General features: G+C 64.5%; 48 protein-coding genes and 4 riboswitches (2 of these 52 only partly in view). Of the genes, 21 read left to right on the plus strand and 27 right to left on the minus strand.

Annotated features, from left to right (window positions below; genetic code table 11):
• The 5 genes from G559_RS0116080 to G559_RS0116100 all read right to left on the minus strand — a co-directional run.
• A protein-coding gene (locus tag G559_RS0116080) for a sugar nucleotide-binding protein (protein ID WP_028629220.1) crosses the window boundary here: on the minus strand, window positions 1–839 show its 5' portion. It extends 46 nt beyond the left edge of the window; 839 of the gene's 885 nt are visible here — the first part of the coding sequence; the start codon lies at window positions 837–839; its stop codon lies beyond the left edge, outside the window.
• Window positions 840–951: 112 nt separating this feature from the next.
• Window positions 952–1,707 carry a precorrin-4 C(11)-methyltransferase gene (cobM, locus tag G559_RS0116085; RefSeq protein WP_028629221.1) on the minus strand — a complete coding sequence of 252 codons (756 nt, stop codon included), beginning with the start codon at window positions 1,705–1,707 and terminating at the stop codon, window positions 952–954.
• A 5-nt stretch (window positions 1,708–1,712) separates the two neighbouring features.
• Window positions 1,713–2,114 carry a cobalamin biosynthesis protein gene (locus G559_RS0116090; RefSeq protein ID WP_028629222.1) on the minus strand — a complete coding sequence of 134 codons (402 nt, stop codon included), beginning with the start codon at window positions 2,112–2,114 and terminating at the stop codon, window positions 1,713–1,715.
• Window positions 2,111–2,821: a CbtA family protein gene (locus G559_RS0116095; RefSeq protein ID WP_028629223.1), complete on the minus strand. Its 711-nt coding sequence runs from the start codon at window positions 2,819–2,821 to the stop codon at window positions 2,111–2,113. Before G559_RS0116095 ends, G559_RS0116090 begins: the two co-directional genes overlap by 4 nt.
• Window positions 2,822–2,832: 11 nt before the next feature.
• Window positions 2,833–3,024, minus strand: coding sequence for a CbtB domain-containing protein (locus G559_RS0116100; RefSeq protein ID WP_028629224.1), 192 nt, complete (start codon window positions 3,022–3,024; stop codon window positions 2,833–2,835).
• Window positions 3,025–3,122: 98 nt separating this feature from the next.
• Window positions 3,123–3,339: riboswitch (cobalamin riboswitch) on the minus strand.
• A gap of 58 nt (window positions 3,340–3,397) precedes the next feature.
• A riboswitch (cobalamin riboswitch) is annotated at window positions 3,398–3,590 on the plus strand.
• Window positions 3,591–3,682: 92 nt separating this feature from the next.
• Between G559_RS0116100 and cobW the strand changes: the two genes are divergently transcribed.
• Both cobW and cobN read left to right on the plus strand, forming a co-directional pair.
• On the plus strand, window positions 3,683–4,735 hold the full coding sequence (gene cobW / locus G559_RS0116105) for a cobalamin biosynthesis protein CobW (protein WP_028629225.1): 1,053 nt from the start codon (window positions 3,683–3,685) through the stop codon (window positions 4,733–4,735).
• 41 nt (window positions 4,736–4,776) lie between these two features.
• Entirely contained in the window at window positions 4,777–8,511 is a 3,735-nt protein-coding gene (cobN, locus tag G559_RS0116110) for a cobaltochelatase subunit CobN (RefSeq protein WP_028629226.1), read from the plus strand.
• Between the two features lie 174 nt (window positions 8,512–8,685).
• Here cobN and G559_RS0116115 read toward each other — a convergent pair whose 3' ends face one another.
• A complete protein-coding gene (locus G559_RS0116115; protein WP_028629227.1) occupies window positions 8,686–9,777 on the minus strand; it encodes a 3-deoxy-7-phosphoheptulonate synthase in 1,092 nt (363 codons plus the stop codon).
• A gap of 516 nt (window positions 9,778–10,293) precedes the next feature.
• On the opposite strand from G559_RS0116115, the gene G559_RS0116125 reads away from it, so the two are divergent.
• Both G559_RS0116125 and G559_RS0116130 read left to right on the plus strand, forming a co-directional pair.
• Window positions 10,294–11,295, plus strand: a complete 1,002-nt coding sequence (locus tag G559_RS0116125; protein WP_028629228.1) for an ATP-binding protein — start codon at window positions 10,294–10,296, stop codon at window positions 11,293–11,295.
• A complete protein-coding gene (locus G559_RS0116130; protein WP_155945731.1) occupies window positions 11,277–11,951 on the plus strand; it encodes a vWA domain-containing protein in 675 nt (224 codons plus the stop codon). Before G559_RS0116125 ends, G559_RS0116130 begins: the two co-directional genes overlap by 19 nt.
• Before the next feature lie 49 nt (window positions 11,952–12,000).
• Here the strand turns inward: G559_RS0116130 and G559_RS0116135 are convergent, their stop codons facing one another.
• The 8 genes from G559_RS0116135 to G559_RS0116170 all read right to left on the minus strand — a co-directional run bounded on the left by G559_RS0116135 (window position 12,001) and on the right by G559_RS0116170 (window position 21,184).
• On the minus strand, window positions 12,001–13,032 hold the full coding sequence (locus G559_RS0116135; protein WP_028629230.1) for a FecCD family ABC transporter permease: 1,032 nt from the start codon (window positions 13,030–13,032) through the stop codon (window positions 12,001–12,003).
• Window positions 13,029–13,988, minus strand: a complete 960-nt coding sequence (locus G559_RS0116140; RefSeq protein ID WP_028629231.1) for an ABC transporter substrate-binding protein — start codon at window positions 13,986–13,988, stop codon at window positions 13,029–13,031. The genes G559_RS0116135 and G559_RS0116140 overlap by 4 nt, the downstream gene beginning before the upstream one ends.
• Window positions 13,985–14,755: an ABC transporter ATP-binding protein gene (locus tag G559_RS0116145; protein ID WP_028629232.1), complete on the minus strand. Its 771-nt coding sequence runs from the start codon at window positions 14,753–14,755 to the stop codon at window positions 13,985–13,987. Before G559_RS0116145 ends, G559_RS0116140 begins: the two co-directional genes overlap by 4 nt.
• Entirely contained in the window at window positions 14,755–16,872 is a 2,118-nt protein-coding gene (locus G559_RS0116150) for a TonB-dependent receptor (protein WP_028629233.1), read from the minus strand. Before G559_RS0116150 ends, G559_RS0116145 begins: the two co-directional genes overlap by 1 nt.
• 110 nt (window positions 16,873–16,982) lie before the next feature.
• Window positions 16,983–17,189, minus strand: a riboswitch (cobalamin riboswitch).
• Between the two features lie 227 nt (window positions 17,190–17,416).
• Window positions 17,417–18,124 (minus strand): (2Fe-2S) ferredoxin domain-containing protein, encoded by a 708-nt coding sequence (locus tag G559_RS0116155; RefSeq protein ID WP_028629234.1) that lies wholly within the window; start codon window positions 18,122–18,124, stop codon window positions 17,417–17,419.
• Window positions 18,121–18,852, minus strand: coding sequence for a cobalt-precorrin-6A reductase (locus G559_RS0116160; protein ID WP_028629235.1), 732 nt, complete (start codon window positions 18,850–18,852; stop codon window positions 18,121–18,123). The genes G559_RS0116155 and G559_RS0116160 overlap by 4 nt, the downstream gene beginning before the upstream one ends.
• Window positions 18,849–19,946: a cobalt-precorrin-5B (C(1))-methyltransferase gene (locus tag G559_RS0116165; RefSeq protein ID WP_028629236.1), complete on the minus strand. Its 1,098-nt coding sequence runs from the start codon at window positions 19,944–19,946 to the stop codon at window positions 18,849–18,851. Before G559_RS0116165 ends, G559_RS0116160 begins: the two co-directional genes overlap by 4 nt.
• 38 nt (window positions 19,947–19,984) lie before the next feature.
• Entirely contained in the window at window positions 19,985–21,184 is a 1,200-nt protein-coding gene (locus G559_RS0116170) for a bifunctional cobalt-precorrin-7 (C(5))-methyltransferase/cobalt-precorrin-6B (C(15))-methyltransferase (protein ID WP_028629237.1), read from the minus strand.
• 80 nt (window positions 21,185–21,264) lie between these two features.
• A riboswitch (cobalamin riboswitch) is annotated at window positions 21,265–21,459 on the plus strand.
• A gap of 87 nt (window positions 21,460–21,546) precedes the next feature.
• Here G559_RS0116170 and cobG point away from each other — a divergent pair.
• From cobG to G559_RS0116210, 8 genes are all read left to right on the plus strand, one after another.
• On the plus strand, window positions 21,547–22,863 hold the full coding sequence (gene cobG, locus G559_RS0116175; RefSeq protein WP_028629238.1) for a precorrin-3B synthase: 1,317 nt from the start codon (window positions 21,547–21,549) through the stop codon (window positions 22,861–22,863).
• Window positions 22,860–23,486 carry a precorrin-8X methylmutase gene (locus tag G559_RS0116180; protein WP_028629239.1) on the plus strand — a complete coding sequence of 209 codons (627 nt, stop codon included), beginning with the start codon at window positions 22,860–22,862 and terminating at the stop codon, window positions 23,484–23,486. Before cobG ends, G559_RS0116180 begins: the two co-directional genes overlap by 4 nt.
• On the plus strand, window positions 23,483–24,232 hold the full coding sequence (locus tag G559_RS0116185; protein ID WP_028629240.1) for a precorrin-2 C(20)-methyltransferase: 750 nt from the start codon (window positions 23,483–23,485) through the stop codon (window positions 24,230–24,232). Before G559_RS0116180 ends, G559_RS0116185 begins: the two co-directional genes overlap by 4 nt.
• Complete coding sequence (gene cobJ, locus G559_RS0116190; RefSeq protein ID WP_028629241.1) at window positions 24,232–25,887, plus strand: precorrin-3B C(17)-methyltransferase; 1,656 nt, start codon at window positions 24,232–24,234, stop codon at window positions 25,885–25,887. Before G559_RS0116185 ends, cobJ begins: the two co-directional genes overlap by 1 nt.
• A gap of 266 nt (window positions 25,888–26,153) precedes the next feature.
• Window positions 26,154–26,654, plus strand: a complete 501-nt coding sequence (locus G559_RS0116195) for a sigma-70 family RNA polymerase sigma factor (RefSeq protein ID WP_028629242.1) — start codon at window positions 26,154–26,156, stop codon at window positions 26,652–26,654.
• Entirely contained in the window at window positions 26,651–27,607 is a 957-nt protein-coding gene (locus tag G559_RS0116200; RefSeq protein WP_028629243.1) for a FecR domain-containing protein, read from the plus strand. Before G559_RS0116195 ends, G559_RS0116200 begins: the two co-directional genes overlap by 4 nt.
• Window positions 27,608–27,851: 244 nt before the next feature.
• Window positions 27,852–30,266, plus strand: a complete 2,415-nt coding sequence (locus tag G559_RS0116205; RefSeq protein WP_028629244.1) for a TonB-dependent siderophore receptor — start codon at window positions 27,852–27,854, stop codon at window positions 30,264–30,266.
• A 466-nt stretch (window positions 30,267–30,732) separates the two neighbouring features.
• Window positions 30,733–31,995 (plus strand): OprD family porin, encoded by a 1,263-nt coding sequence (locus G559_RS0116210; RefSeq protein WP_028629245.1) that lies wholly within the window; start codon window positions 30,733–30,735, stop codon window positions 31,993–31,995.
• Window positions 31,996–32,526: 531 nt separating this feature from the next.
• On the opposite strand, the gene G559_RS0116215 is transcribed toward G559_RS0116210, so the two are convergent.
• The 7 genes from G559_RS0116215 to kdgD all read right to left on the minus strand — a co-directional run bounded on the left by G559_RS0116215 (window position 32,527) and on the right by kdgD (window position 41,766).
• Entirely contained in the window at window positions 32,527–33,465 is a 939-nt protein-coding gene (locus G559_RS0116215) for a 2-hydroxyacid dehydrogenase (RefSeq protein WP_028629246.1), read from the minus strand.
• 28 nt (window positions 33,466–33,493) lie between these two features.
• Window positions 33,494–35,050 carry a galactarate dehydratase gene (gene garD / locus G559_RS0116220; RefSeq protein ID WP_028629247.1) on the minus strand — a complete coding sequence of 519 codons (1,557 nt, stop codon included), beginning with the start codon at window positions 35,048–35,050 and terminating at the stop codon, window positions 33,494–33,496.
• A gap of 145 nt (window positions 35,051–35,195) precedes the next feature.
• Window positions 35,196–36,542, minus strand: coding sequence for a glucarate dehydratase (gene gudD, locus G559_RS0116225; protein ID WP_036997486.1), 1,347 nt, complete (start codon window positions 36,540–36,542; stop codon window positions 35,196–35,198).
• An 18-nt stretch (window positions 36,543–36,560) separates the two neighbouring features.
• Window positions 36,561–38,006: an MFS transporter gene (locus tag G559_RS0116230; protein ID WP_256658117.1), complete on the minus strand. Its 1,446-nt coding sequence runs from the start codon at window positions 38,004–38,006 to the stop codon at window positions 36,561–36,563.
• Window positions 38,007–38,026: 20 nt separating this feature from the next.
• The gene (locus G559_RS0116235; protein ID WP_028629250.1) at window positions 38,027–39,298 is read right to left on the minus strand and encodes a glucarate dehydratase family protein; all 1,272 of its coding nucleotides are present in this window, start codon (window positions 39,296–39,298) and stop codon (window positions 38,027–38,029) included.
• 92 nt (window positions 39,299–39,390) lie between these two features.
• Window positions 39,391–40,833: an aldehyde dehydrogenase family protein gene (locus G559_RS0116240; protein ID WP_028629251.1), complete on the minus strand. Its 1,443-nt coding sequence runs from the start codon at window positions 40,831–40,833 to the stop codon at window positions 39,391–39,393.
• A gap of 21 nt (window positions 40,834–40,854) precedes the next feature.
• A complete protein-coding gene (gene kdgD / locus G559_RS0116245) occupies window positions 40,855–41,766 on the minus strand; it encodes a 5-dehydro-4-deoxyglucarate dehydratase (RefSeq protein WP_028629252.1) in 912 nt (303 codons plus the stop codon).
• Window positions 41,767–42,143: 377 nt separating this feature from the next.
• Between kdgD and G559_RS0116250 the strand changes: the two genes are divergently transcribed.
• From G559_RS0116250 to G559_RS0116275, 6 genes are all read left to right on the plus strand, one after another.
• Complete coding sequence (locus tag G559_RS0116250) at window positions 42,144–42,965, plus strand: NAD-dependent epimerase/dehydratase family protein (RefSeq protein WP_028629253.1); 822 nt, start codon at window positions 42,144–42,146, stop codon at window positions 42,963–42,965.
• 51 nt (window positions 42,966–43,016) lie between these two features.
• A complete protein-coding gene (locus tag G559_RS0116255) occupies window positions 43,017–43,913 on the plus strand; it encodes an SMP-30/gluconolactonase/LRE family protein (protein ID WP_028629254.1) in 897 nt (298 codons plus the stop codon).
• A gap of 65 nt (window positions 43,914–43,978) precedes the next feature.
• Window positions 43,979–44,950, plus strand: a complete 972-nt coding sequence (locus G559_RS0116260) for a TRAP transporter substrate-binding protein (protein ID WP_028629255.1) — start codon at window positions 43,979–43,981, stop codon at window positions 44,948–44,950.
• Between the two features lie 69 nt (window positions 44,951–45,019).
• A complete protein-coding gene (locus G559_RS0116265) occupies window positions 45,020–45,547 on the plus strand; it encodes a TRAP transporter small permease (RefSeq protein WP_028629256.1) in 528 nt (175 codons plus the stop codon).
• Window positions 45,548–46,828 carry a TRAP transporter large permease gene (locus G559_RS0116270; protein WP_028629257.1) on the plus strand — a complete coding sequence of 427 codons (1,281 nt, stop codon included), beginning with the start codon at window positions 45,548–45,550 and terminating at the stop codon, window positions 46,826–46,828.
• A gap of 93 nt (window positions 46,829–46,921) precedes the next feature.
• A complete protein-coding gene (locus tag G559_RS0116275) occupies window positions 46,922–47,839 on the plus strand; it encodes an EamA family transporter (RefSeq protein ID WP_028629258.1) in 918 nt (305 codons plus the stop codon).
• Window positions 47,840–47,865: 26 nt separating this feature from the next.
• Here the strand turns inward: G559_RS0116275 and G559_RS0116280 are convergent, their stop codons facing one another.
• The gene (locus G559_RS0116280; RefSeq protein ID WP_028629259.1) at window positions 47,866–48,618 is read right to left on the minus strand and encodes a FadR/GntR family transcriptional regulator; all 753 of its coding nucleotides are present in this window, start codon (window positions 48,616–48,618) and stop codon (window positions 47,866–47,868) included.
• Between the two features lie 121 nt (window positions 48,619–48,739).
• Here G559_RS0116280 and G559_RS0116285 point away from each other — a divergent pair, with 121 nt between their 5' ends.
• The 3 genes from G559_RS0116285 (at window position 48,740) to gapS4b (ending at window position 52,100) form a co-directional block, all read left to right on the plus strand.
• Entirely contained in the window at window positions 48,740–49,618 is an 879-nt protein-coding gene (locus tag G559_RS0116285; protein ID WP_028629260.1) for an aldose 1-epimerase, read from the plus strand.
• Window positions 49,619–50,052: 434 nt separating this feature from the next.
• Entirely contained in the window at window positions 50,053–50,985 is a 933-nt protein-coding gene (gapS4a, locus tag G559_RS0116290) for a GapS4a family protein (RefSeq protein ID WP_155945729.1), read from the plus strand.
• Window positions 50,982–52,100, plus strand: coding sequence for a GapS4b family protein (gene gapS4b, locus G559_RS0116295; protein ID WP_028629262.1), 1,119 nt, complete (start codon window positions 50,982–50,984; stop codon window positions 52,098–52,100). The genes gapS4a and gapS4b overlap by 4 nt, the downstream gene beginning before the upstream one ends.
• A gap of 129 nt (window positions 52,101–52,229) precedes the next feature.
• On the opposite strand, the gene G559_RS0116300 is transcribed toward gapS4b, so the two are convergent.
• The 5 genes from G559_RS0116300 to G559_RS0116320 all read right to left on the minus strand — a co-directional run.
• Window positions 52,230–53,546 (minus strand): DUF6602 domain-containing protein, encoded by a 1,317-nt coding sequence (locus G559_RS0116300; protein ID WP_028629263.1) that lies wholly within the window; start codon window positions 53,544–53,546, stop codon window positions 52,230–52,232.
• Between the two features lie 185 nt (window positions 53,547–53,731).
• Window positions 53,732–55,996: an ATP-dependent DNA helicase gene (locus tag G559_RS0116305; RefSeq protein ID WP_028629264.1), complete on the minus strand. Its 2,265-nt coding sequence runs from the start codon at window positions 55,994–55,996 to the stop codon at window positions 53,732–53,734.
• Window positions 55,993–56,430, minus strand: a complete 438-nt coding sequence (locus tag G559_RS0116310) for a VPA1267 family protein (RefSeq protein ID WP_028629265.1) — start codon at window positions 56,428–56,430, stop codon at window positions 55,993–55,995. The genes G559_RS0116305 and G559_RS0116310 overlap by 4 nt, the downstream gene beginning before the upstream one ends.
• Complete coding sequence (locus G559_RS0116315) at window positions 56,431–56,844, minus strand: hypothetical protein (protein WP_028629266.1); 414 nt, start codon at window positions 56,842–56,844, stop codon at window positions 56,431–56,433.
• A 2-nt stretch (window positions 56,845–56,846) separates the two neighbouring features.
• A protein-coding gene (locus G559_RS0116320) for an integrase (RefSeq protein ID WP_028629267.1) crosses the window boundary here: on the minus strand, window positions 56,847–57,671 show its 3' end. It continues 1,167 nt past the right edge of the window; only the last 825 of its 1,992 coding nucleotides appear in the window; its start codon lies off the right edge, out of view; the stop codon is at window positions 56,847–56,849.

The following is a 57,671-nucleotide window of genomic DNA, read 5'->3' on the forward strand; positions in this document are numbered from 1 at the left end:
CGCCAGGCGCGCGGCTTGATGCCGAAGGTATGGAGGATTTTCTTGCAGGCCAGCACTGCGTTCTGCGGCTCGTCCGCCGCATCGGGACGGGCGGCGTGGGCTTGGGGCGTGATGTCCTGCACCGTCAGCGGATGCAGGCTGCGGGCCTCGCTGAGCAGGGCCTGGCCCAGTGCGAGGGGCGTGGTCGCTTCGTGGCCACCGTAGTGATAGGTGCCCCAGAGCGGCGCGGCGCAGTCCAGCTGTTTGATCACGGCCAGCAACACCCGCGCAGCATCGTCAACCGGGGTGGGGTTACCGCGGCGGTCGTCGGCCAGGCAAATTTCTTCGGCCCGCTCTGCACGACTGAGGAAACGCCCCAGGGAACCCTCGCGGCTGTCGTCCAGCAACCAGCCGAAACGCAGCAGCACGTGTTTGGGGCAGACGGCACGGACACTCTGTTCCATACGCCAGATCGCCTGACCGCGCTCGCTGAGCGGGACGGTTTCATCCTTCTCGCTGTAGGCCGTGGCGCGGGAGCCGTCGAATACCCGGTAGCTGGAGGGCTGCAGCAGGACGATGCTGTGGTGCTGGCAGAGTTCGGCCAGACGTTCCACGCCTCGCTCCTGGGCGGCCAGGCGGAGGCCACTGACTTCGTCGGCCTGGAACCAGTCGAAGTAGTAGGCGAGGTTGACCACGGCGTCAGGCCGGGTGTCATCGAGCAGCTGGGTCAGGCTGGCGGCGTCCCAACCCTGTTCGGGCGGGCGCGGAGCGAGAAAACCTATGTCTTCCTCGGCACCCTGGCGAATCAGCGCCTGTCCGAGTGAATTGCCGCCACCCAACAGCATCAAGCGCATTCGCATAGAGAAAAAGGTCGCTTAAAGCCGGTTAGAGAGAGTGCGCGGGCCAATTGCCCGCCGCATAAGAGCCGCATTCTGCGGGTTTCACCGGCGTACGTCACTAGCCGCGTGGCGGCTACGCCTTGCCGGGTCGGTAGAGATGAGCGTGATCGGCCCGATAAAGGGAGGAATCGGCAAAGCCTTCGGCGGCCAGCACCTCGCCCACCAGGATCAGCGCCGTGCGGCGGAAATCCCGTGCCGTGACCTTGGGCAGGATGTCCCCCAGGGTGCCGGTGACCTGCTCCTGGTCCGGCCAGCTGGCGCGATGGATCACGGCAATGGGGCAGTCGGCGCCGTAGTGCGGCAGCAGTTCTTCGATTATTTTCGCCAGTTGGCTCACGCCCAGGTGAATGGCCATGGTCGCGCGGTGACGGGCCAGATCGCCTAGTTCTTCCCCTTCAGGCATGCGCGTCTTGCTGGCGTAACGGGTGAGGATCAGGGTCTGGGAAACCTCCGGCAGAGTCAGCTCGCAACCCAGCAGCGCGGCGCACGCGGCAGTCGCCGTTACCCCCGGCACCACTTCGAAGGGGATGTCCCGTTCGCGCAGGTGGCGAATCTGCTCGCCGATGGCGCCGTAGAGCGATGGATCACCCGAATGCACCCGCGCCACGTCCTGGCCCCTGGCATGGGCTTCGACCAGCAGCGTGACGATCTCATCCAGATGCAGTTCAGCGGTGTTTACCACCAACTCCGCGCGGTGCCCGGCCAGCACGGCCTCGGGCACCAGCGAACCGGCGTAGAGAATCACCGGACAGGCGCGGATCAGGCGCTGGCCCTTCACGGTAATGAGTTCTGGATCGCCGGGGCCGGCGCCGATGAAATAGACCGTCATGGCCGTCAAGCCTCGTGCAGGATGCAGGCCAGGGCGCAAGTAGCACCGGCGCTGCGACGTTTGTCGATGAGCAGGGCGGCGCGACCGCCGAACAGGACTTCGATCTGGACCAGGGCGGCGGCCTCCGCCACGCCCGCACTGCCGGCGACCTCCCGGACACGCTCGGAGGGCTGGCTCAGGCGCATGTCCTCCGCAACAAGGATATCCGCAGGCAGGAAATACAGCGGCAGCCGCAACCGCTCGGCCAGGGCGATCAGCCCCGGCTCCGCGGCCTTCGCCTCACTGCTGGCCAGCGCGGCCAGATCATCGAGTGAAGCGCCGGCTTCGGCAAGGCACTGCATCAGCAGGCCTTGCAATTCGTCCGTCGGGCAGCCGCGTCGGCAGCCCAGCCCAGCGACCAGCTTCAAGCAGACGGCGACGCGTGACGCTGGTACAGCCAGGCCGCGGCCCAGCCCAGCACGGCCCAGAACGCCGCATTGGTGATCAGGGAAGCAGCGATGAACTCATGTTCCAGCGCTTCCGGCGCCAGGCTGGAGTGGGCTTCGGGCTGCGGCGCACCTACGACATGAGGGATCACCAGCAGTACGACGCCCAGCACGCGCAGAGCCCAATGGCGGCCGAAGGCAATGAGCGCCAGCCCCACGGCAGTGGAAGCGGCAGTGCCGACCCACCAGGTCTGACGATGGGCCAGATCAGCGGCGGCGGTGCCCGGCAGTTCCGGCGGCAAGCCAAGGGACGGTGCCAGGGCGAACGTGGCGAAACCACTCAGGCCCCAGAGCAGGCCCTGCCAGGCACGGGTCGGGCCACGCAGGCTGAACAGTCCGGCAAGAATCAAGGCGAAACCTACTGCGACCACCAGGTTGCTGCCACCCGTGGAGAGGGTGCGCTGCCAACCATCTTCCGGCGCCCAGGCTTCGGCGCTGTGTTCGTGGGTATGGGCCACGGCAGCTCCACCATGCTCATGGTCGTGCTCAACCTGAGCGACAGGTTCGGCGTTTTCATAGGTTTCCGCCTGGAGAATCAGCGGGGTGACCCACAGGCTCTGCAACAGGGTCAGCACCAGGGCTGCGATCAGACCAGCGAAACCGGCGGTCTGGGCGATGCGCTTGATCATCCGGGAATCACTCAATGGCAGGGGAAGGCGGCACTGTGGCGAGTGTCGTGAGCGGCGTTGTGCACGGCCTCGATATGCGAGAAGCCGGCGAAATACACCAGGGACAGGCCGATCAGGCTGGCACCGATGGCCAGCAGCAGGCGTTGGGCCAGGGTCGAGGAAGAAGCGGCGGAATGGGACAAGGTGCGGCTGGACATGGAGATTCCCTCTGCGTTGCTAACGATACCGGCAGAGGAACGCGCGCGAGGGAAGCGGGCGCAGGAGCACCCCGATTTCCGGCTTGCGCCCGCCCACCGCGGGTTGCCAAAAAGCTGATCAGGCCGGTCTCCGGGCTCACGACGCCAGCCTGTGGCTGGACGGGCATGCCTTCCCATGCCGTGTCGGCACAGTGGCGTACTTAACCCTACGATCGCTTACCGTTGCGGGGGCAGCGTCGGACTAGTCCGAAAATGGACGCACCGACTTCCCGTTTCACCTCGCGTACGGCGACGCAAGGCACCTGAAAAAACCGTGCTAGGACATCACGAGTCCGACCAAGCGTCAACTGCCGTGATTGACCGTCGCCCAGGCGCTGCGTAGCCTTCGCCCTTTCGAGGTTCTCCGGCTGTACGCCGGAGCTAAGAGGGAACGTGGTCAAGGCCACGGCTGCCCCCGCAACTGTGAACGCCCCCAGGCCTTTCGAAACGCCACTGCGCAAGCGGGAAGGCGAAGGTGCCGCGCCAAGCGCAGGGTCGTGAGCCAGGAGACCTGCCTCGACGACATTCCAGACAACCGGGCGGGGTGATCCGGTGGCGAATCCGTTGCGCGGGGCGAGCCCCGCTGCGTTCGTCATGCCCGCCGACCGACCACGCAGAGGCGCGCATGAAAACCCTGGCCAAACTCCCCGTCACCATCGTCACCGGCTTCCTCGGCTCCGGTAAGACCACCCTCCTGCGCCACATGCTGGACAACGCTGAAGGCCGCCGTATCGCGGTGATCGTCAACGAGTTCGGCGAGCTGGGCATCGACGGCGAGATCCTCAAGCAGTGCTCTATCGGCTGCACCGAAGAAGAGGCCGTTGGCCGCGTCTTCGAGCTGGCCAACGGCTGCCTGTGCTGCACCGTGCAGGAAGAGTTCTTCCCGGTCATGCGCGAATTGGTAGCGCGCCGTGGCGACCTTGACCAGATCCTCATCGAAACCTCCGGCCTCGCCCTGCCCAAGCCGCTGGTACAAGCCTTCCAGTGGCCGGAGATCCGCAATGCCTGCACCGTCGACGCCGTCATCACCGTGGTCGACAGCCCGGCCGTGGCCGCTGGCACCTTCGCCGCCCACCCCGAGCAGGTGGACGAGCAGCGCAAGCAGGACCCGAACCTCGACCATGAATCCCCCCTGCACGAACTGTTCGAAGACCAGTTGGCCAGCGCCGACCTGGTGATCCTCAACAAGGCCGACCTGCTCGACGCCGAGGCCCTGGCCGCCGTGCGCGCCGAGGTGGCCGAGGAACTGCCACCTGCGGTGAAGATCGTCGAAGCCAGCGCCGGCAAGCTGCCGCTCAGCGTGCTGCTGGGCCTGAACGCCGAGGCGGAACTGCACATCGACAGCCGCCCCACCCACCATGACCACGAAGGTCATGAAGACCACGACCACGACGAGTTCGACTCCTTCCACGTCGACCTGCCGGAAGTGGAAGAAGCCGCCCTGATCAAAGCCCTCGGCCAACTGGTGGAGCGCCACGACATCCTGCGCATCAAGGGCTTCGCCGCCATCCCCGGCAAACCCATGCGCCTGCTGATCCAGGGCGTCGGCAAGCGTTTCGACAAGCACTTCGACCGCAAGTGGCTGACCGACGAAACCCGCAGCACCCGCCTGGTGGTGATCGGTCAGGAACTGGATCAGGCAGTGATTGCCAACGAGCTGCGCACGGCTCTCGTATGAAACGCATTCAAATCCCCTCTCCCAGAGGGAGAGGGGAGTAAATGCACCTCCTGCGCACCCAACCCGGCGGCTTCGTCCCGGACGACGGCATCGCCCACCTGGCCCAGACACCCGCCGAACTGGTGATCCTCTGCAGCGGCGACTCGCACCTGGCGCTGCTGGCCGAGGCCGCCCGCGAATTGCCCGACGACTACCCGAGCCTGCGCCTGGCCAACCCCATGCAGTTGCAGAACCACGCCTCGGTGGACCTCTACGTCGACGAGGTGCTGCAGCATGCCAAGGTCATCCTGATCTCCGTTCATGGCGGCGTGGGTTACTGGCGCTACGGCATCGAGCAACTGGTGGCCCTGGCCGAACGGGGAGCGAAGCTGATCCTGGTGCCGGGCGACGACCGTCCCGACCCGGAGCTGGCCAGCCTGTGCACGGTCCCCGCGGAAGACGCCGAGCGCCTCTGGCAGTACTTGCGCCAGGGCGGCCTCGACAACGCCCGGCAGTTGTTCAACTGCCTGGCCAACCGCTGGTTCGACCGTGATTGCCCCTGGAACGAGCCTCAGGCCCTGCCCCGTGTCGCCCTCTACCACCCGCGCTTACGCCCGGCGCGGCTGGAAGACTGGCAGGCCGACTGGCGCTCCGATCAGCCGGTCGCCGCGCTTCTTTTCTATCGCACCCACTTGCAGGCCGCGAACACGGCCTTTATCGACGCTTTCTGCGAGCGCCTCGCCGCCCAGGGGCTGAATCCCCTGCCCATCGCCGTCGCCAGCCTCAAGGAAGCGGAGTGCCTGGCGGCTGTGGAAAACTGGCTGGACGCCGCAGGTGCAGGGCTGATCATCAACACCACCGGCTTTGCCCAGTCGAACCCGGACGCCCCCAGCCTGCGCCCGTTCCGCCGCGACATTCCGGTGCTGCAGGCCATCTGTTCGCTGGACAACGAACCGCTCTGGCGTGACAACCCGCAGGGCCTGGGTCCGCGCGACCTGGCCATGCACATCGCGCTGCCGGAACTGGACGGCCGCATCATCACCCGCCCCATCAGCTTCAAGGGCCTGGCCTGGCGCAGCGAGCGCAGCCAGAGCGACGTGGTCTGCTACCTGCCGCAGCGGGAACGCATGGACTTCGTCGCCGAACTGGGACGACGCTGGTGCGCGCTTTCGCGCAAGGCCAATGCCGACAAGCGCGTGGCGCTGATCCTCGCCAACTACCCTACCCGCGACGGCCGTATCGGCAACGGCGTGGGCCTGGATACCCCGGCCGCCGCGCTGAACATCCTTCGCTCCCTGGAAGCCGAAGGCTATCCATTGGCCGGCCTGCCGGAGAGTGGCACCGCGCTTATCCACAGCCTGCTCGGCGGTGTCAGCAACGACCTGGACAGCCTCGATGCGCGCCCCTGCGCCCAGAGCCTGGCCCTTTCCGACTACCTCGCCTGCTTCGCCCGCCTGCCAGAGGCCAACCAGCGCGCGGTCATCGAGCGCTGGGGGGAGCCGCAGCAGGACCCGATGTTCCGCAGCGGCCGCATGATGGTGGCCGGCCTGCGCTTCGGCCTCGTTTTCGTCGGCATCCAGCCGGCGCGCGGTTACCAGCTCGACCCAGCGGCCATCTACCACGATGCCGACCTGGTGCCGCCCCACGGCTACCTCGCTTTCTACTTCTGGTTGCGCGACGTGTTCGCCGCCGATGCGCTGATCCACGTCGGCAAGCACGGCAACCTGGAATGGCTGCCGGGCAAGGGCGTCGGCCTGTCCGCCGAATGCTGGCCGGACGCGGCGATGGGTCCGCTGCCGAACATCTACCCGTTCATCGTCAACGACCCCGGCGAAGGCGCGCAGGCCAAGCGCCGCGCCCAGGCGGTGATCATCGATCACCTGATGCCACCGCTGACCCGCGCCGAGAATTACGGCCCGCTGCGCGACCTCGAGCGCCTGGCCGACGAGTACTACGACGCCTCCTTGCTCGACCCGCGCCGCGCCGTGCAGCTGCGCGGAGAAATCCTCGAACTGGTGAAGGCAACGGCCCTGGATCGCGAACTGAACCTGGTCATCAGCGACGACCCGGAGAGCTGGTTGCCGCAGCTGGACGCCTACCTCTGCGACCTCAAGGAATCGCAGATCCGCGACGGCCTCCACGTGTTTGGCGAATCTCCCGCAGGACGCTTGCGCGACGACACGCTGCTGTCCCTGGTGCGCATCCCTCGTGGCGACGGCAAGGGCGCCAACGCCAGCCTGCTGCGCGCCCTGGCCAACGACCTGCAACTGGGCCGCGACCCGCTCGACCTCAATTGGGCCGAACCCTGGGAAGGCCCTCGCCCGGCATGGCTGGACGCAGTCAGCAATGAGCCCTGGCGCAGCAATGGCGACACACGCGAACGTCTGGAGCTGCTGGCCCTGGGCCTGATCCAGACCACTGACTTCGGCTCCATTGGCCCGGCCAGCGATGCGGTTATCCACAACCTGCGCGCCGTCATCGCCCCCACCCTGGACGCCTGTGGCGATGCCGAGATCGGCGGCGTCCTGGCGGCGCTGGAAGGTCGCTTCGTCCCGCCCGGCCCCAGTGGCGCCCCCAGTCGCGGACGTCTCGACGTGCTACCCACTGGGCGCAATTTCTTCACCGTCGATGTGCGCAACCTGCCCACGCCCACGGCCTGGCGACTGGGTTTCCAGTCCGCCAGCCTGCTGCTGGAACGCCACCTGCAGGACCACGGCGACCACCTGCGCCAGCTCGGCATTTCCGTCTGGGGCACCGCCACCATGCGCACCGGGGGTGATGACATCGCCCAGGCGCTGGCATTGATGGGCGTACGCCCGGTGTGGCAGGCCGGCAGCCAGCGGGTCGAAGACTTCGAGATCCTGCCGCTATCCCTGCTCGACCGCCCTCGGGTGGACGTGACCTTGCGCGTGTCGGGCTTCTTCCGCGATGCCTTCGCCAACCTCATCCGCCTGTTCGACGCGGCCGTGCAGGCCGTGGCCGAACTGGATGAGCCGGAGGATATGAACCCGTTGGCGGCGCGGGTGAAAACGGAAAGCGAACGCCTCACCGACGAGGGCCTGCCCGCCGAGGATGCGCGCCTACAAGCCGGTTGGCGCGTGTTCGGTGCCCAACCCGGCGCCTATGGCGCAGGGGTGCAGGGCGCTATCGAGGAACGCCAGTGGCAGGACCGCGCCGAGCTGGCCGAGGTCTACCTCAACTGGGGCGGCTACGCCTACGGCGCCCAGGATGCCGGCACCCCGGCGCGGGAGCGCTTCGCCCAGCGGCTGCGGCGGCTGCAAGCCGTGCTGCAGAACCAGGACAACCGCGAGCACGACATCCTCGACTCCAACGATTACTACCAGTTCCAGGGCGGCATGCTCGCCGCCGCTGAAACCCTGCGTGGCGAGAAAGTGGCCAGCTACCACGGCGACCATAGCCAGCCGGACCTGCCGCGTATCCGCTCGCTGAAAGAAGAACTGGCTCGCGTGGTCCGCTCCCGTGCCGCCAACCCGAAGTGGATCGCCGGCATGAAGCGCCACGGCTACAAGGGCGCCTTCGAACTGGCGGCGACGGTGGATTACCTCTTCGCCTTCGACGCCACCAGCGAACTGATCGACGACCACCAGTACCAACTGCTGGCCGACGCCTACCTGCTGGACGCGGACACCCGCGAATTCATTCGCCAGCACAACCCCGAAGCCCTGCGCGACATCGCCGAGCGGCTGGTGGAAGCGCAGCAGCGCGGGCTCTGGGAGAACCCGGGGGAATACCGCGAGGCAATCGAGAACCTGCTGCTGGATAGCGAGGAGCAGTGAGAGAAGCAGGGAGGATTCCCTGAGAGTCCGAGCCGGTGGCCAATGCCCTCACCCCAACCCTCTCCCGGAGGGAGAGGGAGCAGTCGGCGCCAGTCAGGCTCGTGAGTCCCCCCTCTCCTGTTGGGAGAGGGGCCGGGGGTGAGGGAAGCTCTGGTCCACTCAGAGTCCGGAAGCTCACCCGCGCAAACGCACTGCTGCCTCCCGCAGGATCGCCTCCGTCCCTGCCCAGCCCAGGCAGCCGTCGGTGATTGAAACCCCGTAGCGCAAATCGCAGGACAGCGACTGCGCGCCATCGAATAGGTGGCTCTCGATCATCACCCCGCGCAGGGCGTCCTGGCCGGCCAGGCGTTGGTCGATCACGTCCTGCAACACGGCCGGCTGGCGCAGCGGGTCCTTGCCGCTGTTGGCATGGCTGCAATCGACCAGGATGCGCGGCGCGATGCCGAGTTTCTCCAGGCCGGCACGGGCGGCCTGCACGCTGGCCGCGTCATGGTTGGGCCCCTGGTGACCACCACGCAGCACCAGATGGGTATCCGCGTTGCCGGCGGTCTGCACCAGCGCCGGACGCCCCAGTTCATCAATGCCGAAATGCTGGTGGGCATGGGCGGCCGAGCGCATGGCGTCGGTGGCGATACCGAGGCTGCCATCGGTTCCGTTCTTGAAGCCCACGGGCAGGTCCAGGCCGCTGACCATCTCGCGGTGGATCTGCGACTCGCTGGTGCGCGCGCCGATAGCGGCCCAGCTCAGCAGGTCGTCCAGGTAGCCGGCGACCAGCGGTTGCAGCAGCTCAGTCGCGACCGGCAGGCCCAGCTCGGCCATCTCCAGCATCAGTCGGCGGCTCAGGGTCAGGCCTTCCGCCATGTCGCCACTGCCGTCCAGGTGCGGATCGTAGACCAGGCCCTTCCAGCCCACGGTGGTACGCGGCTTCTCGACGTAGGCGCGCATCACCAGCAGCAACTGGTCGCTGACTTCTGGCGCCAGGGCGGACAGGCGGCGGGCGTAGTCGAGGGCGGAATCCGCATCGTGGATGGAGCAGGGGCCTACCACCACCAGCAGGCGCGAATCTTCGCCATCCAGCACGGCTCGCACTGCCTCGCGCTGGGCGTTGATCTGGCGGGCAATGGCATGGCTCAGCGGCAGGCGCTGGCGCAGTTCGGCGGGGGTGGGCAGTGGTTGGGTGCTGCGCGACGTAGGCAGGGCAGTCTCCAGCGCCATGGCGTGGAGTGGCTGTACAGCGGTGGGCAGAACGGAAACGGAAGAATTCATGACTGGCATCCTCAGCCGGCGCGGCTCGATCCGCGCGCGGCGCTATCTGGGTGTTCGATTCAACGGTGTCTGGGCTGTAATGGAGCGGCTAAATCGCCAGTCGGAGTTGCGGTAATAGGTCTGGTAGGTGCGGTAGCTGATCATGGTGCGATCCTCGGATTTCATGTGTTTGGCCTTGTGGGCCGGAAAACAAAAACCCCCGGTCGGGTTGCCGACCGGGGGTTTCGTGGAGCTTTGGCGGCGACCCTGCTGGAGTGGGCCGCCTGATGGGTATCAGGTCAGCCCGTGGCTAAACCAATACCCATAGAAATAGCTGGCCGCAGCGGCCACACGCTCACCTGCCACGGCGCGAGCCGGGGAAGCGATGAGCGAAGTGGAAGCGACGTGCGGCATGACAATCTCCAAAGCGAATGCTGGCTAACCTACTGCATCGCCACGCGCCGTTCAATCACTGATTTCTATCGGCGCGTTCGGGCTTTCGCTAACATGCCCGCCATGCGTTTCCAGGAACCCGCCATGTCCGACCTTCCCCACTTTCCCCTGAGCGCAGTCGTCGGTTCCGATGAACTGAAACTGGCGCTCTACCTCGCCGCCATCGACCCCGCCATCGGTGGCGTGCTGATCGAGGGCCCGCGTGGCATGGCCAAGTCCACCCTGGCCCGTGGCATCGCCGACCTGCTACCGGAAGCCCTCTTCGTCACCCTGCCCCTGGGTGCCAGCGAGGAACGCATCGTCGGCACCCTGGACCTGGATGCGGCGCTCGGCGAAGGCCGCGCACAGTTCTCCCCCGGCGTGCTGGCCAAGGCCCACGGCGGCGTGCTCTATGTGGATGAAGTGAACCTGCTGCCCGACCACCTGGTGGACCTGCTGCTGGATGTGGCCGCCAGTGGTGTGAACCAGGTAGAACGCGACGGCATTTCCCACCGTCACCCCGCGCGCTTCGTGCTGATCGGCACCATGAACCCCGAGGAAGGCGAACTGCGCCCGCAACTGCTGGACCGCTTCGGTCTGAAGGTGCTGCAGAACGGTCAGCCGCAGCCTGCCGAGCGCGCCGAGATCGTCCGCCGTCGCCTGGCCTTCGACGCCGATCCGCAAGGCTTCATCGCCCAATGGAATGGCGCGCAACAGGCCCTGGCCCAGCGCTGCCAGGACGCCCGCGCCCGTCTGGCGGCCATTCCGCTGGACGATGCCGCCCTGGATGAAATCGCCCAACGCTGCTTCGCCGCCGGCGTCGACGGCCTGCGCGCCGATCTCGTCTGGCTGCGTGCCGCCCGCGCCCACGCCGCCTGGCGCGGCTCCGATCGCATCGAGGCTGCGGACATCGACGCCGTCGAGCACTTCGCCCTTGCCCACCGTCGCACCCACACCCCGCCGCCCACCGCACAGCCTCCGCAGTCGCCGCCCGCCCAGTCGCATACGCAGGCGTCCGGTGGCGAAGGCCAGTGGGGAGAACTGCCCGCACAAGCCGTCCCCATGGGAGAACGGCGCGACCTGCCGCGCTGGCCAAAAAAGCCCTGAGCATCCGCCCGCGCACGGTCACAGGGGCGGGTGCCCGGCCCAGACCCGGCACTCTCGGCAACGGTCGCAGCGGCGCTCGCCGCGCAGGAATAGAGGGCGCCATCCAATGGCTGCCGACCCTGCTGCGCGGCCGCCCGCGCAAGTCGGTCGATCTCGTCCGCGCGCCACGCAGCCAGCGCCCCGATGAGCTCTGGCTGGTGATCGTCGACGCCTCCGCTTCCACCCGCCGCCATGGTGCGTTGTCCCAGGCCAAGGGGCTGCTGGCCGGACTCTTCGAAAATGCCTACCGCCAGCGCGCCCGCCTCGCCGTGCTCCACGCCACCGGCCGCCAACCGCAGTGGCTCTGGCAAGGCAGCAAGGCCTCTCCCGCCCTGCACCATTGGCTCGCCGAACTCGGCGCCGGTGGCGGCACGCCGCTGATCGAGGCCTTGCAGCAATCCGCCCACTGGCTGGCGCGGCGACAACGGCAGAAGCCGGCCGAGGCGCAGCGGATGCTGGTCCTCACCGATGGCCGTTTGAAGGAGTGGCCGACGCTTGATCCGCTCAGTTGCCCGACCTTGCTGGTGGATATCGAAGGCGGGGCGATCCGGCTCGGGCGGGCGAAACAGCTGGCGCAGGAGCTAGGGGCGGAGTACCGGGTCATTTCCGAGCTCTAGCGCGCCCTCCCCCCCGGCCCCTCTCCCAGAGGCAGAGGGGAGACAAACCTCACGCCCGCCGTCGCAGCAGTACCGCAAAGAACAGTCCGCCAATCGCCGCCGTGGCGATGCCGATCGGCAAGTCCTGCGGCGCCAGCAAGGTTCGCGCGGCGACATCGACCCAGACCAGGAACACCGCCCCCAGCAGCGCGCACACCGGCAACAGGCGCCGGTGCTCGGCGCCCACCAGGCGCCGGGCCAGGTGCGGCAGCATCAGCCCGACGAAGCCGATGGCGCCGCTCAGGGAGACCAGCACGCCGGTCAGCAGGGAAGTGCAGAGGAACACCAGCAGGCGCAGGCGACGCGGGTCCTGCCCCAGGCTCACGGCGCTCTGTTCGCCGGCCATCAACGCGTTGAGCCCACGCCCCAGGCTGAGCAGGATCAGCAACGACAGGCCCACGCAGATACCCGGCAACCAGAGCAGCTCCCAGCGCGCCAGCCCCAGCCCGCCAAGCATCCAGAACACCACGGAGGTCGCTGCGTGAGGGTCGCCGAGAAACAGCAGCAGATTGGCCAGCGCCATCATCAGGAACGACACCGCCACCCCGGCCAGCAGCAGCCGATCGCTGGCCAGGCGCCCCTGGCGACTGGCGATGGCCAGCACCAGCAGCATGCTCAGCAGCGAACCGACGAAGGCCGCCAGAGGCAGGCTGTAGCGACCGAGCACCTCGCCCAGGGCGAGCACCATCACCACCGCGCCCAGCGCCGCGCCGGAGCTGACACCCAACAGGTGCGGGTCGGCCAGCGGGTTGCGGGTAGCCGCCTGCAGCGCGCAACCGGCCAGCGCCAACCCGGCGCCCACCAGCGCACCGAGCACTACCCGCGGCGCACGGATCAGCCAGACGATGCTGTCCTGCCCCGCCGTCCAGCTCGACGCCTCCGGCATCAGGCCGAACACGCGCTGCGAGACGATGCCCAACACCTGTTCCGGCGCCAGACTCACCGCACCAAAGGCCAGGGAAGCGACGCAGGAGACCAGCAGCACCGCCAGCAGACCGAGCACCAGCAGGCGATAGCCGCTGGCGCTGCGTACCGGGTTCATGGCCACAACCCGGGATGCAGGGCCGCCGCCAGGGTTTCGATGGCCGTGACGTTATCCACACTGGGCGTGACCTGCAGGTAGGGCAGCACCACGAAGCGCTTCTCGCGGATCGCACGCACCTGCTGCAGTGCCGGGTGGCTGAGGAGGAATTCGCGCTTCTGCTCGGCACTGACCACGCCGTAGTCGACGATCAGGATCACCTCCGGGTCGCGCTCCACCACCGTTTCCCAGTTCACCCGCGACCAGCTCGAAGCCAGATCGTCCATCAGGTTGCGTCCACCGGCCGCCTCGATCAGCGCCTGCGGCATGGCCAGGCGACCCGCCGTGAAGGGTCGGTCCTCACCGCTGTCATAGAGGAATACGCCCGGCGCCCGCGCGTCTTTCGGCACGCTCTGGCGCACCCGTTCCACCCGGCCACGCAGGTCGCTCACCAGCGCGTCGGCGCGCGGCTCCACATCGAAGATGCGCCCCAGGTTGAGCAGGTCGGCGTAGAGATCCTCGAGACGCGCGGCGTCACGCGGCATCACGTGGGCACAGGACTCGGTCAGCTCGTACACCGGAATGCCCAGCGGCGCGAGCGTGGCCGGCGTGACCTCGCCCCCCACGTGCATGCCGTAGTTCCAGCCGGCGAAGAACAGGTCGGCACCGGCATTCAGCAGGTTTTCCACCGAGGAGTAGCGAGGTGCCAGCTCGGGCAGGCCGGTGAGCTGCTCGCGAAACTCATCGTCCAGGGTTTTCCAGCCGCTGATGCCGCTGTAGCCCGCCATGTTCGGGCGCAGGCCGAGGGCGAGCAGCATGCCGGTCAGGTTGACGTCCTGGCTGACGGCGCGCTGCGGCGCACGCTCGAAACGCACGTCGCGCTGGCAACTGGTGACGGTGACCGGGTAGTGCCCGGCCTGGGTGAGTGTGGCGACGAACAGCAGACTCGCGCCCAGGGACATGAGAAATGGCTTCATCGGGTGATCCAGGTAATCCGTGGGTGACCGGCAACGGGATGGAGGTCCACCAGCGCCTCGGTGCCGAACACCTGCAGCAGCAGGGCTTCAGTCAGCACCTCGGCCGGTGTGCCGCTGGCCACCAGGCGGCCGCCGTCGAGCACATGGAGGCGGTCGCAGAAGGCGGCGGCCAGGTTGAGGTCGTGGAAGCTGGCGAGAACACCCAGCCCCAGGCTGCGGAGCTGGCGCAGCAGGTCCAGTTGGTAGCGCGGGTCCAGGTGGTTGGTCGGCTCGTCGAGGATCAGGACCTGGGGTTGCTGCACCAGGGCGCGGGCCAACAGCACGCGCTGCTTCTCGCCGCCGGACAGGTTTTCGAAGGGCTGGATGCGACGCTCCACCAACCCCACACGCGCCAGCGCCTCATCCACCAGGCGCTGGTCTTCTTCGCTGTCACCGTCCAGCAACCCCTTGTGCGGCATGCGTCCCATGGCGACCACCTCTGCCACGCTGAGGCCGAAGTCCTGGGGAAACTCCTGCAGGACCACGGCGATGCGCTGGGCGCTCCAGCGTGGTGATTGCCGCCAGAGGTTGGCGCCCTCCAGCTCGACGCGGCCCTGCTGGGGGCGATGGAAGCGATAGGCGCAACGCAGCAGGCTGGTCTTGCCGCTGCCGTTGGGGCCGATGAGCCCGACGAATTCGCCCTCCCCCACCACCAGCTCGATGCCTTCCAGCAAGGACTGGCCCGGGCTCGGAGCCCAGGCCAGGTCGTGCAGCGAAAGGCGCGCCATCAGAACGTGATGTCCGTGGTGACGAAGAACGAGCGCGGCTCGCCGAGGAACCACTGCTGGCCGCTGTTGGTCTGGCTCACCGCGTACTGGCGGTCGAACAGGTTGTTCAGCTCCAGGCCCAGGGTCAGCTGGGGCGTGGCGCGCCAGCTCAGGTTGGCGTCTGCCACTGTGTAGCCGGGCACCTCAACCTGGTTGGCGGTGTCGGCGTAGCGGTCATCCACGTAGCGCAGGCCGGCGCCCGCGCGAACATTGCCGGGCAGCGCCTTGTTCACCCAAAGGTTGGCGGTGCGACGCGGCACGTCCACCGGGCGATTGCCGGCGCGGGAAACGCCGCCCTGATAGAACTCGTCGTATTCGGCGCGTACCACCGAGGCGTTGGCCGACACCTGCCAGCCTCGGGCCAGGCTCAGCTCCAGGCTGGCTTCGATGCCGTCGGCGGATTGCTGGCCGATCGGCTCGGCGACACGGGTCACCGGGTCGGTGGTCAGCAGCTTCTCTTTGACGATGTGGTAGCCGGCCACCGTCCACTGCCCGCGCCCTTCCCAGAACTGCTGCTTGAAGCCGAGCTCGGTCTGACGGGCCTCGGTGAGGTCCATCTGCTGTTGGGTCGGGTTGAGGCTGATGAGGTTGTTCACCCCATCCTTGCTGGTGCCGTACTGGCCGTAGAGCGAGGCATTCGGCGTCAGTGCGTAGACCAGGCCCGCGCGCCAGTTGCCGCCGGAAAGGCTGCGGTCGCTGCGGGTGCCGGCGCGCAGATCGTCACGGTCGATGTGCACCTGGTCGCGGCGCGCACCGGTGATCAGGGACCAGCGCTCGCTGAGCTGCAGCTGATTCTCGGCGAACAGGGCGAAGGTGCGGGTCTGGCTGCGCGAGTGCGGGCGGTACTCGGAGGCGCTCTGGTAATAGCCAGGCGCCGGGTTCCAGGGGTCGATGTAGTCGCCGCCGATATCGTTGTAGGGCGAGTTGTTGGTCAGGTCGAAGCGGATGCGGTTGACCTCCGTGCCCACCAGGGTGCGGCTGGCCAGACCCAACAGCGAATGATCGAAGGTGAAGGTCTGGCGATCGCCGATCTGCTGCTGATGGTGCTTGATGCGCAGGTAGTCGCTGCGCAGCATGTCCTCGCGGCTGTCGTCCCAGGTGTAGGCCTCGGCATTGCGCCAGTAGCGCCGCGACTTCAGGTAGTAGAGCTGGTTGCTGGCGCTGACCTGGTCGGAGAGGGTCCAGTCGGTGGACAGGCGGGTCCACTGGTCGTTGTAGTGCTGCTCGGCATTGCGCAGGTTGTAGTTCTTCTCCCGCGGGCTCTCGCGGTAGCGGTCGTTGATCAGCGGGGTGCCGAAGTAGCTGCCGGGCTCCAGGTCGCCCTGGTCATGGGCCAGGGTAAAGGCCAGGTCGTCGCTGGCCTGCCAGCGCAGGGCGGCACCCAAGCTCAGGCTCCGGGCATCGCCCCGGTCCACCCAGCCCTGGGTCGCCTGGCGGTTGACGGTGGCGCGGTAGCTCAGGCTGTCGCTGAGGGAGCCGCCGCTGTCCAGGGCGAACTGGCTGCGATCGTAGGAGCCGTAGCCCAGGCGCACCTGATTGCGGATTTCGCCCTCGAAGGGCGTCTTCGACAGGTAGTTGATCACCGCCCCGGTAGCGCCTTCGCCATAGAGACTGGAGGCCGGACCGCGCAACACCTCGATGCCCTCCAGTTGCCAGGGATCGGTGGGGAACGTGGTGGTGCCCATGCCGGTGTAGAGGCGGATGCCGTCGAACAGTTGCATCACCGAGGCATGCCCGGTGAAGCCCCGCGCCGAGAGGCCGGTGCCGCCGTCGCCGGGGGTGCCGATGAAGCTGAGGCCGGGGGTGCGGGTCACGGCGTCCTGGGCGCTGCGGGCATTGCGCTCGCGCAGGGTGTCGCCGCTGAGGGAGGTGGTGCTGGCCGGGGTTTCCAACGCGGAGAGGCCGAGCCGCGAAGCGGTTGACTGGGGCTTATGCAGATCGGTTTCGGCAGGTTCCAGGACCTGGCCATCGACCTGGGTGGCCGCCAGGCTCAGGGCCGGGGATTCAGCGAAGGCTGAGAATGTCGCCAGCAGGCCGGCGAGGACGAGCAGGGATGAAGACTGGGGATAGCGCGCCATGGGAATTCCAATTCAGGGTGCAAGGCACGGCAATCCCGATGGAACGCGCAAAAGCAGACGCGGGCGCGCAGGCACCCACGGTCAGCGTCAACGCCCGCCCACCGCGGGTTGCCAAACGAATGCCTCAGGCCGGTCTCCGGGCTTGTGAGGGTCATGAAAACCTCGCCTTCCCATGCTGTGCAGCACAGTGGCCTGTTGAGGGTTTCGCTCACTTACCGTTGCGGGGGCAGCGCCGGACTGGTTCCTCTCGGAACGCACCGGCTTCCCGTTTCACCTCACGCGCGGCGGCGTGAGACACCTGAAGCGGCGCGGATAGGAACATTCGTGGGTGGGGGAGTCAAGCTCAGCGCCGGCGGGAAACCCGCAATAATCCCGGTGCGCAAACTGGATAGTCGGGCGGCTCCCAGCCTCCTGGGGCGCAATGGAGTCATTCGTTCAGAACATCTGAAGGTGATCGCTGAACACGCCGAACTCAGCAATGTGAGGTTGCAGGCGGCAACGTTCCATGACCCTTACCGGGCTCGCCGGGGCGCTTCCCGGCGCCCTACGTCTTAATCAACAAATCCGGCACCTGGCGCTCTTCCACGATCCGCTCCTGCACCCAGCGCAGGACCTCTTCCTCGTCACGCATCCGATACCACTCCCCGTCGGGATAGAGGCTGGCGGTGGGGCCGAGGTCGCAGGGGAACTGGCACTGGGTACGGGTGATGTGCACGCCGCCTTCACACTCCAGCTTGCCCGTGGCCTTGAGGGTTTCGCGCAGCTTCTTCCACAACGGCAACGCACCACGGCGGGTGCAGCGGGGGCCGTTGCACAGCAGCAGGCGGCGGGCATGGGGCGGAATGCAGGACCAGGCGTGGCTGGCGGGAATCGCCGGCACACTCGCGCACTCCAGGTGCAGTTCGGCACGCCCGGCCAGTGCACAAGCGGCACCGGCCGGATCGCTGTCGAACTGGCCGAGGAGGCTGGCGACGAAGAGGTGCTCCGGAGCGTCCAGAGCCGCCAGCTCGCTGCGCAGCCAGTCCAGATGCTGGGCGGACGATTGCGGGTCGAGGTCGATCACCAGCAATGGGCGGGGACTGGCCTGCACCGTCTGCCAGAGCCCGTCATGACCGGCTGAGGTGTCGACGATATCGGCCAGCGCCTCCTCGCCACGCAGGGCGATGAGCTGGCGACGGAAGAGTTCGGCGAAAGAGCCTTCGGCAAGGTCCGGCCCGGCGAACAGCACGCGGGCGTAAGGTGTTGCGGTCATGGGGTGTCCAGATGGATGGCGAGGGCCTGCCAGAGGCCTTCGACGGAATCGAATTCACGGGCCACGGGCGGCAGCTCCGGGCGCTTGAGGATCAGTATCGGCAGCCCCAGCTCGCGGGCCACTTGCAGCTTGGGTTCGGTGGACTGGCTGCCGCTGTTCTTGCTGATCAGCACGTCGCTGTGCAGCCGCGCGAACAACTCACGCTCGCCGTCCAGATCGAAGGGGCCACGGGCGCCGATCACCTCAAAGCGTTCACCCGCCGGCTGCCCCTGCAGGCAGCGCACGGTCCAGTGCTGCTGCGGCGGGATCTCGTGCAGGTGCTCCAAAGGTTCGCGGCCGAGGGTGAAGAAGGGGCGACGGAAACGCTTCAGGGCTTCGATCAGCTCGGCCCAATCGGCCACCTCTTGCCAGTCGTCATCCGGGCTTGCCTGCCAACCGGCGCGACGCAAGGCCCAGCAGGAAATGCCCGCCTGTTCGGCCGCCGTCGCGGCGTTCCGGCTCATCTGTGCGGCGTAGGGATGGGTGGCATCGACCAGCAGATCGATGCCCTCCTCCGCGATGAAATGCGCCAGTCCCTCGGCGCCGCCATAGCCCCCCACGCGTACCTGGCAGGCCAGGTCATCCGGCACCTTGCCAAGGCCCTTGAGGCTGTAGACATGTTCGGGGCCGAGGCGGCGCGCCAGCGCCAGGGCTTCGCTGACGCCGCCCAGCAGGAGGATGCGTTTCATCGTTGCTCCACAGCCTCGCCGACGATATTGCCCTGGCGATCGATGGCGAAGACTTCCAGCGCCACGCTGGCCGGCACCGTCTTGCGGGCGAAGGCCAGGGCGTGGGCGCAGACCATATTGCCCAGGGGAATGCCGGCGTCATGGGCCATGACCAGCGCCAGCTGGCTGGTATTGGCACCGCGCATGGCCGCCTGCAATTCGGCGCTTGCGCCCAGTTCGGCAGCCCACTGCGCCAACAGCGGCAGGTCGATGCTGGAGTTGCGGCTATGCAGGTCCATATGGCCGGCGGCGAGTTTGCTGATCTTGCCGAAGCCGCCGCACAGGCTGAGTTTTTCCACGGGTGCCTTGCGCAGGTGCTTGAGCACGGCACCGGCAAAGTCGCCCATCTCGATCAGCGCGGTGTCGTCCATGTGGTAGCGACGGCGCATGGCGTCTTCGCTGGCGTTGCCGGTGCAGGCCGCCAAGTGGGTGAAGCCGTTGGCGCGAGCGACATCGATGCCCTGATGGATCGATGCGATATAGGCCGAACAGGAGAACGGTCGGACGATTCCGGTGGTGCCCAGGATGGAAAGGCCGCCGAGAATGCCGAGGCGCGGGTTCATGGTTTTCAGCGCCAGCGCCTCGCCGCCCTCGACGCAGATCGTCACCTCGAAGCCGCCGGCAAACCCGTGGTCGCCAGCGAGTCGAATGAGGTGCTCAATCATCATCTGCCGGGGTACCGGATTGATCGCCGGCTCGCCCACGGCCAGCGTCAAGCCGGGTTTGGTGACGGTGCCTACGCCGGGGCCGGCATGGAAACGCACACCCGGCGCGGTAGCCAGGCGCACCTGGGCGTAGATCAGCGCGCCATGGGTCACGTCCGGGTCGTCGCCAGCGTCCTTCAGGGTGCCTGCCTCGGCGCCGCCCTCGATCAAGCGACAGAACTCCAGGCGCATCAGCACCTGCTGGCCCTTGGGCAGGACGATCTCCACCGCATCCGCCGCCACGCCGCCCAAGAGCAGGCGCGCCGCGGCCAGACTGGTGGCCGTGGCGCAGCTGCCAGTGGTGTAGCCACTGCGCAGGGGAGCGGGTTGTTCGGGGGTTTCGTCACGCATGGAGAATGGCGGGTCCGCTCAAGGGTTTTACCTAGGGATCACTTGGTCACTTCAAGCAAGGTAATCGGCAACGCCGAACGCCAGGTATCGAAGCCGCCCAGCGGCTGTGCCTGGGCGACGGCGATGCGGGTGAGTTCGCCGCCGTGCAGCTCGCGAAAAGCTACCAGCATGGCTTCGCTCTGCAGGGTCACGGCGTTGGCGACCAGGCGACCGCCGGGCTTGAGCTGGTTCCAGCAAGCGTCCAGCACACCGGGCTCGGTGACGCCGCCGCCGATGAAAATGGCATCCGGCGCGGGCAAGCCCTCCAGCGCCACCGGGGCCTGACCGGCGACCAGTTGCAGACCGGGCACGCCAAGGGCATCGCGGTTGTGGCGGATATGTGCCTGGCGGCCTTCGTTGGCTTCGATGGCAATGGCACGACAACCCGGGTGTGCGCGCATCCACTCGATGCCGATGGAGCCACAACCGGCGCCTACATCCCAGAGCAGCTCGCCAGGACGTGGCGCCAGCCGCGCCAGGGTGACGGCGCGGACATCACGCTTGGTGAGCTGGCCGTCGTGGCGGTAGGCGTCGTCGGGCAGGCCGGTGGTCAGCGGCAGCGAGCGAGTGCCTTCGTCGGGGTGCACTTCGACCGCCAGCAGATTGAGCGCGGCAGCCTCGGTGAGGGACCAGTCGCTGGCGATGCCGTCGATGCGTCGTTCACGTTCGCCCCCCAGGTGCTCCAGCACGCTGAGCCGACTCGGGCCGAAACCACGCTCGGCCAACAACGCGGCGATGGCCGCCGGGCTGCTGCCGTCATTGCTCAGCACCAGCAGGCGGGCGCCATCGTGAAGGTGAGCATTCAACGCAGCCAGGGGACGGGCGACGACCGAGAGCAAGGTCACGTCCTGCAGCGGCCAGCCCAGCCGCGCGGCGGCCAGCGAATAGGACGATGGCGCCGGGATCACCCGCATCTCCTCCGCAGCCACCTGCCGCGCCAGGCTGGCACCGACACCGAACAGCATGGGGTCGCCGCTGGCCAGCACGCAGACCGGAGTGCCGCGCTTTTCCAGCACCGGAGCCAGGGAAAAGGGGCTGGGCCAGGGGCTACGACGCGCGCGGATGCAGCGCGGCAGGAGGTCGAGCTGGCGCGGGCCACCGACTACTTCGGCGGCGCCCAGCAGGGCGTGGCGCGCGGCCTTGCCGAGGCCCGCGTAGCCGTCTTCGCCAATTCCCACCACGGTCAGCCAGGGCTGCATCTATTGTCCTCGAGTACGAAACTGCATGGGCCGTTCAGCTCCCGACAGGCAGCCTTTTCATAGGTCCGGGCAAAGCGGGCATAATAGCGCCCTTCATCGGTCGCTGGCGCTCACCTGACGAGCCCCAGCCTAAGAGGGAACACGGTCGAGCCGTGGCTGCCCCCGCAACTGTAAGCAGCGAGTCCATGCATTTCAGGCCACTGAACCCCGTTCGGGAAGGCCGCAATGGATGATGACCTGCCAGCCAGGAGACCTGCCGGTGGGACCAGTCGCGTGTGTACGCATCGAGCGGGGTGTATCGATGCAACGTTGTCCCTGACTCAGGGGCCCGGGTCGCCGCGACGCCAACCATGGTGACCTGAGTGAAGCACGCCCGGCCCACATCGCTATCCATCCGCCCCTCGGCCTGCCCGGGGCTGCTGCGTATCGTCCAGGCGAAGGACGGCGGCATCTGCCGGATCAAGCTGCCCTGCGGGCGCCTGAGCTCGGTTCAGGCCCGCGCCATCGCAACGGCCGCGAGTGCCTACGCCGGGGGGGTGATCGAGGCCACCAACCGTTCCAATCTGCAGATTCGTGGTGTGAAGCCCGGCGCCGAGCAGGCGCTGATCGACGCCCTCCTGGCCGCCGGCCTGGGCGCTGGTTCCCCTGGCGCCGACGATGTGCGCAATCTGATGGTCAGCCCGCTGGCCGGGCTCGACGCGACAGCCCTTGTGGATAGCTCGCCGCTAGCCAGGCAAATCCTCGCCCTGCTGCAGGACAAGGCGCACTTCCATGCCCTCTCGCCCAAGTTCGCCCTGTTGCTGGATGGCGGCGAATCCATGGCGATGCTGGAGCATCCCCACGATCTCTGGCTGTCGGCCATGGGTAAAGGTGACCACGCGCTATTCGCCTTCGGGCTGGCCGGCTGCCCACCACGAGCCGCCGACGACGCTCCCGCCCTGGCCGCCGTGCCGCGCGATCAGGTTCCAGCGCTGGTGGAAGCCCTGCTGGAACTGTTCCTCGAACTGGCCAGGCCCGAGCAGACGCGCATGCGCCACCTGCTTGCCGAACACCCGGAGGGCGACCTGTTGTTGCGCCTGCAACAGCGGCTGGACGTACCGTTGCTGCCGGTCGGTAACTGGCACCGCCCTGCCCCGCAACCCTTCGCCCACCTGGGGATACGCGACGGCCACCATGTCGGCGGTGCGCCGGCGCTGGGTCGCCTGGATTCAACACAGCTCGCCGCCCTCGCCGATCTCGCCGATGGACAGGGCGACGGCAACCTGCGCCTGACGCCCTGGCAATCGGTGCTGCTGCCCAATGCCCGGGATGCCGAATTCGTCCTGAACGCCATGCGCCACCTCGGCCTCGCCACGGAAGCGAGCGAGCCCCTGGCGCGACTGATCGCCTGCACCGGTTCGGCCGGCTGCGCCAAGGGCCTGGCCAATACCAAGGCCGACGCCCTGCTTCTGGCGCCGCTGCTGCCACCTGGCGCACTGGTGCACCTCAGCGGCTGCACGCGCTCCTGCGCCGCCGCCCATGTGGCGCCCTTCACCCTGCTGGCCAAGGCCCCGGGCCGCTATGACCTCTATCAGCGCGGCGGCGATGGCTTTGGCCAACTGCTGGCGCGCGACATCAGCCTTCAGGAGGCCGGCAAACGCCTGGCCTCCCCTCCTGACACCTGGAGTTCCACCCCATGATCGAGTACATCCGCGATGGTCAGGAGATCTATCGCAACTCCTTTTCCATCATCCGCGCCGAAGCCAACCTCGCCGGAATCCCCGCCGACCTGGAAAAGCTCGCAGTGCGGGTAATCCACGCCTGCGGCATGGTCGACGTGGTGGAAGACCTGCGCTTCTCCCCGGGTGCCGGAGCGGCCGGGCGCGCGGCCATTGCCAATGGCGCACCGATCCTCTGCGATGCGCGCATGGTGGCCGAGGGCATCACCCGCGCCCGCCTGCCGGCGGACAACCCGGTCATCTGCACCCTCAATGACCCCGGCGTGCCGGAGCTGGCGCGCGAACGGGGCAACACCCGCTCGGCAGTGGCGCTTGAGCACTGGCGCGAACACCTGGAAGGCAGCGTGGTGGTGATCGGCAATGCCCCCACCGCACTCTTCTACCTGCTGGAGATGCTCGACGCGGGCGCACCGAAACCGGCGCTGATCCTCGGCTTCCCGGTGGGCTTCGTCGGCGCGGCGGAGTCCAAGGAGATGCTCGCCGCCGACAGCCGTGGCGTGCCCTATGTGATCGTGCGCGGCCGTCGCGGTGGCAGCGCCATGGCGGCAGCGGCGGTCAACGCCCTGGCCACGGAGGTGGAATGATGAGGGGCAAAGGACGGCTGATCGGCCTCGGAGTAGGCCCCGGCGACCCGGAACTGATCACCCTCAAGGCGCTGCGCCTGCTGCAATCGGCGCCGGTGGTGGGCTACTTCGTGGCCAAGGCAAAGGCCAGCCAGGGCCAGGGCGGCAACGCCTTCGGCATCATCGAGCAGCACCTGACCGACACCCAGCAGCGCATGCCGCTGGTCTATCCGGTGACCACCGAAAAACTGGAGCCGCCGCTGTCCTACGAGACGGTGATCAGCGACTTCTACGACACCGCCGCCGAGCAGGTAGCCCAGCACCTGGACGCCGGCCGCGACGTGGCGGTGATCTGCGAGGGCGACCCCTTCTTCTACGGCTCCTACATGTACCTGCACGACCGCCTGGCCGAGCGCTACGAGGTGGAAGTGGTGCCTGGCGTCTGTTCCATGCTGGGCAGCGCGGCGGTGCTCGGCCTGCCCCTGGTGTACCGCAACCAGAGCCTCTCGGTGCTCTCCGGCGTACTGCCGGAAGATGAATTGAAGGTCCGCCTGCGCGATGCCGAAGCCGCCGTAGTGATGAAGCTCGGGCGCAACTTCGACAAGGTGCGCCGCGTCCTCCAGGACCTCGGCATCGCCAGCCGCGCCCATTACGTAGAGCGCGCCACCATGGCCAACCAGCGCATCGTGCCGCTGGATGAGGTGGACCCCATGGCGTCGCCCTATTTCTCGATGATCGTCATCCCCGGTCAGAAGTGGAGAGGTTGATGGAGCAGCACAACGCCCCGGCCATCGTCCTGCTCGGCAACGGCGGCCTGCCAACGGCTCGGCGCATCCAGGCGCTTTATCCACAGGCGCGCGTGCTTGGCCTGAATGGGCGCGTCGAAGGCGCGGACGAAGGCTATGCCGAGTTCGGCGACACCCTGCGCGGGCTGTACAGCAGCGATACGCCGATCATTGCCCTGTGCGCCGCCGGCATCGTCATCCGCACCCTGGCGCCACTGCTGGCGAGCAAGGGCGCCGAGCCGCCGGTACTGGCTGTCGCCGAAGACGGCAGTGCGGTGGTGCCGCTGCTCGGCGGGCTGGGCGGGGTCAACCGCATGGCGCGGGAAATCGCCGCCATGCTGGACGTGGCGCCGGCCATCACCACCAGTGGCGAGTTGCGTTTCGGCACCTGCCTGCTGGACCCACCAGCGGGCTACGCCCTGGCCGACATCGAACAGGGCAAGCGCTTCGTCTCCGACCTGCTGGGCGGCGAAGCCGTGCGCGTGCAGGGCGATGCGCCGTGGCTCGATGAGGTCCGCCTGCCCCTGGCGGACGAGGCGCAACGGGTTATCCACATCACCGCCGAAGCACGTCCGGCCGAGCGCCACGAACTGCTGATCCACCCTCGCGTGGCGGTCGCGCGAATCGATGGCGAGGCGAATGCCGATATCGTGCGCCAGGCCCTGGCGGATGCCGGTCTGGCGGCGCTGTCCCTGGCCTGCCTGTTGGCAGAGCGCGAGCGCATGACTGACCCCGTATTGGCAGCGACCGCCACCGAGCTAGACGTGCCACTGCGCTTTATTACCGAAGAAACCGCCCTGCCGCCCCTGCACCAGCAAGGCGATGGCATTCGCCTCTATCGGGCTGATGAGCCGCTCGACCCGGCCCTGATCGGCCAACCGCGCGGGCGCCTGACCGTGGTCGGCCTTGGCCCCGGCGCCGCCGAGTTCATGGTGCCGGCCGCTCGCCAGGCGCTGGACGAGGCCGAAGACCTGTTGGGCTACGAGACTTACATCCGCATGGCCGGCCCGTTGCGACCCGATCAGGTGGCGCACTGCACCGACAACCGCGAAGAACTGCAGCGGGCCCGCCACGCCTTCGAGCTGGCAGCCAGCGGCCGCCGCGTGGTGGTGGTGTCCTCCGGTGACCCGGGCGTCTTCGCCATGGCCGCCGCCGTGCTGGAGGCCCTGGACGAATCCCGCGATCCGCAGTGGTTACAGGTCGAGTTGCAGGTGTTCCCCGGCGTTTCCGCCGCCCTGGCCACCGCTGCCAAGGCCGGTGCGCCCCTAGGCCATGACTTCTGCCTGATCTCCCTATCGGACAACCTCAAGCCCTGGGAGGTGATCGAGCACCGCCTCGACCACGCCGCCGCCGCCGACCTGGCCATGGCCTTCTACAACCCCATCTCCAGGGCCCGCCCCTGGCAACTGGGCCGCGCGCTGGAGATCGTCGCCCGACATCGCCGGCCGGAAACGGTGGTGGTACTGGGTCGCGACATCGGTCGCCCGGCCGAAAAGCTCACCCTCACCAGCCTCGGCGAGCTGACCCCGGAGCAGGTGGACATGCGCACCCTGGTAATCATCGGCTCGTCGCTGACCCGGCGCGTGCCGAAGGGCAATGGCGAGGATTGGGTCTACACGCCGCGCTGGTATCGCTGAGCGGCTGCGTAATCTCCCCGCGAAACCCATCAACGCCACCCGATGGGTTTCGCTGCGCTCTACGCCATCCTACGAACAGCCACTCGGCGCGCCCACGTAGGATGGGTCGTGCGGCGTTCCGCGAGCCTGCGAAACCCATCAGCGATTCCCCCCGCGAACCATTCCGGCAATGGTGCCGCCCCGGCACACGGCGCAGTTGCAAAAGCCTCGGCAGACGATGAAAATGCGATTAATTTTCATTTGTTATCGCATCTCGCGGCGGCCCCATGCCCTCTCCCCACATCACCCTCCAGGCGCTGTACAGCGAGCATCACGGCTGGCTGAAGAACTGGCTGCGCAGCAAGCTGGGCAATGCCGCCGATGCGGCGGACCTGGCCCAGGACACCTTCCTGCGCCTGCTGGGCAAGGGTGACAGCCTGGAGCTGCGCACGCCGCGCGCGTTCCTGCGCACCGTGGCGCGCGGCCTGGTGATCGACCACTGGCGCCGCGAAGAGCTGGAGCGCGCCTACCTGGAAGCCCTGGCACAGATCCCCGAGGCCGAAGCGCCCTCGCCTGAGGCGCGCGAGCTGATCCTCGAACTGCTGGAACGCATTGCGCTGATGCTCGACCGCCTCAAACCCAAGGCACGCACCGCCTTCCTGCTGGCCCAGTGCGAAGGCCTGACCCACAAGGAAGTCGCTGCGCGGATGGGTATTTCCCTGCGCTCGGTGGAGCGCTATGTGGCCGACGCCCTCTACCACTGCTACCTCCTGCGATTTGAAGAATGAACACCCACAGCCGGACCGTCGGCCCCAACGAACAGGTGGTGCGCCAGGCCATCCACTGGATGTTGCGTCTGCGCGACAGCGGCGATGCGGAACTGCAGCGAGCCTGCGAGCACTGGCGCGGGCAGGACGCCGACCACGAACTGGCCTGGCAACGGGTGCAACAGCTTGACCGCGAACTGGGCGTGGCAATGCCCGGTACCGGCTTGGTACTGGACAACGCCCGCGCAGGGCTGCGCCGCCGTCAGGCGCTGAAGCTGCTGTCCGGGGCGGCAGTCGGGGGCGCCGCCCTCTGGCTGACCCGCGACATCACGCCCTGGGAACGCCTCACCGCCGATCTGGCCACCGCCACCGGCGAGCGCCGTGGCCTGGCATTGGCCGACGGCAGCCTACTGCAACTGAACACCGATTCGGCTGTGGATATCCGCTTCGACTCGCAGCAACGGCTGGTCGAACTGCGGCGCGGTGAAATCCTCGTCAGCAGTGCCATCCAGGCCACGCCACTGCAGGTAGTCACCGCCCATGGCCTGGTGGAAGCCCAGGCCGCGCGCTTCGTGCTGCGCCAGGGCAAGGCCGCCTCACGCCTCAGCGTGCTGCAGGGCAGCGTGGCGCTGAACCCCTCCAACGGCCTGTCGAAGCAGGTCGTCGAGGCCGGCCAGAGCGTCGACCTGACCCGGGAAGGCATCCGCCCGGTGCAACAACTGGACTTCGAGGCCGGGGCCTGGGTCGACGGGCTGATCGTCACCCGCGACATGCGCCTTGCAGACCTCCTCGCCGAAGTCTCGCGCTATCGCCATGGCCGCCTGGCTTGCGCCGACAGCATCCGTGACCTGCGCCTCTCCGGCGTGTTCCGCCTGGACGACACCGACAAACTGCTGAGCCTGCTGCCACGCACCCTGCCGGTACATCTGCACTACCGCACCCGCTGGTGGGTGACGGTGGAGGCCAGGGCCTGAGCGTTCTGGCGAAGAACACACTGTGCAGGAGCTGCTTGCAACACGTGATGCAGACAGAACCGATTCATTCGCCATGAGGCCGACGGCCTTCCCGTCGAGGTTCCTTGGGGGGCAGCTGCGCCGCCCTTGGCGATTGAAATCGCCTCTACAGGTTTGACCTTCGAATTTTTTTGGCGGGTTTTTCCGCCTGGCCCGGCATGGGGAATGAATCCCATTAACCTTTGCCGCCTCCACGGATGTTTTCATGACCGCACCTCGCGCTTCCCACCTTGCCCTCGCCATTCGAGGCGCCTTGCTCTCCGCTGCCCTGGCTACCCCGCTGCTACCTGCTGGCGCCATCGCCGAGGAAGCGACCGTCGTCGCCAGCCGCAGCTACGCCATCCCCGCCGGCGCCCTCGACGAAGCGCTGAACCGCTTCGCCCGCGAAGCCGGCATCAACCTGTCCGCCACCCCGGCGCAAACCCGCGGCCTCAGCACCCAGGGCCTGAATGGTGCCTACTCGGCGCAAGCCGGCCTGGCGCGCCTGCTCGACGGCACCTCGCTGCAGGCGGAGAACCTCGGCGGCGGCAGTTTCGTGCTGCGCGACGTGCCGGCCGGCAGCGCACTGGAAGTGCCCAGCACCCAGGTGTTTGCCCTGGGCAATGCGCTGGGCAGCGAGGACGGTTACCTGGCCACCCACAGCCAGATCGCCACCAAGACCAGTAAATCGCTGATGGAAACCTCGCAGAGCGTTTCGGTGATCACGCGCGAGCAGATCGACGACCAGGGTTCGAAAACCGTCCAGCAATCCATGCGCTACACCCCCGGCATCTTCACCGGCCAGGTGGGCGCCTCGAACCGTTATGACTACGTGGTGATGCGCGGCTTCGCCGACAACAGCGTCGACAACATCTACCTCGACGGCCTGAAGACCATGGGCGACAGCGGCACCTTCAGCTCGATGCAGGTGGACCCGTACTTCCTGGAACGCATCGACGTACTCAAGGGACCGTCCTCGGTACTTTACGGCCGCAGCCTACCGGGCGGCCTGGTGGCGCTGACCAGCAAGAAGCCGCTCTATGAGGACTACCACCAGGTGCAGGCCACCGTCGGCAACATGAACCAGAAGGGCGTGGGCTTCGACTTCAGCGGCCCGCTGGATGACGAGAAGCGCATCGCCTACCGCCTGGTGGGGCTGGGCAAGGGCAATGACACCCAGTTCGACCACGCCAAGGAAGAGCGCTACGCCATCGCCCCGACCCTGGCCATCGACTTCAGCGAAGACACCACCCTGACCCTGCAAGGCTATCTGCAGCACGACCCGAACGGCGGTTACCACAGCGGAGTGCCGGCCGATGGCAGCCTGTACCAGCACAACGGCCGCCGCATCGACCGCGAGTTCTTCGACGGCGAACCGGGCCTGGACGACTTCGACCGCACCCAACGCATGTTCGGCTATCAGCTGGAACACCGTTTCAACGACGTCTGGACCGCCCGCCAGAACTTCCGCTACCTCTCCTCCGACGTCGATCTGTCCCAGGTCTACGGCTACCAGTGGACCGCGCAGGACAGCAACGAACTGAACCGCTACTTCTCCGGCGCCAGCGAGGCGCTCGAGGCGTACATCATCGACAACATGGTCCAGGCCGAATTCGACACCGGTGCAGCCCGCCACACCCTGCTGACCGGCCTCGACTACCAGCGCCGCAAAACCAAGGTGGACTGGACATCCGGCGTCTCGACGCCGCTCAACGCCTTCGACCCGGTGTACGGCAACGAGACCCTGACGTTCCTCACCGAAGACAACCACACCCGTCGCCTGGAACAGACCGGCCTGTACCTGCAGGACCTGATCGACCTCGACCAGTGGCGCTTCTCGCTGGGCATGCGCCAGGACTGGGTGGACGTCTCCGACGAAAACCGCACGGCCGGCACCAAGAGCGACGAGCAGTGGAGCAAGTTCACCGGCCGCGCCGGCGTGCTCTACCTCTTCGACAACGGCATCGCGCCCTACATCAGCTACTCCGAGTCGTTCAACCCGAACGCCTACTCGGACGCGGCCGGCAAGGCGCTGGAGCCCACCGAAGGCAAGCAGTGGGAAGCGGGTCTGAAGTTCCAGCCCGAAGGCAGCGCCAGCATGTACACCGCCTCGGTGTTCCATATCACCCAGCAGAACGTCGCTTCCAAGCTGCCGCAGGACAACTTCTACACCTCGGTGGGTGAGGTGCGCTCCAAGGGCATCGAGCTGGAAGCCCACACCCAGGTCACCGAGAACTTCAAGGTCCTGGCCAACTACACCTACACCGACATCACCTACGCCAAGGCGCTGGACGGCAACCAGGGCAACACCCCGAACCAGGCGCCCGAGCACATGGCCTCCATCTGGGGTGACTACCACTTCAACGCCGGCACGCTCGACGGCCTGCGCACCGGCCTCGGCGTGCGCTACGTCGGCAAGACCTGGGCGGACAAGGAAAACACCCTGCACGTACCCTCCTACACCCTGGTGGATGCCCTTATCGGCTACGACCTGGGCAAGCTGGGCATGAAGGGCCTGGACCTCAGCCTGAACGCCAACAACCTGCTGGACGAAGACTACGTGGCGTCCTGCTACAGCCTCGACTTCTGCTACTTCGGCGAGAAACGCAACGTGACCGCCACCCTCAGCTACCAGTTCTGACAGCGTGACAGGAAGCCGGGCCGATCTATCGGCCCGGCCTATCGCGTCGTTATCGTACAACCCCGCAAATACCACTTTTCCCCTTCCGCCCTTATCCATTGGACTAAAGCCGTATTCGCGTTGACAACGGCAAAGCCAGATGTTGATAATCCGGCCAATGTTGTACGACAACGTATGACAAAAATAACAACAAGACTTCATACAGGGCTCGACCATGACCCTTCACGCCCCAGGCTTCACCACGCCATGCAGTGCCGGCCCCCCCTCGCCGGACCATCCCCCATTCCCTGATTCGCGCCATGACAGCATCCAGCGGATTCGCCGACGGCTAGCCGCGGCTGATGGCTGGCCACCCGGCCAGATAGCGCCCTGAGTCCAGGGCTTCACGATGCCCCCGCCATGTCGATGTGCGCTTGCCGCGCGCAGGGGGCCGGCTCAACCCAAAAAAACCCGGAGCACAACAACAATGATCCTCCGCACCGCCCTCCACTCCACCGTCGTAGCGGCCGGCAGCCTTGCCTGCGGCCTCGCCTTGCTGCCCGCCAGCGTCCAGGCCGCCGGCTTCGCCGAAGACGCCAAGGTCGGCCTGAACCTGCGCAACTTCTACATCAACCGCAACTTCGTGAACCCGACCTACCCTCAGGGCAAGGCCGAGGAATGGACCCAGAGTTTCATCCTCGATGCCAAGTCCGGCTTCACCGAAGGACCGGTGGGCTTTGGCGTCGACATGCTCGGCCTGCTCTCGGTCAAGCTCGATGGCGGCAAGGGCACCCGCGGAACCCAACTGCTGCCGGTGCATGACGACGGCCGCCCCGCCGACGACTTCGGCCGCCTGGCCATGGCCGGCAAGATGCGCGTCTCCAAGACCGAGTTGAAGGTCGGCGAGTGGATGCCGGTGCTGCCGATCCTGCGTTCCGACGACGGCCGCTCCCTGCCCCAGACCTTCCAGGGCGGCCAGGTGACTTCCCAGGAAATCGACGGCCTGACGCTGTATGGCGGCCAGTTCCGCCAGAACAGCCCGCGCAACGACGCGAGCCTGGACGATATGTCCATGAACGGCCGCGCGGCCTTCACTTCGGATCGTTTCAACTTCGCTGGCGGCGAATACGCCTTCAACGAGAAGCGCACCCTGGTTGGCCTGTGGTACGCCGAACTGGAAGACATCTACGAGCAGCAGTACCTGCAAGTGATGCACAGCCAGCCTGTCGGTGACTGGACCCTGGGCGCCAACCTTGGCTACTTCAACGGCAAGGAGAACGGCAGCGCCCTGGCCGGTGACCTCGACAACCGCACCTGGTCGGCCCTGCTGTCGGCCAAGTACGGCGGCAGCACCTTCTATGTCGGCCTGCAGAAAGTCAGCGGCGACGATGCCTGGATGCGCGTCAACGGCACCAGCGGCGGCACCCTGGCCAACGACAGCTACAACTCCAGCTACGACAACGCCAAGGAAGAGTCCTGGCAGGTACGCCACGACTACAACTTCGCCGCCGTCGGCGTTCCCGGCCTGACCCTGATGAACCGCTACATCAGCGGCGACAACGTGCATGTGGGCAGCGTGACCGACGGCAAGGAATGGGGTCGTGAGACCGAACTCGGCTACACCGTGCAAAGTGGCGCCCTCAAGGCGCTCAACGTGAAGTGGCGCAACGCGAGCATTCGCCGCGACTTCAGCAACAACGAGTTCGACGAGAACCGTCTGATCATCAACTATCCGTTGTCGATCCTCTGATGCGCCAACCGGGGTGGGGAAGGCTCCCTTCATCCCGGCTTTCCTCAAGGCACCTTCGGGTGCCTTTTTTGTCCCTGCGTCCTGACCCCGTTGGTGACGATGCGTTGGCCTGTAGGGTCGAATTCATTGGCTGTGTCTGCGTTAGCTGTTGCGAGAGATTGACCATCGGGCCAAGAGCCTTGTAGGAGCTGGCTTGCCAGCGAAACGCGGCCATTCGCTGGCAAGCCAGCTCCTACGGGCAATGCAGCTGCCTACAACACGTCATGCAGACATAGCCAATTCATTCGCCATGCGGACCGCAGGTTGGCGCCCGGCCCATCCTGCGAGCTGCTCTGAGCGCGGACTGCCCTCACCCCTCTCCCAAAGGTAGAGGGGACCGTCCGCGCACACGAAAAAAATCGGCGCACTCGTGGTGCGCCGTCACTGCGAATCTGCAGCTCAATTTCGTGGGAGGAAACGGCGTCCGGCTTGTGGCCGGGGCCGCATAGTGGGGCCGCCCGACGCGACCACCGCTATGGGGAGCGGGCGAGTTCAGACCACCGGGGTCAGCACCTCGCCCTTGTCGAGGAATGCCCGCAGGTTGGCGAACACCAGTTCTTCCATCTGCAAGCGGGTATCACGGGTGCCGCTGCCGACATGCGGCGCCAGCACCACGTTGTCCAGTGCGAAGAGTGCCTCGGGCACATGGGGCTCGGACTCGAACACATCCAGCCCGGCACCGCCCAGACGGCCTTCGGCCAGAGCGGCAACAAGCGCCGGCTCGTCCACCACCGAACCCCGGGCAACGTTGATGAGGATGCCCTCCGGCCCCAGGGCCTCCAGCACCGCGGCAGAGATCAGGTGATGTGTGGCAGTGCCCCCGGGGCAGGTCAGCACCAGGAAGTCCGCCCAGCGGGCCAGCGCCAGCAGGTCCGGCTCGAAACCGTAGGGGGCGTCTGCGTCCGGTCGACGGTTGTGGTAGCGCACCAGCATGTCGAAGCCCTCCGCGCGGCGCGCGACATCCTTGCCGATGCGGCCGAGGCCGACGATGCCCAACCGCTTGCCGCTGACCTTGCGCGCCAGGGGGAAGTTGCCAGCCGGCCAAAGACCGGCACGCACGAAACGATCCGCCGCGCTGATGTGCCGCGCGCAGTCGATCAGCAAGCCCATGGCCAGGTCGGCCACGCAGCCGTTGAGCACGTCCGGCGTGGAGCTGACCTGGATGCCACGCTGGCGCGCCGCATCGATGGCGATGGCGTCGTAGCCGACACCGAAACTGCAGATGGCGCGCACATTGGGCAGGCGCTCGAGCATGGCGGCGGAGCAGCCGAAGCGCGCCGAGGTGACCACCACCTCGAACGCGGTGCCGTGCGCATCGAGAAAGGCCAAGGCATCGTCCTGCTGCCACAGCGGCACGGCGTCATGCTCATTGGCCAGGCGCTGGTTGAAGCGCTCGGTCAGCGGGCCGACGTGGAGGATCTTGGGTTCCATCCGGAATCTCCGATACGACGCCGGTAACTCAGGTCACCGGCGCGGGGTTGAACAGGGTCAGGTCGTTGTGCAGCCGGTGCTTCTCCGCCCAGGTGTGCTCACGACCGCTGGCCACGTCCAGGTAGTAGCGGAACAACTCCCAGCCCATTTCTTCCAGGGTGACACGCCCAGAAGTAATACGACCTGCATCGACGTCGATCAGGTCGGGCCAGCGCTCGGCCAGTTGGGTGCGCGTGGAGACCTTGATCACCGGCACCATGGACAGGCCGTAGGGGGTGCCACGGCCGGTGGTGAACACGTGCAGGTTCATGCCGGCGGCCAGTTGCAGGGTGCCGCAGACGAAGTCGCTGGCCGGGGTCGCGCAATACTGCAGGCCCTTGCCGCGCACGCGCTCGCCCGGAGCGACGACGCCGGCGATGGCGCTGTTGCCGGATTTGGCGATGGAGCCCATGGCCTTTTCGACGATGTTGTTCAGGCCGCCCTTCTTGTTGCCGGGCGTGGTATTGGCGCTGCGGTCGGCCATGCCTCGGGCGAGGTAGCGGTCGTACCAATCCATCTCCCGCACCAGCGCCTGGGCCACTTCGGGGGTCGCCGCACGCGGGGTGAGCAGGTGGATGCCGTCGCGCACTTCGGTGTTTTCCGAAAACATCACGGTGGCACCGGCGCGCACCAGCAGGTCAGCGGCCACGCCCAGGGCCGGGTTGGCGGTGACGCCGGAGAAGGCATCGCTGCCGCCACACTGCATGCCCAGCACCAGCTCGGACGCGGGGCAGGTTTCCCGGCGGCGCTGGTCGAGGACCTTCAGGCGGTCCTCGATCATGCCCATGATCTGCTCGACCATGCCGGCAAAACCGCTGGCCGAATCCTGCAGGCGGAACAGCCAGACTTCCTCGTCCTGGCCGGCGGTGAGTTCGTCGCCCGGCATCAGTTGCTCGGCCTGCAGCTTCTCGCAGCCAAGGCCGATGACCAGCGCCTGGCCGCCAAGGTTGGGGTTGCGCGCAATGTTGTGCAGGGTGCGGATCGGGATCACCGCATCCGGTGCATTGATCGCCACGCCGCAGCCATAGCTGTGGGTCAGTGCGACCACATCATCGACATTGGGGTACTTCGGCAGGACTTCCTTGCGCACGCGGTCGACGCAGTGGTCGAGCACCCCGGTGACGCACTGCACGGTGGTGGTGACGCCGAGGATATTGCGGGTACCGACACTGCCGTCCGGGTTGCGGAAGCCTTCGAAGGTGTAGCCGGAAAGCTCCGCCATGGGCGGCGGCACGGCGGTGGCCATGGGCAGGTTTTCCAGCCCCGGCGCTTCGGGAATGCTCAGCAGTTCCTCGCGTACCCAACTGCCACGGGGAATGGGCTTCAAGGCATGGCCGATCACGGTGCCGTAGCGCAGCACGGCGCCGCCAGCAGGAATGTCCACCAGGGTGACCTTGTGGCTCTGGGGAATGGCTTCACGGGTGACCAGGCCATCGGGAAACTGGCCGCCCTCCGCCACGCCCTGCTCGTTGATCACGATGGCGACGTTGTCGTCCGGGTGCAGGCGCACATGGCGGGGCGAGTCCTGGTGTTGGATCAACTGCATGGCTGACTCCGTTGTTCTGAGTTCAGGCATCGACGGTGGGCTGAAGCCCACCCTACGGCACTGACTGCGTTGTTGTTCTGTTGTCCATACGTCTGACCGGCGCACGGGTGGACATGAAGGGCGATGTCCACCCTACGAGTCTGCTTCAACGCACCAGGCAGGGGCGCTTGTTGTTGAAGGTCCAGTTCGGCACGAGGTACTGCATGGCGATGGCGTCGTCACGCGCGCCCAGTCCCTTGGACTTGTACAGCGCGTGGGCCTTGGCCAGTTCGTACATATCCAGTTCGACACCCAGGCCCGGCTTCTGCGGCACCGCGACCTTGCCGCCCTTGATGCGCAGCGGCTCCCTGGTCAGGCGCTGGCCGTCCTGCCAGATCCAGTGGGTGTCGATGGCGGTGATCTTGCCCGGCGCCGCCGCGGCGACGTGGGTGAACATCGCCAGGGAAATGTCGAAGTGGTTATTGGAGTGCGAGCCCCAGGTCAGGCCCCAGTCGTTGCACATCTGCGCGACGCGCACCGAGCCCTGCATGGTCCAGAAGTGCGGGTCGGCCAGGGGGATATCCACAGACTGCAGGGAAATGGCGTGGCCCATCTGGCGCCAGTCGGTGGCGATCATGTTGGTGGCGGTGGGCAGGCCGGTGGCGCGGCGGAACTCGGTCATCACCTCGCGGCCGGAGTAGCCGTTCTCGGCGCCGCAGGGGTCTTCTGCGTAGGCCAGCACAGGGTGCTGGTCGCGGCACAGCCTGATGGCGTCCTTCAGGGACCAGGCCCCGTTGGGGTCGAGGGTGATGCGCGCCTCGGGGAAGCGCTCGGCCAGTGCGGTGACCGCCTCGATTTCCGCTTCGCCGCGCAGGACGCCGCCCTTGAGTTTGAAGTCGTTGAAGCCATAGCGGGCATGTGCCGCCTCGGCCAGGCGCACGACCGCTTCCGGGGTCAGCGCCTCCTCGTTGCGCAGGCGGAACCAGGCATCATCGGCGTCCGCTTCGCTGCGGTAGTCGAGCTCGGTCTTGTTGCGGTCGCCGACATAGAACAGGTAGCCGAGCATCTCCACTTCGTCGCGCTGCTGGCCTTCGCCGAGCAGGGCGGCCACCGGCACTTCCAGGTGCTGGCCGAGCAGGTCGAGCAAGGCAGCCTCCAGGGCAGTGCCGGCATGGATGGCGATGCGCAGGTCGAAGGTCTGCAGGCCGCGGCCACCGGAGTCACGGTCGGCAAAGGCCTGGCGCACCTGGTTGAGGAGCCGCTGGTAGTTGCCGATGGACTGGCCCACCAGCAACGCGCGGGCGTCTTCCAGGGTCTGGCGAATGGCTTCGCCGCCGGGCACCTCGCCTACGCCTACATGGCCGGCGTTGTCCTTGAGGATCACCACGTTGCGGGTGAAGTACGGAGCGTGGGCGCCGCTGAGGTTGAGCAGCATGCTGTCCTGACCGGCCACCGGCACGACGGTGAGCTCGGTGATGCGCGGGGTGCTGCTGGGCAGTTGGTGCTGAGTCATCTTGCTGTCCTTCTCGGGTTAACGGGCCGGGCTGGCGGCGGTTGTCTCGGTAGCGGTCGCCGTGGCGCCGGCTTCAGGCTTTTCGCCCTTGAGTTCGACACGCTTGATCTCGCCGACGATGAACAGGTAGCTGAACGCGGCGAGGAAGGCGTTGATGCCGACGAACACCAGGGCCCACTTGAAGGAGCCGGTGGCGGCGATGATGTAGCCGATGACGATCGGGGTGGTGATCGACGACAGGTTGCCGCAGGTGTTGAAGATGCCACCGGACAGGCCGGCGATCTGCCTGGGCGCGGTATCCGACATCACCGCCCAGCCGAGGGCACCGATGCCCTTGCCGAAGAAGGCCACGGCCATGAAGCCCACCACCATCCAGTCGGCGTCCACGTAGTTGCAGAGGATCATGGTCATGGACAGCAGCATGCCGCCAACGATCGGCGTCTTGCGCGCCACGCTGAGGGAATGGCCACGGCGCAGCAGCCAGTCGGAGATCACCCCGCCGAGCACGCCACCAATGAATCCGCAGATGGCCGGCAGGGAGGCGATGATGCCCGCCTTGAGGATGGTCATGCCGCGCTCCTGCACCAGGTACACCGGGAACCAGGTGAGGAAGAAGTAGGTGAGCGCGTTGATGCAGAACTGGCCCAGGTAGATGCCGGCCATCATGCGGTTACTGACCAGTTGCCTGATGTGCTCCCATTTCGGCCCGTTGCCCGGCAACTTGCGGTTCTGGTCCATGTCCACCAGGGCGCCGTTGGCGGCGATGTGGTCGATCTCCGCCTGGTTGGCCAGCGGGTGTTCCTTGGGGTTGTAGATGAACTTCAGCCAGACCCCGGAGAACAGGATGCCGATCACCCCCATGACGATGAACACGTGTTCCCAGCCGAAGCTGTGGACGATCCAGCCCATCAGCGGGGCGAAGAGCACCGTGGCGAAGTACTGGGCGGAGTTGAACACGGCAGATGCCGTACCGCGCTCGGCAGTGGGGAACCAGGCGGCGACGATGCGCGCGTTGCCGGGGAAAGACGGCGCCTCGGCAAAGCCAACCAAAAAGCGCAGCATGAACAGGGTCACCACCGACCAGGCCACCGGCACTGTGTCGACGAAGCCCTGCAACAGGGTGAACACCGACCAGGTGAAGATGCTGAAGGCGTAGACGCGCTTGGAGCCGAAGCGGTCCAGCAGCCAGCCGCCAGGAATCTGGCCGAGCACATAGGCCCAACCGAAAGCGGAAAATATGTAGCCGAGCATGACGGCATCGATGCCGAGCTCCTTCTGCATCGCGGAGCCGGCGATGGAGATGGTGGCGCGGTCGGCATAGTTGATCGTGGTCACCAGGAACAGCATGAGCAGGATCAGGTAACGCACACGGGTTTGCTTCATCACTTCGCCCATGGTTCTTCTCTCTGAATTGTTCTTGTCGAAGAGCTCGCGCGGATTTGGCGCGCGAGTGTCGTGTTGCATTCCGCAGGGAGCGGACGGGGTCAGAACCTCGGCTTCCTGATTTTCCAGGCCGGGTCGTATTTGCGCATCTGCCGCGCGTCGTCGCGACTTCGGATATCGATGGAGAGGTACTGTTCGTGGAGTTTGGCCAGTTGATCCTGATCCAGTTCCACGCCTAGGCCCGGTGCTCGGGTGAGGCGTACGCAGCCGTCCTGGATCGGCAGCTTGCCGCCCTTGATGACCTCCTCGTCCTCTTCCTGCCACGGGTAATGCGTATCGCAGGCGTAGGTAAGGTTGGGCACCGAGGCCGCCACGTGGGCCATGGCCATCAGGCTGATGCCCAGGTGCGAGTTGGAGTGCATCGACAGGCCGAGGCCGAAGGTGTCGCACATCCGCGCCAGCGCCTGGGTATCGCGCAGGCCGCCCCAATAGTGGTGGTCGGCAAGAACGATCTGCACGCTGTTCAGCGCGACGCTACGACGGAACTCGTCGAAGTCGGTGACCACCATGTTGGTGGCCAGCGGCAGGCCGGTGCGCTCGTGCAGTTCGGCCATGCCGTCGAGGCCGGGGGTCGGGTCTTCGTAGTACTGCAGGTCATCGCCCAGTAGCTCGGCCATGCGCAGCGCCGTTTCCAGCGACCAGTTGCCGTTGGGGTCGATGCGCAGCGGGTGGTCGGGGAAGGCCTTCTTCAGCGCCTTGATGCAGGCGACTTCGTGCTCGGGCTCCAGTGCCCCAGCCTTCAGCTTGATGCTCTTGAAGCCGTGGGCTTCGATCATCCGCGCGGCCTGGGCGACGATCTGCTCCTCGCTGAGGGCTTCGCCCCAGGAATCCGGCGCGTAAGGCGCGTCGATGTGCTTGGCGTACTTGAAGAAGAGGTAGGCGCTGAAGGGCACTTCAGTGCGAATGGCGCCGCCCAGCAGGTCCACCAGGGGCATGTTCAGCGAGCGGGCTTGCACGTCGAGGAAGGCGACCTCGAACGCGGAATAGGCGTTGGCCACCTGCTTGCTGGGGTGGGAGCCAGGTGCCAGTTCCGCACCGGCTTCGGCCGGCCCGAGGCGGGCGACGGTCTGGATGACGCGGGCACGCAGGCCGTTCAGGTCGAACGCGTCCAGCCCGACCAGGCTGTCCTGCATGGCCTGCAGCACGGCCAGCACCGGTGCATCGCCATAGCTTTCGCCAAGGCCGATGTAACCGTTGTCGCTTTCCACTTCGATGATCGAGCGCAGCGCGAAAGGTTCGTGGATACCGCTGGCGTTCAGCAGCGGCGCATCGCGGAAGGCGATGGGGGTGACTCTGACTCGTTTGATCTTCACGAGCGATTCCTACCTGTGCTTGTTGTTGTACCGGTAGTCCCTGTTGAGGCTCGGGGGCAGGACCTGCCCCCGAGTCGTCCTGCTGCGTCGGATCAACCCCCGATGTAGGTGGTCTTCACCGTGGTGTAGAACTCCTGGGCGTAGCGACCCTGTTCGCGCGGGCCGTAGGATGAGCCTTTGCGACCACCGAACGGCACGTGGTAATCCACCCCGGCAGTGGGCAGGTTGACCATGACCATTCCGGCCTGGGCGTGGCGCTTGAAGTGGTTGGCGTACTTCAGCGAGGTGGTGGCGATACCGGCGGACAGGCCGAACTCGGTATCGTTGGCCAGCGCCAACGCCTCATCAAAGCTGGCCACGCGGATGACGTTGGCCACCGGACCGAAGATTTCCTCTCGGCTGATGCGCATGCCCGCCTCGCTGTCGGCGAACAGCGCAGGCGCCATGAAGTAGCCGTCGGTGTCGCAGCTCACCCGCTCGCCACCGGCCACCAGGCGCGCGCCTTCGTCGCGGCCGATGTCGATGTAGCGCAGGTCCTGCTCCAGCTGGGCCTGGGACACCACCGGGCCGATATCGATGCCGCTGAGGAGCGCATGGCCGACGCGAATCGAGCGCATGCGTTCAGCCATGGCTTCGACGAAACGGTCGTGGATCCCGGCGGTGACGATCAAGCGGCTGCTGGCGGTGCAGCGCTGGCCGGTGGAGTAGAAAGCACTCTGCACGGCGAGCTCGACGGCGGTCTTGAGGTCGGCGTCATCGAGGATCACCTGCGGATTCTTGCCCCCCATCTCCAACTGCACCTTGGCGCCACGGGCGACGCAGGCGGCGGCGATATTGCGGCCGACGCCGACGGAACCGGTAAAGCTGATGCCGTCGACGCGCGCGTCATTGACCATGGCTTCGCCGACCACGCGGCCACTGCCCATCACCAGGTTGAACACGCCGGCGGGGAAGCCTGCGCGGGAGATGATTTCCGCCAGCGCCCAGGCACTGCCGGGCACCAGGTCGGCGGGCTTGAACACCACGCAGTTGCCGTAGGCCAGCGCCGGGGCGATCTTCCAGGCCGGAATGGCGATGGGGAAGTTCCAGGGCGTGATCAGGCCGATCACGCCCAGGGGTTCGCGGGTGACTTCCACCGATACACCGGGCCGTACCGAGGGCACCACTTCGCCGGACAGGCGCAGGCACTCGCCGGCGAAGAACTTGAAGATATTGCCGGCGCGGCTGACCTCGCCGATGGCTTCGGGCAGGGTCTTGCCCTCTTCCCGCGCCAGCAGGGTGCCCAACTCCTCGCGGCGGGCGAGGATCTCGCTGCCCACCTTGTCGAGCGCATCGGCGCGCGCCTGGATACCGGAAACGGACCAGGCCGGGAACGCCGCGCGGGCGGCTTCGATGGCCTGGGCCACCTGGGCGGCGTCGGCCTGGGCGTATTCGCCCAGGCAGTCGGAGAGGTCGGAGGGGTTGATGTTGCGCGAGTAGCCGTTGCCAGCCACCCACTCCCCACCTATGTAGTTATCGAAGCGTTTGTCAGTCACGAGCCTTCTCCTGGTTGCGGATCACTGCGCGCCCTGGGCGTCGATCAGCGCGGCGAGACGCTCGTACTCGTCCGGCAGCAAGTCGGTCAGCGGTGCGCGGACCGGGCCGGCGTCATAACCGGCGATTCGCGCGCCGGCCTTGACGATGCTGACGGCATAGCCCGCGCGGCGGTTGCGGATTTCCAGGTAGGGCAGGAAGAAGTCGTCGATCAGCTTGCCGACGGTTTCGTGGTCGTCGCGAGCGATGGCGTTGTAGAAGTCCATCGCGGTCTTCGGGATGAAGTTGAACACCGCAGAGGAATACACCGGCACGCCAAGTGCCTTGTAGGCGGCGGCATAGACTTCGGCGGTGGGCAGGCCGCCCAGGTAGCTGAAGCGATCGCCGAGGCGACGGCGGATGGCGACCATCAGTTCGATGTCGCCCAGGCCGTCCTTGTAGCCGATCAGGTTCGGGCAGCGCTCGGCCAGTTGCTCCAGCAGCGCCGGGGTCAGGCGGCAGACGTTGCGGTTGTAGACCACCACGCCGATGTTCACCGATTTGCAGACCTGCTCGACATGAGCGGCCACGCCTTCCTGGCTGGCTTCGGTCAGGTAGTGCGGCAGCAGCAGCAGGCCTTTGGCGCCGAGGCGCTCGGCTTCCTGGGCGTACTGGATCGCCTGACGGGTGGGACCGCCGACGCCGGCGAGGATCGGGACGCTGCCGGCGCAGGTGTCGACGGCAGTCTTGATGACGGCGGAGTACTCGTCCGGCGCCAGGGAGAAGAATTCACCGGTACCGCCCGCGGCGAAGAGCGCCGAAGCACCGTAAGGCGCCAGCCATTCCAGGCGACGGGCATAGGTGTCGGCGCGGAAGTTGCCGGCAGCGTCGAAGTCCGTAACGGGGAAGGACAGCAGGCCGGAGGAGAGGATGGACTTGAGTTCTTGTGGATTCATTATTCGAGCACCCTGCGAAGCGGTTTGAGTTGAGCCGGCAATCCGGCTTGAGAGATACGTTATCGTACAACTCAAAAGATTGCCAACCCCACTCATCCCTCCGTTCGCTCTTCGCCCGCTTTCGACCAACGGTAGCCAACTGCCTCTGGACAAATGCTATCGACCCACAACCGCCATTCCAGAGCCATCGCACCAAAACAGGGCTTCATCAGATGACAATGCTGGCGGACTGCAGACCGCGCCAAGCCGTCCTCTTTCCACGCAATTTTCCACCTATGTCGCGTTGACAACGCCAAGAAGCCCTGTTGATAATTCGGACAAGTCATACGACAACATATGACAACCCTTCTAATAACAACAACGGAAAGGCCAGAGACATGACCCCTTCCCAATCCGCATCACCATGCCTCAAGCGCATCCTGCTCACCGGTGCCGCCGGCGGCCTCGGCAAAGTCCTGCGCGAGAACGTCCGCCCCTTCGCCGAAGTGCTGCGACTGTCCGACATCGCACCGATGGCACCCGCCACGGGGCCTCATGAAGAAGTGATTCCCTGCGACCTCGCCGATAAATCGGCGGTAGATGCCCTGGTGCAAGGCGTCGACGCCATCCTGCACTTCGGTGGCGTGTCGGTGGAGCGACCCTTCGAGGAAATCCTCGAGGCCAATATCCGCGGGGTGTTCCATATCTATGAAGCCGCGCGCCGCCATGGCGTGAAGCGTGTGATCTTCGCCAGCTCCAACCATGTGATCGGCTTCTACCGCCAGGACGAACACATCGACGCCGCCTGTGCTCGCCGCCCGGACGGCTATTACGGCCTGTCCAAGTCCTATGGCGAGGACGTTGCGAGCTTCTACTTCGATCGCTACGGCATCGAGACGGTGAGCATCCGCATCGGCTCCTCGTTCCCCGAGCCGCAGAACCGCCGGATGATGTCCACCTGGCTGAGCTATCGCGATCTCACCCAACTGATCGGCAAGGCACTGTTCACCCCCAACGTCGGCCACACCGTGGTCTACGGCATGTCCGACAACAAGGACGTGTGGTGGAACAACCATCTCGCCAGCCATCTCGATTACAGCCCCCAGGACAGTTCCGAGCCCTTCCGCGCCAAAGTCGAAGCGCAGCCAGCGCCGGCTGCGAACGACCCGGTAGCGGTCTACCAGGGTGGAGCCTTCGTCGCCGCCGGGCCATTCGAATGACCGACACCTGCTCCTGACACGCACGGCCAACAAGAACAAGAGATCCACGCCATGCAAGCCGAACTGATTCTGGATGCCCGAAACGGCACGGGTGAAAGCCCCGTGTGGCACCCGCAGGAACAGGCCCTCTACTGGGTCGACATTCCGGCGCGCCGACTGCACTGCTGGAGCGCCCGGGACGGCGCCAGCCGCAGCTGGCAGGCCGACGAAATGATCGCGTGCATCGCCCGGCGCAGCGACGCCCTGGGCGGTGGCTGGATCGCCGGTATGCAGAGCGGACTGTTCCACCTGCTGCCCGACGCCAATGGCGGCATTCGGAGTGAGCGCCTGACCCGCGTGGAACATGCTCGGCCGCAAATGCGCTTCAACGACGGCCGCTGCGACCGCCAGGGGCGCTTCTGGGCCGGCACCATGTTGCTCGACATGAGCGCCGGTGCCCGGGTCGGCGCGCTCTACCGCTTCGATGGCGAAGCGGGACCGCTGCAGGTGCGCCTGGATGACTTCATCGTGCCCAATGGCCTGGCCTTCAGCCCGGATGGCACCCGTATGTACCTCTCCGACTCGCACCCGCAGGTGCAGACCATCTGGGCCTTCGACTACGACATCGACACGGGCACGCCCTATAACCGCCGCGTGTTCGTCGACATGCACGAATTCCCTGGCCGACCCGACGGTGCAGCCGTGGACGAGGACGGCTGCTACTGGATCTGCGGCAACGATGCCGGCCTGGTGCACCGCTTCACGTCCGATGGCCGCCTTGACCGCTCCCTTGCCGTACCAGTGAAGAAGCCGGCGATGTGCGCCTTTGGCGGCCCGGGCCTCGACACCTTGTTCGTCACCTCCATCCGTCCGGGCGGCGTCGAGCTCTCGGACCAGCCCCTGGCCGGTGGCGTATTCGCCTTGCGGCCCGGGGTGAAAGGCCTGGAGGAACCGCTGTTCCGGGGCTGAGCCCCAATCGCTGTACCGAAGTTCGCTGGATCGAAACCAAACAAAAACAAGACCGGAGTTTCATCATGAACCTGAAACGCAAGCTGCTCCTCGCCGCCCTGCCCTTCGCCTTCAGCCTGGCCGGGCCGGCACACGCCCTCGATATCAAGTTCGCCGAGATCCACCCGGCCGGGTATCCGACCGTGGTTGCCGAACAGCACCTGGGCAAGAAGCTGGAAGAAGCCAGCAACGGTGAAATCACCTTCAAGATGTTCGCCGGCGGCGTGCTCGGCTCCGAGAAGGAAGTGGTCGAGCAACTCCAGATCGGTGCCATCCAGATGGCCCGCGTCAGCCTCGGCATCGTCGGCCCGGTCGTACCGGACGTGAACGTCTTCAACATGCCCTTCGTGTTCCGCGATCAGGCGCACATGCGCAAGATCATCGACGGCGAGATCGGCCAGGAGATCCTCGACAAGATCACCCACTCCGAATTCAACCTGGTGGCCCTGGCCTGGATGGATGGCGGCACCCGCAACCTCTACACCAAGGAGCCGGTGCGCAGCATCCAGGACCTGCAAGGCAAGAAGATCCGCGTGATGGGTAACCCGCTGTTCATCGAGATGATGAACGCCATGGGTGGCAACGGTATCGCCATGGATACCGGCGAGATTTTCAGCGCCCTGCAGACCGGCGTCATCGATGGTGCCGAGAACAACCCGCCGACCATGCTGGAACACAACCACTTCCAGAACGCCAAGTACTACACCCTCACCGGCCACCTGATCCTCCCCGAGCCGGTGGTGATGTCCAAGACCACCTGGGAAAAGCTCACCCCCGAGCAGCAGGCCCTGGTGAAGAAGGTGGCCCGCGAAGCGCAGATGGAAGAGCGCGCGCTGTGGGACGCCAAGTCCGCCGCCAGCGAAGAAAAGCTCAAGGCCGCAGGCGTGGAGTTCATCGCCATCGACAAGAAGCCCTTCTTTGACGCAACCGCCCCGGTTCGGGAGAAGTACGGCGCGCAATACGCTGACCTGATGAAGCGCATCGCCGAAGTCCAGTAACGCCGACTCAACACTCTGAATAACGTCGCGGTGGGCGCCAGCGCTCCGCCGCGATGTCGGTGACGCACCATGAAAGACACCCTGTTGCGCTTCAACGACGGCCTTTACATGACCTGTATCTGGGTCGCTGGCCTGGCCGTCGCCACCATGTCGCTGATCATCCCCTGGGGCATCTTCGCCCGTTACGTGCTGGGCACGGGCTCGAGCTGGCCCGAGCCGGTCGCCATCCTGCTGATGGTGGTCTTCACCTTCGTCGGCGCCGCCGCCAGCTACAGGGCCGGCGCGCACATGGCGGTGAGCATGGTCACAGACCGCCTCCCGCCACACGTGAAGCCGCTCGTCTCGGTACTGGTGCAGGTGCTGATGGCGCTGATCTGCCTGTTCATGACCGTCTGGGGCACAAAGCTTTGCCTCACCACCTGGAACCAGTTTGTCGCCGCCCTCCCGGACCTGCGGGTAGGCATGACCTACGCCCCCATTCCCATTGGCGGCGTGCTGACCCTGATTTTCGTTCTCGAGAAGCTCCTGCTGGGCGACCAGAGCCACCGCCGCGTGGTGCAGTTCGACCTGGTGGAAGAAAACGAAGGAGCCGCGTAAATGGATGCGTTCATCCTCCTGGGCAGTTTCATCCTGCTCATCCTCCTCGGCATGCCGGTGGCCTATGCCTTGGGCCTGTCCGCCCTGATCGGCGCCTGGTGGATCGACATCCCGCTGCAGGCGATGATGATTCAGGTCGCCGGCGGCGTTAACAAATTCTCCCTGCTGGCAATTCCCTTCTTCGTGCTGGCCGGCGCCATCATGGCCGAGGGCGGCATGTCACGGCGCCTGGTGGCCTTCGCCGGGGTGCTGGTGGGCTTCGTGCGCGGCGGCCTGTCGCTGGTCAACATCATGGCCTCGACCTTCTTCGGCGCCATCTCCGGCTCTTCGGTCGCCGACACCGCCTCGGTGGGCTCGGTGCTGATCCCGGAAATGGAACGCAAGGGCTACCCGCGTGAGTTCTCCACGGCAGTGACGGTAAGCGGCTCGGTGCAAGCCCTGCTGACGCCGCCCAGCCACAACTCGGTGCTCTACTCGCTCGCTGCCGGCGGCACCGTCTCCATCGGCGCGCTGTTCATGGCCGGGGTGATGCCGGGCCTGCTGCTCTCCGCGGTGATGATGGTGCTGTGCCTGATCTTCGCGAAGAAACGCAACTACCCCAAAGGCGAGGTCATCCCGCTGCGCCAGGCGCTGAAGATCGCAGGTGAAGCCCTCTGGGGCCTGATGGCAATGGTGATCATCCTTGGCGGCATTCTCTCCGGGGTGTTCACCGCTACCGAGTCGGCGGCCATCGCGGTGGTCTGGTCGTTCTTCGTGACCATGTTCATCTACCGCGACTACAAATGGCGCGACCTGCCCAAGCTGATGCACCGCACGGTGCGGACCATCTCCATCGTGATGATCCTCATCGCCTTCGCCGCCAGCTTCGGCTACATCATGACGCTGATGCAGATCCCCGCGAAGATCACCACGCTGTTCCTGACCCTGTCGGATAACCGCTACGTGATCCTCATGTGCATCAACGCCATGCTGCTGCTGCTGGGCACGGTAATGGACATGGCGCCGCTGATCCTCATCCTCACCCCGATCCTGATGCCGGTGATCACCGACATCGGCGTCGACCCGGTGCACTTCGGCATGATCATGCTGGTGAACCTGGGCATCGGCCTGATCACTCCGCCAGTGGGTGCGGTACTCTTCGTCGGCTCGGCCATCGGCAAGGTCAGCATCGAGAGCACGGTGAAGGCGCTGCTGCCTTTCTACGCGGCGCTGTTCCTGGTACTGATTGCGGTGACCTACATTCCCGCCATTTCCCTCTGGCTGCCGAGCGTCGTGCTCTGATCCACCCCGGCGGGCCGCGACCGCGGCCCGCCCTTCCTCCTCCAGAAGAACGGCCCTGCGTCGTCCGGAGACTCAACCACACGGACCGTTGCCATGCCTGCCGCCACACCCACCTTGTTCCCACGGCACATTGCCGTCCTGCTCCTGGCCTTTCTGGCCTGCGCCTTCGCGGGCAATCACATCGCCGCCCGCATCGCCTTCGACGACGACACCGGATTGCTGCTGGCGATTCTCTGCCGCTCAGGCGTGGCCATGCTGGTGCTGACCGGCATCGTCCTGTGGCAGCGCCAGCCCCTCGGCCTGCCGGCCGGAACCCGTCGCTGGCAATTGCTGCTGGGACTGCTGATCGCGACCCAGAGCCTGTGCCTTTACTCGGCAGTGGCACGCATCCCGGTGGCCCTGGCGCTGCTGGTGGGCAACACCTTCCCGATCGTCCTGGCCCTGCTCACCTGGGCTCTCGGCGGCGGCGCGCCGACGCGGCGCAACGCATCGCTGATGGGGCTGATCCTGCTCGGCCTGGTCTTCGCCCTCGACGTTCCGGCGCGCCTGGGCGCAGCCGAAGGCGCCGGTGCGCAATGGACGCTGGGGGTGACGTTGGCCTTTTGCGCGGCTTGTGCCTTTGCCTGTGCGCTGTGGATAACCGACCACAAGCTGGCCGCCCTGCGCGGTCCGGTACGCAGCATGCTGACGCTGATGATCGTGTTCTGCAGCATGGCCGTGGCCGGCTTGAGCGGGCTGGTACCGGGCGGGATGACAACACCCGCCAGCGGAACGGGCTGGACCGCGCTCGGCATCCTGGTACTGCTCTACGGCAGCGCATTCTCGGTGCTGTTCGTCAGCGTGCCGCGCCTGAACATGCCGCAGAACGCACCGGTGATGAACGTCGAGCCCATCGCCACGCTGCTGTTCGGCTGGGTGCTGCTGGATCAGGTACTGAGCGGGATGCAGCTGCTCGGCGGCGCCATAGTCGTCACCGGTATCGTGCTGCTGACCTATCGGAAGGCTGCCTGAGCGCCATGCACGCCCAGGCGGATGGTTCAGGCTTCCTGCTGTTCCCGCTCAGCCTCTTCATGGGCCTGGCGCAGCCGTTCGCGGCTGTTGGTCAGGTGCAGGCGCATGGCCGCACGGGCCGCTTCGGCGTCCTGGCGGGCGATGGCTTCGTAGATTTCTTCGTGTTCGCGGCTCAGCCGGGCCAGGTAGTGCTGCTGATCATCGTGGGCGATGCGCGCCGAATTGAGCCGGGTCCGCGGAATGATGCTGGTACCCAGGTGGGTCATGATGTCGGTGAAGTAGCGGTTGCCAGTGGCCAGGGCGATCTGCAGGTGGAACTGGAAGTCCGAGGCCACTGCATCGGTGCGATGGGCGGCTTTGTGGAAGGTGTCCAGCGCCTCGCGCATGGCGGCCAACTGCTCTGCCGAACGCCGCTGGGCGGCAAGGCCGGCGGATTCGACCTCAAGACTGATGCGCAGCTCGAGGATGGCCACTACATCACGCAGGGTGACGATGGTCGCCGGATCGATACGAAAACCCATGGGGCTCGGCGTATCCAGCACGAAGGTGCCGATGCCGTGACGGGTCTCCACCAGGCCTGCCGCCTGCAAGCGCGAGATGGCCTCCCGCACCACCGTGCGGCTGACGCCCTGGGCCTCCATGATGGCCGACTCGGTGGGCAGCTTTTCACCCCGCTTGATCACACCGTCCTGGATCTGCTGGGAGAGTTCGCTCACCAACTCCTGGGCCAGGCTGCGGTGCTTGCGGCGCGGGCGCTGCTGGGCGCTTGGGTTGTCCATGTCGACTCTCGATCTCGGCGGAAACTGATTGCCCATCATAGCCCAGCAGGTTGTACGATGACACTCATCTGCAGCGACGCCCGGACCTTTCCACTCAGTCCTACATCCCGGTAAGCAGATGATGACCATCCCCCTGCTCACACTCGAAGACCGCCTCACCCGACTGACACTGGCTCCAGAGCTGGGTGGCGCCATCGCCAACTGGCAGTTGTTGGAGAATGGCCAGCCATTGCTGCGTCCTGCCGACGCCCACGCCCTGGCCGCCGGCACACCTCGGCGCCTGGGTTGCTACCCGCTGGCGCCCTGGTCCAACCGTATCGGCAGTCGCGGCTTTGCCCTGCCGGGCGGCTGGCTGGCCCTGGAACCGAATACGGCCACCGATCCCTACCCGATCCATGGCAGCGCCTGGCAGCAGCCCTGGACCCTGCTGGAGCAGCGCGACGGATGGATTCGTCTGGGACTGGAGAGCCGGCAACCCTTCGCCTACCGGGCCGAGCAGCTGTTCCGCCTGGACGAAGGATGCCTGGAGATCCGGCTGCAGGTCGTCCACCTCGACGACCGCCCCACCTGGCATGGATTGGGCCTGCACCCCTACTTTCCGCGCACGGCAGGCACAGGATTGCAGGCACGGGCAGAGTCGGCCTGGCTATGCGGCGACGACAAGCTGCCCACGGCGCAGGTCGCCCTGCCGCACCAATGGAACTTCGCAACCGCTGCAGCACTGCCGGATACGCCTGTGGACAACGGCTTCAGCGACTGGCCAGGGCAATGCAGCATCCTCCAGCCAGACCTCGGCTACCGGTTGGACTGCAGCGCCAGCGGCTGCGAGACCTTCTTGCTGTTCTGCCCGCAGGGACAAGACTTCTTCTGCTTCGAACCGGTGACCCATCCGGTCAACGCCCACCACCTGGAAGGCCGGCCGGGGCTGCGCCTGCTGGCTGCCGGTGAATCGCTTGCGATCACCTGGCGCATGGCGGTCAGTCCGTACACGGGCGCCTGAAACGAAAAAGGCGCAGCCCGGGGGCTGCGCCTTTGTCTGTTCGCTTACGCGATTCGACTAGAACGGTAATGCATACCTTGCAGTAACAAGAGCCAGCGAGTGAGTGAGTGAGACAGCTCTAGATAGCGCCATGGCGATAGCCAGCCATTCTACGCGCAATAAAACGTAAAATATTTAGTAAATTTTAAGGCGAGTTTCCAACGAGTTGCCTCAAAAACTTTACAACCTGCCCGCCCTGCTGCAATTGAGGCCCTGCGATCAAAAACCTAAGGCTTTCCTGCTGAGGAGTCTCTGGACAGAGCACAGAGGAGGCCGTAGCGTTTGAGGCAAGCGGGCCAATGATGAGCCTGTTCTCTTACAATTGATACACCTGCGTTCGCCTGCCTTCACGTGGACGAACAGGGGTGCCGCTAGGGCAAAAAAAGGGACTTGTGATGGGTGAGTGGTCTAAAAAGCTTGGTGAGCATGGTGAGGATATTGTTGAAGCTCTCATGGATCTAATAGGTTGGAAATCCCCCTTGAAGGGCACCGACTTAGATTGTGTTAAACCGACAATCCATGGCTCATCTGATAAACCTAGGCGCACTCACGGCGTCGACTTCATTTTCTCCTGCATATCTCCGCTAGAAGACAATGTATTAAAACATCTGCTGATATCTTCAAAATTCAAAGCGGATCCGTATCCCCCATCCCCAACGAGTATCTTCAAAGATCACTTCATAGATATAGCTATGGCCCTAGAGTGCTTCAAGCGGTCTAGCATGAGAAGGCAAATCAACTCTGGATACCAGCAAGTAAGTTCAGACTCAATTTCCGGCGTCCTTTTTTGGTTAAGCGGCACCGACGACACAAATGCAGACATCGTCCAAAAAGTAGCCAACGCCAGAGGACTGGACGATTTCGCTTACGGCACGATATATGTAATCGACAACTATCGCGCAAGCTTTCTATTCGACAGCATAAGCCATGTCAACGGAAAGTACGGAACCAACAACGTAAAGTTTGTTTACCCTTCCACGGGGAAAAACATCAGCGCAACTAGCAGAATTACGACCGGAAAAGTTCTTCCGCCCGAATTCATAAATAGCGGAATAATTCCATTCTACGCGAACGTATCAGGCCAGAAAACTCTAATAATCTGTTGCCAAGACACCTTTAACGAGGACGCCTTTAGGCGACTCATAGGGTTCTCCATCACCATTGCACTAGAATTTCCAGACAAGATATCGCTTGCCTTCCCAGACTACGACTTTGTCAAGCACAAAGAGATTGTTGACATTACAAAGCTTACTTTGGCCGACAAAGAATTTGCCAGCATAGTAGAAGTTTCCTCCTACCAAAAGGACTTTAGAGGAATAGCAGAATGACAGCCCAGCAAGTAGACTCAATTCTGCCCCAAGGGGAAGCACTTCGCACATACCTTTCCCAACCATACATTGGCAAAGGGGACTTAAAAAATATCCTAAGAAATCGTGGAGTCTTCCTTTCCGAGCAGGAAAAAGAGCAAAGCATCCCAGCACTTACCTTGACTTTGATCAGGCCCAGCGAATTTACTGAACTGCAACTGGCCTACACCTCAAAAGAAGACAATCCAAAGATCACAACCCAAACAATAAAGTGGCAAGGGAATTCATCTCTAATTGATAGCATCCCTGATGAAATCAACATAAACAAGATACTCGACCTGGATTTCGAGAACTTCAAGGTATTGGGCGCGCCAAATTTCTATCCAATAAACGGAAATCTAGACGCAATAAGAATGGACTTTACAGTCGAACGTCTAGATCGCTCAAAAAGCTGGGCTGAAGACCGTAAGAACTTCAAAGCATCAATAGAGATCAAGAAGAGCCATTCCCAAGATGAACTGATAATCATCAGCACACATACTGCGCCAGAAACAAAAACAACCAACAAGGCCATTTCGAAGCACCTAATTAGCCACTTCAAGTCAAAAAATCAAATTGACGAAAATGAAAAAATTCGACCAATACGGTTTGGGGATTTCACCAATGAAAACAGATTCATATATCTCCTAGGCCTAACCAAAGACAGCCGACTGGTAACCCTTTCATTTGTTGAAATTGTCGATATTGGCTTGGCACCTGACGTAGATAGAACCCTACCTTCTGACCTTGAATGGATGAAGGAGCGCATAAAAAGCCTAGACCTTAAGGGAATTAGCCTGGAAGAATCTGAGTTCTTATCGAACCCAGCATATCGTCCGTGCCTCTACCTACACCGCCTAGATGCTAAATTCCGCTTTAGCACATCTGCCCTTGATGGCGAGTGCGTAATTTCACTTGGATTCCCTGAGTTCTCTGCCGGGCAAAATAAAGATAGCGAAATTGAATTGAGAATCAAGAGTATTACATTCGACACCATCCAAAGAGGAATGGACAAGAATGATGCAAAAGAAACAATTCTGAGAGAGCTTGAATTTGAAAAAATTGAAACCTTTAAAAAGCTTTCAATAAACACCTAGAAAGCCTTACATACAGAGCAAGAACCAGCACTGTTAAACCATGCGCCTTCAGCAATCGCCTCGCGAAAGATAACCGAGGCGATTGATTTAGCATATACTGCATTACAGCCAGAACTACCAACAACCCCATCATTCATCAAAGAACCACATGGACATATAGTGCGGCTCGACATCATTCTCTGCACACCACAAATCAAACCTCTCAATCTCTGACGCAACAAATCCTGCCCCATTATCAGCCGTTAAGACATATGTAACGCCATGCACTGGCCTAACATAATCACCATCCAGCATAAATTCACGAGTCCGTACCAAATTATCCACAACCGTCTTCAGCGCCACGCCATGTTTCTCTTGAAGGTAGATCTCCATTCCATTATCAAGAGGTAAGTATCCAGACTTAAACGCCATAATATTTATAGCTGAAATCTCTGCTTCCCCCAGTTTCGCTGGCTCCCAGCAGAGGTTGTCGTCACGCTTGAGATCTCTTTCTTTCGGCTCATATGGCCGGAGCAACCACCCTCCCTCTTCCACCGCCTTCGCGATTAACAGGGGTTCTGCGTTATCTATGTACAGACCATCATCCCACGGCATCTTGAGATTAAAATAAATAGAAATCTTTGACCAAATAAGTTCCAGTATGAGCTTAGCCGAGTTATAGCGAGTAGAGACGACCGGCACCCACTCACCGAACTCCCCGACCCCCAAGAACGGAATACCGTTAGCTTTAACAAGGCAGAACTGATTGGAGGTCACCAGAGCGGGAATGCCAGGAATCCCAACACCCTCGCCACCCTTATTTTTATTCTCATCTAGAAAATCTATAAACGCCGTTCTAAGCCCGTATTCTGTTTTATACCCCTCATACCCATGAATTATTGCCATTGGAGCCAATGACTCTTGTACAAGGCAGTAAAACAAAACGCCGTCAGTTACTGAAAGACTATTTATGTCGCGATACCTTTCCGGCGCTGCTCTCCCTGTAATCTGTGCAAAACGCATCCTGGCAACAGTGATATCTGGCTCATACCCCTCACTCACCAATCTTTCTTCAAAGCTATCCGCAAATTTTCGTCGAATCTTAGCCAAATGCCCAATGGCATCAGCATAATCAGCCTTCTTTAGATTTTTCTTTACTTCAAATACACAAAGCACCTTATTAACATCGTAAATATACTGCTGAGTTCGACCATACTGTTGCCCATCGCCGTGAACAAGCATGCAGTCGATCTGTTCCGGCAACATCTCACCAGTTACGGAGATAAATCCGGAAACCACCCTTAGATCCAATCCCTTTGGAATGGCGTAATCCTGAAATATCCCTTGTTTGGTAATTTCTTCGTAAGCACTACCTAGAGTTGGCATGTGCGGCATATTCACACCAGACAGCTTCTCGACTTCCACCGCAATGAAACGCTCAAGCAATTCTGACGCTTTTTTAATCATCAAAAGCCCCTCACATTAAAAGCTTATATAAGTCAAACAGGATATTTTTGACAATATGGACGGAGCGATTAGAAAGCATCCTCGTGTCAATACAGAATTGAACAAACTCTAGCCCCGATGCGCACCCCAGAAGCCCACAAGAGCGATGATTCATGGTACCAAGCCTCTTCGCTAGGCTTGACCTATCACGTACCCTCAAGCATCGAATGGAGAGCGACCTGCCGGGCAAAGGCCTTGGGTGGGAATGCAATCGCCTCCCTGACAGCTGCTGCGTCACCAACCAAGATGACCTGTACTTGTGCCCTGGTCACTGCGGTGTAGATGAAGGTGCGGTCAAGTACCCGCGACTTCCTGACCAGTACGATCACACGCGGGAACTGCGACCCCTGGCTCTTGTGCACGGTGATCGCATAGGCGTGCTGCATGACGTCCACATCCGACTCCAAGACGTACTGAGCCACGCCCTCGTAGATCGCCATACCCAACGCCTGCCGGTAGACCGGCTTCTCCTCAGTGCCAACGTCGACCTTGACCGGGTTGTCAAACACCTCGGTCAACCGCCCCAGGCAGCCATTCTGCAAGTTCCGCCCCCAATCGTTGGCGGTGTACAGCAGCAGATCCCCCTCGCAGAAGCCGGTGAACTCCAGCTCGCCTGTCTCGGGATTGATGGCCTTCAGCGGCTTCGCATCGCCCACGTACTTCGCGTGGCAGATGTTGTTGATCGCGTCGATACCGGCGAAAGCACACACCCTGGTGGCGCAGAGGATCTGAGTGTTCTCTCGGCTCTGTTCGTAGAGCCGCAGCACGGTAGGAATGATCTGCTCATCCGAGCACGACAAGAAGGCAACATCGGCGGTTTCGCTCGAGCTGAAAGCAGGCCAAGCACCCTGCCGGATGGCCAGAGCCGCAGCGGGAATCCCCGAGTCGCGCGCCTGGCGCTTCACTTCCGTGAGCCTGGTGGTCGGAATCCCCTCGAGCTCGCACAACACGTGCAGCACGAGCCCTGCTCCAATCGGCGGCAGCTGGTAGGGGTCACCGACCAGAATGAAGTGAGCACCCAGCGGCAGCTTCTGCACCAGGCGGTAAAAGGTCACCAGATCGAGCATCGATGCTTCATCAATGACGATGACCGGCGACTCGCCTATTTCGTCTTCACTTGCATGGCGAAGAAAGCCAGCAATAGTCGTTGCTTCCTCGTGGGTTGCTTCGACCATGCGTGCGGTGGCCCGACCAGAGAGCGCCATCTGGAAACGTGGCCTCCCCAGCGTGTCGAGCGCTTTGTACAGCGCCTTCAACACGGTGGTTTTACCGACGCCGGCACCGCCCGTGATGATGCTGAAGCGGTGCTCGAAGGAGGTTTTAACGGCCGCCCTCTGGGCATCGTTCAGCGCGAATGCCGGAGTCCCCAGGTGTTGCCTCTCCGCCTGCTCAAAAGCAGCAATGACAGCATCCACGTCAGTAGGGAAGAGCCGCTGCTGCCGCACGGGATTGACCAGCAGCGACCGGATGAAATCGGCGCACTGCCGCTCCATGATGTAAGTGCCGGGAGCATGGAGCATCAGGTCGCCAGTGGCTGTTTCACGAGCGATGAACTGCCCCTTCTCCTTGCCCTGCATCAGGGCCTTCACCATCGCCGAGCTCGGGGCGGCGTGCGGCTTCAGCAGCTTGCTGACCGTTTCGTGCAGGTCATTCAGCGTGGCGCAGGTATGGCCTCTCTCGGAGACGCGATACAAGGCCTCTTCCAGGGCAGCGGCCAGGCGGCGCGGATCTTCGAGCTCAATGGCGAAGCGCTCGCGAGCGATTGCGTCAACCTGCCGCCAACTCCCAGAGAAGCTCAGCAGCCGGTAGGGGTCGCTCAGCAGGGCATCCACCGTGCGCCGTTGGTGAAACTTGATCGCCTTGCGGGCCAAGTCGAGGGGAATGCCCTTGTCTTGCACGAAACGGAGAGTCCTCGCATCGCCGTTCTCCGCCCAGCAAGCAAAAAGCCCCTGCCGGATCTCATCGGACGGGACGATCTCGCGGATGGCATCGTGATCAGCCTGATCCAACACCTCGTATAGGCGTTCACCCAGGGCGTCCCATAGCTTGGTGGCCTTGACCTCACGAATGCGCGGCACATTGTCCGCCATCCATTGAATGACCTGACTGCCGCTCGGACGAACCTGCCGGATGTCCTGCACATGGAGCTGGGTTTCCGTTACGGCATATCCGCCATGCTCACGACGAGCCGTGGAGGCCTCGCCGCAGACTTCGAAGATGCCGCCCACGGCGACCGTCGACGGGCTGGCGATGTTGGCGGGAACGTGAATGACAATGGCGCTTGCCCGGTCGTTGAGGCCCGACTCGACATTCACCCGGTGCCCAAACGCAATGCACCCCTTGCGGTTCGCCGTACGAATTCGCGTAACCCTGACACTCAGGCTGAGCAGTACCGGCGTCGGAGCATTCATCGCGGCATCCGCCCCGTCTCGTCCACGAACTGGGCCAGCAGCTTGTAACGCTCCAGCATTGCCTTGGCCTTGGTCAACTCAGCACGCAGCGCGGCGTTCTCTTGCTCCAGACTATTCAGCCGCTGGGCATCCTGGCGGCGCTGTTTCGCCTCCTTGTCCCTGACCGCCAGCGGCTCGGCAGGAGGCTCATCGCCAGTGGAAGCAGGCGGCAGCACGCCCCGCCTCCGAAGCGCCTCTTCAAGCGCCTCCAGGGCGGCCCTGATGGCCGGGTTCTGAACGAGCGCGCTCTTGCCAAAACCACACTCGGCCGCAATCTCCGAACGCTTCAAGCGCCCGCGATGCACGTACTCCCGGAAGTCATCGTCCAACTTGGAGGATGACCAGGCCATGAATGCGGCGACGTTTTCTTCAGCCACCTGCTGCCCATTTGCCATTTAGCCGCCCTTCTCTGCTGAGTCACGATCAACCTTAGGCAGAGGCGCATCCAGCACCGCCTGGGAAAGTCCACGTTTTTGAGCGTTGTACTGCCACCGGATGAAGCGCTCCAGCAGGCGGTCATTCTCAGCCTTCAAGCGCTGGTTCTCGCTTTCCAGGCGATGAATACGCTGCTCAGCAATAGCCAGGCTTTCCGGGCGCTTCGTTGGTTTGAAGCCCGTTTTCTGCTGAGTCTTCTTATCGCCAAACGCGCTCTTGATTCGGGGATGCGCATTGAGCGTCTGCCGGGTCGGCCTTGTACCAATCAGGCCTTCGGCTTCGTCGCACAAGGCATCCCAGGTGAGCTTGCCATTCCAGCCGTCGATGAGACCTATAAGAAGCTCGATGTCCTTTGCCGTCAGATGCTTGGCCACGACTAGAACGCCCCCAGCAGAGCCCGGAGCTCATCAATATCGGGCTCTGGCGAAGGAAGCCTGAGGGAGGTCTGACGGGCAGCAAGCTCTCGCTTCAACGGGCTGTATTCCTGATCATGGCTGAGACGGATGGCCGTTCCGTCCGGGAGGTCTGGCGACTCAAGTACCTGGATCAACTGATCCAGCCTCTCCAGGGTCTTGATCTGATGCTGGCTCCAGCGGTCAGCACCATAGGTTCCTGAGGTATCTGCCGCCTTGGCCTTCTCAAGCTGCATCTGGGTCAGCCTCCGCTGCTGCTTGAGGCGATCAAGCTTGGTCGCATCGCCCTTCACGCAAATCTGCTCGGTGCAATTCAAGCAATCCCGATGCTTCTGGCAGGGCAGCATCGAGTAATCGTGCACGCAGAACCCATACTCAGTGACATGAGCGATGCCTTCCCCAACAGCCGCCAGATCCGCATAGGTAACGGGGGCGTTGGATTGGATCTTTTCGAGCACCCCACCAACACCGGCACTCCTGGCCAGTTCGACGTACTCGTCGTCACTCATGTGGTTGTATACGGCGTTCTGGTGAATGTTGGCCCGGCCCGACCACTTGGCGATATCGAGCTGCCCTAACGCGCCACGCTGTGCCACGGTATTCAGGAAATGACGCACCTGGTGAGAGGTCATCGAAATTTCACTGCCGTCTGGGTTCTTGTAACCGTGGCGTTTCCAGATGCTGCTCTCCTTACCATCAATGCAGTTAATGTCAGTGGTAAATGTGCCGTTACCGGGCACCCACAACTTGATAGGGCTGGGGTTGAAATTCGACACAAACTCATGAGC

It is taken from the genome of Metapseudomonas resinovorans DSM 21078 (assembly GCF_000423545.1).
Classification (GTDB): Bacteria; Pseudomonadota; Gammaproteobacteria; order Pseudomonadales; family Pseudomonadaceae; genus Metapseudomonas; species Metapseudomonas resinovorans.

Bases quoted from the DNA above. Each gene is read 5' to 3' on its own strand.
- cobM (WP_028629221.1), bottom strand. From the start codon at position 1,707: ATGACGGTCTATTTCATCGGCGCCGGCCCCGGCGATCCAGAACTCATT.
- G559_RS0116095 (WP_028629223.1), bottom strand. From the start codon at position 2,821: ATGATCAAGCGCATCGCCCAGACCGCCGGTTTCGCTGGTCTGATCGCA.
- cobW (WP_028629225.1), top strand. From the start codon at position 3,683: ATGAAAACCCTGGCCAAACTCCCCGTCACCATCGTCACCGGCTTCCTC.
- cobN (WP_028629226.1), top strand. From the start codon at position 4,777: ATGCACCTCCTGCGCACCCAACCCGGCGGCTTCGTCCCGGACGACGGC.
- G559_RS0116115 (WP_028629227.1), bottom strand. From the start codon at position 9,777: ATGAATTCTTCCGTTTCCGTTCTGCCCACCGCTGTACAGCCACTCCAC.
- G559_RS0116125 (WP_028629228.1), top strand. From the start codon at position 10,294: ATGTCCGACCTTCCCCACTTTCCCCTGAGCGCAGTCGTCGGTTCCGAT.
- G559_RS0116135 (WP_028629230.1), bottom strand. From the start codon at position 13,032: ATGAACCCGGTACGCAGCGCCAGCGGCTATCGCCTGCTGGTGCTCGGT.
- G559_RS0116140 (WP_028629231.1), bottom strand. From the start codon at position 13,988: ATGAAGCCATTTCTCATGTCCCTGGGCGCGAGTCTGCTGTTCGTCGCC.
- G559_RS0116145 (WP_028629232.1), bottom strand. From the start codon at position 14,755: ATGGCGCGCCTTTCGCTGCACGACCTGGCCTGGGCTCCGAGCCCGGGC.
- G559_RS0116150 (WP_028629233.1), bottom strand. From the start codon at position 16,872: ATGGCGCGCTATCCCCAGTCTTCATCCCTGCTCGTCCTCGCCGGCCTG.
- G559_RS0116155 (WP_028629234.1), bottom strand. From the start codon at position 18,124: ATGACCGCAACACCTTACGCCCGCGTGCTGTTCGCCGGGCCGGACCTT.
- G559_RS0116160 (WP_028629235.1), bottom strand. From the start codon at position 18,852: ATGAAACGCATCCTCCTGCTGGGCGGCGTCAGCGAAGCCCTGGCGCTG.
- G559_RS0116165 (WP_028629236.1), bottom strand. From the start codon at position 19,946: ATGCGTGACGAAACCCCCGAACAACCCGCTCCCCTGCGCAGTGGCTAC.
- G559_RS0116170 (WP_028629237.1), bottom strand. From the start codon at position 21,184: ATGCAGCCCTGGCTGACCGTGGTGGGAATTGGCGAAGACGGCTACGCG.
- G559_RS0116180 (WP_028629239.1), top strand. From the start codon at position 22,860: ATGATCGAGTACATCCGCGATGGTCAGGAGATCTATCGCAACTCCTTT.
- G559_RS0116185 (WP_028629240.1), top strand. From the start codon at position 23,483: ATGATGAGGGGCAAAGGACGGCTGATCGGCCTCGGAGTAGGCCCCGGC.
- cobJ (WP_028629241.1), top strand. From the start codon at position 24,232: ATGGAGCAGCACAACGCCCCGGCCATCGTCCTGCTCGGCAACGGCGGC.
- G559_RS0116195 (WP_028629242.1), top strand. From the start codon at position 26,154: ATGCCCTCTCCCCACATCACCCTCCAGGCGCTGTACAGCGAGCATCAC.
- G559_RS0116200 (WP_028629243.1), top strand. From the start codon at position 26,651: ATGAACACCCACAGCCGGACCGTCGGCCCCAACGAACAGGTGGTGCGC.
- G559_RS0116205 (WP_028629244.1), top strand. From the start codon at position 27,852: ATGACCGCACCTCGCGCTTCCCACCTTGCCCTCGCCATTCGAGGCGCC.
- G559_RS0116210 (WP_028629245.1), top strand. From the start codon at position 30,733: ATGATCCTCCGCACCGCCCTCCACTCCACCGTCGTAGCGGCCGGCAGC.
- G559_RS0116215 (WP_028629246.1), bottom strand. From the start codon at position 33,465: ATGGAACCCAAGATCCTCCACGTCGGCCCGCTGACCGAGCGCTTCAAC.
- garD (WP_028629247.1), bottom strand. From the start codon at position 35,050: ATGCAGTTGATCCAACACCAGGACTCGCCCCGCCATGTGCGCCTGCAC.
- gudD (WP_036997486.1), bottom strand. From the start codon at position 36,542: ATGACTCAGCACCAACTGCCCAGCAGCACCCCGCGCATCACCGAGCTC.
- G559_RS0116230 (WP_256658117.1), bottom strand. From the start codon at position 38,006: ATGCAACACGACACTCGCGCGCCAAATCCGCGCGAGCTCTTCGACAAG.
- kdgD (WP_028629252.1), bottom strand. From the start codon at position 41,766: ATGAATCCACAAGAACTCAAGTCCATCCTCTCCTCCGGCCTGCTGTCC.
- G559_RS0116250 (WP_028629253.1), top strand. From the start codon at position 42,144: ATGACCCCTTCCCAATCCGCATCACCATGCCTCAAGCGCATCCTGCTC.
- G559_RS0116255 (WP_028629254.1), top strand. From the start codon at position 43,017: ATGCAAGCCGAACTGATTCTGGATGCCCGAAACGGCACGGGTGAAAGC.
- G559_RS0116260 (WP_028629255.1), top strand. From the start codon at position 43,979: ATGAACCTGAAACGCAAGCTGCTCCTCGCCGCCCTGCCCTTCGCCTTC.
- G559_RS0116265 (WP_028629256.1), top strand. From the start codon at position 45,020: ATGAAAGACACCCTGTTGCGCTTCAACGACGGCCTTTACATGACCTGT.
- G559_RS0116270 (WP_028629257.1), top strand. From the start codon at position 45,548: ATGGATGCGTTCATCCTCCTGGGCAGTTTCATCCTGCTCATCCTCCTC.
- G559_RS0116275 (WP_028629258.1), top strand. From the start codon at position 46,922: ATGCCTGCCGCCACACCCACCTTGTTCCCACGGCACATTGCCGTCCTG.
- G559_RS0116280 (WP_028629259.1), bottom strand. From the start codon at position 48,618: ATGGACAACCCAAGCGCCCAGCAGCGCCCGCGCCGCAAGCACCGCAGC.
- G559_RS0116285 (WP_028629260.1), top strand. From the start codon at position 48,740: ATGACCATCCCCCTGCTCACACTCGAAGACCGCCTCACCCGACTGACA.
- gapS4a (WP_155945729.1), top strand. From the start codon at position 50,053: ATGGGTGAGTGGTCTAAAAAGCTTGGTGAGCATGGTGAGGATATTGTT.
- gapS4b (WP_028629262.1), top strand. From the start codon at position 50,982: ATGACAGCCCAGCAAGTAGACTCAATTCTGCCCCAAGGGGAAGCACTT.
- G559_RS0116300 (WP_028629263.1), bottom strand. From the start codon at position 53,546: ATGATTAAAAAAGCGTCAGAATTGCTTGAGCGTTTCATTGCGGTGGAA.
- G559_RS0116305 (WP_028629264.1), bottom strand. From the start codon at position 55,996: ATGAATGCTCCGACGCCGGTACTGCTCAGCCTGAGTGTCAGGGTTACG.
- G559_RS0116310 (WP_028629265.1), bottom strand. From the start codon at position 56,430: ATGGCAAATGGGCAGCAGGTGGCTGAAGAAAACGTCGCCGCATTCATG.